This is a genomic window from uncultured Merdimonas sp. (assembly GCF_963929015.1).
Classification (GTDB): Bacteria; Bacillota; Clostridia; order Lachnospirales; family Lachnospiraceae; genus Merdimonas.
On record NZ_CAWVHE010000003.1, the window covers coordinates 1 to 47,500 of the forward strand.

The following is a 47,500-nucleotide window of genomic DNA, read 5'->3' on the forward strand; positions in this document are numbered from 1 at the left end:
ACACTAGATCGCGTGTTAGACCATCGACGAGGTGGAGGCAATGGAACCCATCAAGATCGACCAGGTGGTGATCGGTTCCTGTACCAACCGGAAGAATGGAAGACATGCGTAAGGCAGCGGCCATCCTGAAAGGCCATACAGTGCACAGGGATGTACGCGTTATGGTTGTTCCCGCAACCCAGAAGATTTATAAGCAGTGTGTGGACGAAGGTCTGGTAGACATTTTTGTGGACGCAGGTTGTGCGGTGACTACGCCAAGCTGCGGGCCCTGTATGGGAGGCCATATGGGAGTCATGGGCCGCAGGAGAGAAATGCGTGTCTACCACCAACCGTAACTTTGTCGGCCGTATGGGCCATGTGGATTCCCTGATCTATCTTGCGTCACCGGAAGTGGCGGCTGCAGAGCGCGATCGCAGGTTATATTTGCAAATCCGGAGAAAGTAGGTGACAGATCATGAGAGCGGCAGGACATGTATTTAAATATGGAGACAATGTAGATACAGATGTGATCATTCCGGCAAGATACTTAAATTCTTTTGATGCAAAAGAACTGGCAAGTCATGCCATGGTGGATATTGATCCGGATTTCGTAAAGAAGGTGCAGCCCGGAGATATCATCGTGGCAAATAAAAATTTCGGCTGCGGCTCTTCCAGAGAGCATGCGCCTCTGTGCCTCAAAACGGCAGGGGTAAGCTGTATCATCGCAGAGACCTTTGCAAGAATCTTCTATCGCAATGCGATCAACATCGGCCTTCCTATCATTGAATGTCCGGAGGCGGCAAAAGGGATCGAGGCCGGCGATGAGGTGGAAGTAGATTTTGACAGCGGCAGGATCTATGACCGTACCAAAGGAACCGAGTATCAGGGACAGGCCTTCCCGGAATTTATGCAGAAGCTGATCGCTGCAGGCGGTCTGGTAAATTATACGAACAGTAAGAAAAAGTAAGATAAAATAAGAGATAAAAGAGGGTAATGGTATGAGGGAGCAAAAAGGAAATGCGGCGGCGCTGCTGCCGATCGGTATATTTCTGGTGATTTTTCTGGGATCAGGGATCGTAACCGGAGACTTCTACGCCATGCCGGCCATCGTCGCATTTCTGATCGCTTTGCTGGCGGCATTTTTGCAGCACCGGGAACTGGGATTCCAGGAAAAGATCGCGATCATATCCAAAGGCGTAGGCGATGAAAATATCATCACCATGAGCCTGATCTTTTTAAGCGCCGGGGCCTTCTCCGGGGCAGTAACTGCTGCCGGCGGCGTGGACAGCACCGTGAATCTGGGATTGTCTGTCCTGCCTGCCCACATCGCGGTGGTGGGGCTCTTTGTGATCGGCTGCTTTATATCGGTTTCCATGGGAACTTCGATGGGAACCATTGCGGCTCTTGCGCCGATTGCGGCAGGGATCAGCGAGAAGACCGGATTTGCCATGGCGATCTGCATCGGAGCGGTAGTCTGCGGCGCTATGTTTGGCGACAATCTGTCCATGATCTCGGACACCACCATTGCGGCGGTGAAGACCCAGGGGTGCGAGATGAAGGACAAGTTCCGGGAAAATTTTAAGATCGTGCTGCCGGCAGCGATCCTTACTATCGTCATTTTCTGGGCAGTAACCAGAAACGGAAGTTTTCAGATGACCGAGGAGCTGCCCTATCATGTGCTGCAGGTGATCCCCTATCTGGTGGTGCTGGTAGGGGCGCTGATCGGGATTAACGTGTTTGTGGTCCTGGTCACAGGAACAGTGCTTTCCCTGGTCATTGGCGTGGGCACGGGCAGTCTGGCCGCAGGGGAAATGTTTATCGCTGTGGGCGACGGTGTAACAGGGATGTATGATATTACGGTCATCTCTATCGTTGTGGCGTGTATTGTGTCTCTGGTAAGAGAATATGGCGGGATCCAGTTTATCCTGGATCTGATCCGCAGACGTATCCGCGGCCGGAGAGGCGCGGAAGCCGGGATTGCCGGACTTGCCCTTCTGGTGGATCTGTGTACGGCCAATAACACGGTGGCGATCGTGATGGCAGGGCCGATCGCAAAGGAGATCAGTGGGGAATTTCATGTGACAGGCAGGCGGTCCGCTTCTCTTCTGGATATCTTTACCTCCGTAGGACAGGGGCTGATCCCTTATGGCGCACAGCTGTTGTCTGCGGCCAGCCTGACCGGGCTGACGCCTTTTGAGATCCTGCCCTATCTGTACTATCCGGTATTGATGGGAGTCAGCGCAGTGTTGTTTATTATTTTTAAGAAAGCGGATTAAGAGGGAAAGAAGATGGAGCTGTATTATAAAAGTACGAGAAACTCAGATCTTCGGGTGAGCGCTTCCCGGGCGATTCTGACCGGGCTCGCCCCGGACGGCGGCCTGTTTGTGCCGGAAAGGATCCCGGCGCTTGAATTATCGCCTGTGGAACTGAAGTCCATGGACTATCATCAGATCGCTTATGCAGTGATGCAGAAGTTTTTGACGGATTATACGGAAGAGGAGCTTTGGGACTGCATCCGAAAGGCTTATGATGAAAAGTTTGACACCGAATGGATCGCGCCTCTTGTAAAGGCAGACGGCCGGTATTATCTGGAGCTGTTTCACGGAGCCACCATTGCATTTAAGGATATGGCTCTTTCCATCCTGCCCCATCTGATGACTGCGGCGGCGAAGAAGAATCACATAGACAAAAAGATTGTGATCCTGGCGGCAACTTCCGGTGATACAGGAAAGGCTGCCATGGCGGGATTCGCGGATGTGGAAGGAACCCGGATCATTGTTTTTTATCCCCGGGACGGTGTTAGCAAGGTTCAGAAGCTCCAGATGGTGACGCAGAAGGGAAACAATGTAGATGTGGCGGCTATCCGGGGGAATTTTGACCAGGCTCAGAGCGGGGTCAAGGCAATGTTTGAGGACCGGCAGCTGGGGAAAGAGCTGGCAGAGCATGGATATCAGTTCTCCTCTGCCAATTCAATCAATATCGGCAGGCTGGTGCCGCAGATCGTTTATTATGTTCATGCTTATGCAAGGCTTGTGGAGTATGGCGAGATCCGGCCGGGAGAGACGGTTAATCTTGTAGTCCCGACGGGAAATTTCGGAAATATCCTGGCGGCCTATTATGCGAAGCAGATGGGGTTGCCTTTTGGAAAGCTGATCTGTGCATCCAATGAAAACAAGGTGCTGTATGATTTCTTTGAAACCGGTGTGTATGACAGGAACCGGGCGTTTGTTCTGACTGCATCCCCGTCCATGGACATCCTGGTTTCCAGCAATCTGGAGCGGCTGATTTATCAGATCACGGGGGAGGACGCGCAGAAGACGGCGGAACGGATGAAGAGTCTTGGGGTTTCCGGCAGATATGGGATCACAGAAGAGATGAAGGAGAAACTGGCGGATTTTGACGCCGGATACGCAAGTGAAGCGCAGACAGCAGAAGAAATCCGTAAGGTCTATGAAAGAACCGGCTATGTGATCGATACACATACGGCTGTCGCTTCTTATGTCTGCAGGGAGTATGAGACGCGCACCGGCGACCGGCGCCCCTGTGTCATCGCATCTACGGCAAGTCCTTATAAATTTGCAAAAAGCGTGCTTTCAGCAATCAATCCGTCCCTGGAAGACAGGGATGAGATGGATCTTCTGGAGGAGATGCCGTCTGTGTCCGGCGTTGAGGCGCCGAAAGCGATCCGGGAGATCCGGGAGGCAGATATCCTGCATACCACTGAGTGTGAGCCGGAAAATATGAAAGACACCGTAAAAACATTTTTGGGTCTTTAAGGCATTTCAAATATTTCAACTGTTTAAAAGGCGAGATCCTTACTTGACAATTTCAAAAAGAGGAAGTAAGATATTTCTCGGAAAATATGTCGTGGATTTTTCCGGATTTTATCGTCTTTTCGCCACACAGCTATCAGAAACTGGTAACTGTGTGGCTTTTTTGTGGCAATGACGAGTCAAAGTCCCGGAAGAACCTGGTAGAATACGGAGGAAATATGAACGAAAACTTTATGAAAGAAAAACCGGTGCTGCCTCTGATCCTGTCCATGTCCTTGCCTATGGTACTGTCCATGATGGTTAATTCTCTTTACAACATTGTGGACAGCTTTTTTGTGGCCCGGATCAGCGAGGATGCCATGACGGCGTTGTCATTGGTTTATCCGGTTCAGAACTTTATCAATGCCATTGCCATTGGGTTTGGCGTAGGCATGAATGCGGTGATCGCTCTGCATCTGGGGGCAGGAGATGAGAAAAAGGCAAATATGGCCGCAACACTGGGAACAGTGTTGTCCATGGTACACGCGGTGGTGCTGACGGTTGTGGGGATTGTGATCATGCCGGGGTTCCTTCGGATGTTTACGTCCTCCCGGACAGTGATCGATCTGGGGATCCGGTATTCAACGATCGTCTTTCTGTTTACAACGGCGATTATGCTGGGACTGGTGTTTGAAAAAGTGTTTCAGGCAGTGGGGGCTATGAAGGTTACCATGGTGGGCCTTACCTGCGGATGCGTAGCCAATATCATTCTGGATCCGGTGATGATCTTTGGGATCGGACCATTTCCGGCCATGGGCATCGAAGGGGCGGCGCTGGCCACGGGAATCGGTCAGGTGGTATCGCTGGCGATCTACATTGGGGTGTATGTGTTCCGGCCCATCCGGGTGAAGATCAGCAGAAACTATGTGGCGCCGGAGAAATGGATGATCCTGCGGCTGTATGCCATCGGGATCCCGGCCACCTTAAACCTGGCGCTGCCGTCGCTTCTGATCTCGGCGCTCAATGCGATCCTTGCCGCTTATTCCCAGGTCTATGTGCTGGTGCTTGGCATCTACTATAAGCTGCAGACCTTCCTCTATCTGCCTGCCAATGGATTTGTCCAGGGAATGCGGCCCCTTGTGGGGTTCAATTACGGCGCCGGAGAAAAGGGCAGAGTCCGGAAGATCTACCGCATCGTCCTTGGGATGAGTGGAGTCATCATGCTTTTTGGGACGGTGATCTGTCTGGCTGTTCCCGGGCGGCTGATGGGGCTGTTTACACATAATCAGGAGACCATCCGTGCCGGAGAATCTGCCCTTCGCATTATCAGCGCAGGATTTGTAGTTTCCGCAGTGTCGGTCACATCTTCCGGAGCGCTGGAAGGCCTGGGGAAAGGCGTGCCGTCTCTTGTGATCTCTCTTTTCCGGTACGTCCTCATTATCATACCTGCCGCATTTTTCCTAAGCAGGAGCTTTGGGGCGGCCGGCGTATGGAACGCATTCTGGATCGCGGAAGCAGTGACTGCGATCGTGGCCTATCTGGTGTATCGGAAACATTCCAGGTAAAGGAGCAGGATCATGGGGATGACTCTGGCAGATTCCTTCCGCTAAAAAAGAAAACAGGATTTGTGTGGCAGAGAAGAAAGATCCGGAGTATAATTTACCATATGACAGAGCGTTTATGAATGGATAAGGAAGCAATACAGGGAGGAGAATAGAGAAGTATGGGCAAGAAGGAAGAAAAGACGAATGTAATGCGGATCCTGGAACAGAAAAAGATTGATTATGTGAGTCATAATTATGTGGAGACCGGAGCGGTCAGCGGCCTTGAAGTGGCGGCCGCCCTGGGGGAAGATCCCGACCGGGCGTTTAAGACGCTGGTAACGGTGGGAAAGACAAAGGAACATTATGTGTTTGTGGTTCCGGTGAGCAAAGAGCTGAATCTGAAGAAGGCGGCACAGTGTGTGGGCGAGAAGAGTATCGAGATGATCAAATCCAAAGAACTTCTTCCGCTTACGGGATATGTGCATGGGGGATGTTCTCCGATCGGGATGAAGAAACAGTTCGTGACAGTCATTGATCAAAGCGCAGAAAATTTCGACAGGATCATGTTCAGCGCCGGGAAGATCGGATATCAGGTCGAGGTGCGTCTTTCGGATCTTCAAAAAGTTATCCGCTGTAAGCTTGGAGAGATCGCGGAGTAAGAGAAAGGCGACAACGCGGAATCTTATGCAAGACAGTTGTAAAAAGCAGGTAAATGGGTTATAATATCTTTAGTGGAAACCTGGGATGTTCGATACCTCTCGTAATTTTGAACCTACAATACTTTAAACGGGACTCCTATATCTCTGTAATATGTCAGGCCTCCGATTGTGCTAGTGGAAGGCAGAAAAGCAGATGCGGACACCCACCTAGCTGTGGCTAGGAGTCAAAATACGGGAAACGGCATTCCGGGGACTATACAAATGATGAGGCAGCCGCTTGATGCGGCTGTCTTTTTTGTGTCGTGAAACGTCAGAGAGATTCATATCGCCCGGCGATCTGTCATACGTTAAAACGAGAGAGGACAGGGAGGGCGGCTCATGTACAGTTGCAGAAAAAGGCGAAAAACATATAGGGCGCTCTGTTATATTCTGGCGCTTGGGATCTGCCTCCTTTTTACTGCAGGCCTGCAGTCGTCGCTTTCCGGGGCGGACAACCGGACCGGGCAGCAGGAAAAGGAGGAGGACGGTCCGGAAAGAAAAAGAGCGCGGCGGGAACCGGAAGAACAAAATGAAAGAACAAAGGAAGCAGGAGTCTCAAACCCCGATATCCGCGTACTGCTTTTAAGCACAGGTTATCAGAATGAAGCACATCCGGAGGTAAGCGTCTCCTCTGCATCCGGTCTGCAGATTACCTGTGCCGGGAAAACGGAAGAATGGCCGGCAGGGAAGATGTGGACAATCCGCCCGGATGACAGGAGATTGAAAGACGGTGTGATCCGCCTGCAGGCAAAAGATGGCGGAGATCTTACGCTTGGAAGCATCGAGAGGGGCTGCGGACAGCCTTCTTACGGGGGGACGCTGGAACTCCTGGCTACGGCGGAGGGCATCGTTGTGATCAATGAACTGCCGGTGGAGACGTATCTTTGCCGGGTGGTTCCAAGTGAGATGCCGGCTTCCTATGAGCTGGAAGCTTTGAAAGCACAGGCGGTCTGCGCCAGAAGTTATGCGTACCGTCAGATGGAGTCTTACGGGTATCCGGAGTACCAGGCCCATGTCAATGACAGTACGGATTATCAGGTCTATGGAAATTCAGCGGCCCAGGAGTCTTCGACCAGAGCGGTGGAAGAAACGGCCGGGCAGACGCTGTGTTACCGGGGAGAGATTGTAACGGCTTATTATTACTCCACTTCCTGCGGCCACACGACCAGTCTGGAAGCCTGGGGAACTGCCCCAAACGGGCAGAATCAGTATCTGCAGTCTGTGCATGTGGGGGATGGAAAAGAAGATTATGAAAAAGATCTCCCCTGGTACCGGTGGGAGGCGAAGATTCCAATCCGGGTGCTCTCGGATCTGGCGGGGCTGAATCTTAGGCAGGATCTGGGGATGCTGACGGATGTGGAGGTGACCAGAAGAGGTCCGGGCGATGTGGCCCTTGCGGTTACTTTTACCGGGGAGAAAGGAAGCGCTGTCGTGGAAACGGAAAATAAGATCCGCAGGGCGTTTGGAGGAAGCGGGTACGAGATCACCAGGCAGGACGGGACCAGCGCTGCGTCAGGGAGTCTTCTGCCCAGCGCTTTTTTTACGGTCGAAAAAAACGGAGATACCTTTGTTGTCCGTGGCGGCGGATATGGACACGGCATTGGCATGAGTCAGAACGGAGCAAATGAGATGGCAAAAAAAGGAAAAAGCTGCCAGGAGATCCTGCAGCTTTTCTACCAGGGGACGGAAATCGTCAGCAACTGAACTTGCCGGGAGCGGAACTTAGCGGAACGTCAGACTGTCGTCGGTCATGGAATCGATGACGGCCAGAGATTCCAGATGGATGCCTGCGTCCCGGATTAGCGTTCCGCCCTGCTGAAATCCTTTTTCGATCACGATGCCTGCGCCTTCGATGGAAGCGCCTGCATCCCGGATCAGACTGATCAGTCCCATCAGGGCGCAGCCGTTGGCAAGAAAATCATCAATGATCAGCACATGATCTTCCGGGCTTATAAATTTTTTGGATACGATCACGTCATAGACTTTTTTGTGAGTAAAAGACTCTACTTTTGTATGATAAATCTCACCGTCAATGTTAATACTCTGGGCTTTTTTTGCAAATACTACCGGTACATGAAAGTACTGGGCCGCCAGGCAGGCGATCCCGATGCCGGAAGATTCGATGGTCAGGATCTTGGTGATCTTGTCGCTTGGGAACCGGCGGCGGAATTCTCTGCCGATCTCGTTGATCAGATCAATGTCCATCTGATGATTTAAAAAGCTGTCTACCTTCAGTACATTGCCTGGCTTAACTACGCCATCTTTCAAAATCCGTTCTTTTAAAAGCTCCATCTTTGTTTCCTTCCTTAGTAAGATTTTTGTGTTTAAGATATATACTAACGGATTGCCCGTGGTTTTTCAATAGACAAACCAGGAAAAATCGAGTAAAATGTAGGGAAGTATTAGCAAAGTATTCGCACAGATAAGGCGGATATTCCGGAAGAACGATCCCGGCGGCAGACCGTACGCAGGGATGGTTCCCGTCAGGATAACAGGTGAGAAGAATGAAAAAAATCAGAGAAATCTATCAGAAAATTACAGCGGTCACAGAAGAGATCGGGAGCAATCATGTGGGGGCGTATGCGGCGCAGTCTGCATATTTCTTTATGCTGTGTATGATCCCGATCATTCTTCTTCTCCTGACTCTGGTGCGCTACACGCCGGTAACCAAAGCCGATGTGATGACGGCGGTTATGCAGGTGTTTCCCTCTTCTGTAGGGTCTACGATGGCGACGGTGGTAAATCAGGTATACAACCAGTCTATGGGCATCATTCCCATTACCATTATCGTGGCGCTGTGGTCGGCTGGGAAGGGCGTACTGGCTGTGACAAACGGACTGAACTGTGTCTATAAATGCACAGAGACCCGTAATTATGTCATTCTTCGTCTCCGCTCTACCTTGTATACCATGATGTTTTTGCTAGTGATCCTGTTCCTATTGGTGTTGTCGGTATTTGGAAATTCTCTGAATATCTTTGTTTCAGAACATCTTCCGATCTTTCGGGAATTTGCAGACCGGATGATCGAGATCCGGGCAATCCTGACGCCGGTGGTTATGGTTGCCTTTTCTCTGCTGATCTATAAGTTTCTACCAAACCGCAGAGACACTCTTTTTCGTCAGCTTCCGGGAGCTGTATTTGCAGCCATCGGCTGGATGGCAATTTCTTGGGTGTTTTCTGTGTATGTGGATGTGTTCACCGGATTTTCCAGTATGTACGGAAGTCTGACTACGATCGTGCTGATCATGCTGTGGATGTATTTCTGCATGTACTGTATCCTGCTGGGGGGAGAGCTGAACATGAGGATTTTCCCGGGAGATTTTTCTTGACATCTGCAGCACATGTGTTTACAATAAATGAGGTATAAGAAAAAGCGATGACCGTGTCAGTAGAGACCCATTTTCCCGCAGAGAGGAGAGATCAGCGGCTGGAAGTCTTTCCGGGTTCAGATGGCGATCGAATTTCCCACGTTAGCTGCATCTTTGAACGAAAGAGTAGGAGATGCCGTCCATGCACGTTACGCAGAGAATGAGCGCCCGTTCGGCAATAGAGAGCGGGAAGCAGGGTGGTAACACGGGTAGATCTCGTCCCTTTTTTAAGGGACGATTTTTTTATTTCTTTAATGAATTTTGAAAGGAAGGAAAACGATGCAGGAAAAGCTGAAGAACATCAAAGAAGAGGCTCTAAGAGCCATTGAAGCGGCAGATGTGCCGGAAAAATTAAATGATGTGCGGGTAAAGTTCCTGGGGAAAAAGGGAGAACTGACCGCCGTATTAAAAGGAATGAAGAATGTGGCTCCGGAGGAGAGACCCAAGGTGGGTCAGCTGGTCAATGAGACCCGTGCCGCGATTGAGTCGGTGCTGGAGGAGACCCGTAAAAATATGGAAAAGGCAATCCGGGAAGAACGCCTGAAACAGGAAGTCATCGACGTGACGCTGCCTTCCAGGAAAAACCTGGTGGGACACAGCCATCCCAATACCATCGCGCTTGAGGAAGTAGAGCGTATCTTTGTGGGCATGGGTTACGAGGTGGTAGAAGGTCCGGAAGTCGAATATGATCTTTACAACTTTGAGAAACTGAACATTCCGGACGGGCATCCGGCCAAGGATGAGCAGGATACCTTCTACATCAATAAGGACATTGTGCTGCGGACCCAGACTTCTTCTGTGCAGGCCCGTGTCATGGAAAACACAAAACCGCCGATCCGCGTGATCTCCCCGGGCCGTGTGTTCCGTTCGGATGAGGTGGATGCCACCCATTCTCCTTCTTTCCATCAGATCGAGGGACTGGTAATCGATAAAAATGTATCTTTTGCAGATCTTAAGGGAACGCTGGAGGTGTTTGCAAAAGAGCTGTTCGGACCGGAGACAAAGACGAAGTTCCGTCCTCATCATTTCCCGTTTACCGAGCCAAGCGCAGAGGTAGATGTGTCCTGCTTCAAATGTGGAGGCAAGGGATGCCGGTTCTGTAAGGGATCCGGCTGGATCGAGATCCTGGGCTGCGGTATGGTACATCCGCATGTGCTGGAAATGTGCGGCATCGATCCGACTGTTTATTCTGGTTTCGCTTTTGGCGTAGGCCTGGAGCGTATTGCTCTTTTGAAGTACGAGATCGACGACATGCGGCTGCTGTATGAAAACGATATCAGATTCTTGCGGCAGTTCTAGGAAAGGAGACAAATCATTATGAATACATCATTATCATGGATTAAGGCCTATGTTCCGGACCTTGACGTGACGGCACAGGAATATACGGATGCGATGACGCTCTCCGGGACAAAGGTAGAAGGATATGAGAAACTGGATGCAGACCTGGACAAGATCGTGGTTGGACAGATTGAGAAGATCGAGAAGCATCCAGACGCAGATAAACTGATCATCTGTCAGGTAAATATAGGAACTGAGACCATCCAGATCGTGACCGGCGCGCCCAATGTGCATGAGGGCGACAAGGTTCCGGTGGTACTGGACGGCGGACGCGTGGCCGGGGGACATGAGCCGGGAAGCCGTGTGGCCGGAGGCATCAAGATCAAGAAAGGAAAGTTAAGAGGCGTGGAGAGCTGCGGTATGATGTGCTCCATCGAGGAACTGGGCTCTAACCGGGATATGTATCCGGACGCCCCGGAGGAAGGCATCTACATTTTCCCGGAAGATACAGAAGTGGGAGCTGATGCGATAGAAGTGCTGGGACTCCATGATGTGGTCTTTGAATATGAGGTTACGTCGAACCGCGTAGATTGTTTCAGTGTGGTGGGGATCGCCAGAGAAGCTGCGGCGACTTTTGGAAAGAAGTTCTGCCCGCCTGTGGTAACCCCGACCGGAAACAGTGAAAATGCGGCGGATTATATTAAGGTCTCTGTGAAAAATACAGATCTCTGTCCGAGATACTGTGCAAGAGTGGTAAAAAATATCAAGATCGGACCTTCTCCGGAATGGATGCAGAGAAGACTGGCCTCTGTGGGGATCCGTCCCATCAACAATCTGGTGGATATCACTAATTATGTGATGGAAGAATATGGACAGCCCATGCACGCCTACGATCTGGATACCATCGAGGATCGCGAGATCGTAGTCCGCACTGCAGCAAAGGGAGAGAAGTTTACTACACTGGACGGCCAGGAACGCCAGATGGATGAAACGGTTCTGATGATCTGCGACGGCAGGAAGTCCATCGGCATCGCAGGAATCATGGGAGGAGAAAATTCCATGATCACAGACGATGTACACACCATGCTGTTTGAGGCGGCATGTTTTGATGGCACCAACATCCGGAAGTCCAGCAAAAAGGTAGGGCTTCGGACCGATGCTTCCGGTAAATTTGAGAAGGGCCTGGATCCCAATAATGCACAGGCAGCTATTGACCGCGCCTGCCAGCTGGTAGAGGAGATGGGCGCCGGAGAAGTGGTAGGCGGTATGGTAGACGTTTATCCCCAGAAGCGGGAAGAGATCCGACTGCCCTTCCGTCCGGACGAGATCAATGTTCTGTTGGGAACAGACATTTCCCCGGAGGAGATGTTGGGGTACTTTGAGAAGATTGACCTGGGATATGACGCGGAGAAACAGGAAGTGATCGTGCCAACCTTCCGTCAGGATCTTCTGCGTACCGCAGATCTGGCAGAGGAAGTGGCAAGGTTCTTTGGATATGACAATATCCCCACTACGCTTCCCAGGGGAGAGTCCACTATGGGCAAACTGCCTTTTAAGCTGCGGGTGGAGGAGATCGCAAGGGAGATCGCAGAGTTCTGCGGCTTCAGCCAGGGCATGACCTATTCCTTTGAAAGCCCCAAGGTATTTGATAAGCTGAATCTTCCACAGGATTCCAGCCTGCGCCGGGCGATTGAGATCATGAATCCGCTGGGAGAGGATTACAGCGTGATGCGGACCACACCGCTCAATGGAATGCTGACTTCTCTTGCTACGAATTATAACCGGAGAAATAAAAATGTCAGGCTGTATGAGCTGGCAAATGTATACCTGCCGGATGAACTGCCTCTGAAGGAGCTGCCGCAGGAAAGGATGCAGTTTACGCTTGGTATGTACGGCGATGGCGACTTTTACAGCATGAAGGGCGTGGTTGAGGAGTTCCTGGAAAAAGCGGGACTTTCTGAGAAAGAAGTGTATGACCCGAACAGCAAGAAGCCGTACCTTCATCCGGGACGCCAGGCGGATATTGTGTACAAAGGTACTGTGATCGGATATCTGGGCGAGGTACATCCGGATGTGGCCGACACTTATGGCATTGGCGAACGGGCATACCTTGCCGTGCTGGATATGCCGGCAGTGACAGAGTTCGCTACCTTTGACCGGAAATATGCCGGCATTGCCAGATATCCGGCAGTGAACCGGGATATCAGTATGGTGATGCCAAAAGAGATCCTGGCCGGTCAGGTAGAAGAAGTGATTGAAAAAGAGGGAGGAAAATATCTGGAAAGTTACGCGCTCTTTGATATTTATGAAGGAGCACAGATTAAAGAAGGATATAAATCTCTGGCATATTCGATCGTATTCCGCGCGCAGGATAAGACACTGGAGGACGCAGAAGTATCTGAAGCCATGGACCGGATCCTGAAGGGCCTGGAAGCCATGGATATTGAACTTCGGAAATAGCGGGGAGAATACTGCATATGAAAAAGAAACAGATCATTGGTCTTGTGGTTGCGGTGGCGCTGTTTATCGTGACAGGAGTGACCAGCGTGCTGACGAATACGTTGTCTGAAAAACTGCTTGAGAGCAGTGTGGAGACTCTGCTTGCAGGGGACTATACCTTCGACGCTCCAAATCAGGATTATATCGGCGTGGTGCGTGTGGAAGGGACGATACAGGAGCAGACGGACGGAGGTTCTTTGTATGCGTCTTCCGGGTATCTGCATACGACTACGCTGGAGTATATTGATGAACTGATGGAGGATCCAAAGAACCAGGGGATCCTCCTGTATGTAGACTCTCCTGGCGGTACGGTTTATGAGTCGGAGGAACTGTATCGGAAACTTATGGAGTACAAGGAAGAAACCGGACGTCCCATCTGGGATTATATGTCTCACTATGCGGCTTCCGGCGGATATATGATCTCTATGGCTGCCGATGAGATTTATGCAAATTCCAATACAGTGACCGGCTCCATTGGTGTGATCATGTCAGGCTATGATCTGACCGGGCTGTATGAAAAGCTGGGAATCCGTTATGTAAGTATTACCAGCGGAAATAATAAGGACAGCAGTCAGATGACCGATGAGCAGATCGCTATTTATCAGACACAGGTGGATGAATATTACCAGAAGTTTGTAGAGATTGTGGCTGATGGCAGAGGAATGTCAGAAGATGAGGTAAAGGCACTGGCCGATGGACGGACTTATACTGCCGGACAGGCGCTGGAGCTTGGCCTGATCGATCAGGTCAGTCTTTATGATGATATGAAAGACGCCATGAGCGAGGCCCTGGGCACGGATGTATTTTATGAACTGGAGACCCGGGACAGTGTGTGGACTTCTCTGTTCGCAGGGATAGAAGAGGTTGTGCCAAAATCAGAAGCACAGATCCTGATCGAGGCGGCAGATGAGATGGAAAGCGGGGTGCCCATGTATTATGCAGAGCAATTACCGTAGTCCATACGCCGGATACGAGCCCAATGACGGGGAGGCAGGGATACACAGACCGTTCTCCTGCGCCGGGGCGGCAGATTACGCCGGATTCTGGGTGCGGCTTGCGGCTTATGCGATCGACAGCGTTATTGTATTTGCGGGCCTGCTCTTCGTCCGGTTGTCTCTGGCGGTTTTTTCGTCCCTTTTATCCGGGACCTGGATGCTGGAAAATATTTTGTTTCATTATACTTTGAAAGATCTTTTACTTTACGGGTGCCAGGTGCTGTATTTTATCCTGTGTACTTATCTGACCGGGACGACGCCGGGAAAGCGGCTGATGAATCTTCGTGTTGTCAGTGCATGTCCGGACGAGCCGCTGAAGCTGTGGGATGTGATTTACCGGGAGACTATCGGAAGGTTCCTGTGCAGTTTCTTTTTGGGACTTGGTTATATCATTGCCGGTCTGGACAGGGAAAAGAGAGGGCTGCATGATATCCTGTGCGATACCCGGGTGATTTACGCAAAGAAGATCAGGGCAGTTCCGGGATATCCCGGAACAGAGTCTGGAAACAGGTGAAAAGGAAACACAGAATACAGAGAATCAATAAGAAATATAAAACAGTAGAAGGGATTCTGAATCATCATGAAACGACAGGATTTTTATTATGATCTGCCGGAAGAACTGATCGCCCAGGATCCGCTGAAAGACCGGTCCAGCTCCAGGCTTCTTGTGTTAGACAAGGAGTCGGGGGCTGTTTCCCATCATGTGTTTCGGGAGATTACGGACTATCTGGAGGCAGGAGACTGTCTGGTGATCAATGACACGAAGGTGATTCCGGCCAGACTGATCGGTTCCAAGATCGGGACTGATGCAAAGATAGAGATTTTATTATTAAAGCGGAGAGAAAATAATGTCTGGGAAACATTGGTGAAACCAGGGAAAAAGGCAAAAATCGGTACCAAGATCCGTTTCGGGGAAGGTCTTCTGGTGGGAGAAGTCATTGATGTGGTAGAAGAAGGAAACCGGCTGATACAGTTTACTTTTGAAGGGATTTTTGAAGAGATCCTGGATCAGCTGGGGCAGATGCCTCTGCCGCCTTATATCACGCACCAGCTGGAAGATAAAGACCGTTACAATACCGTTTATGCAGAACATTCCGGGTCGGCCGCCGCTCCAACGGCGGGCCTGCATTTCACGCCGGAGCTTCTGGAAGAAATTCAGAAAAAAGGGGTGGACGTTGCCAGGGTGACGCTACATGTAGGCCTTGGAACCTTTCGCCCGGTCAAGGTAGATGAGATTACGGATCACCACATGCACTCGGAGTTTTATCAGATCGATGCCCAGGCGGCAGAAAAAATCAACCGTGCAAAAGAAAACGGGCACCGGGTTATTTGCGTGGGAACCACCAGCTGCCGTACCATCGAGTCTGCTGCGGACGAGAACGGCCGCCTGGAGGCAAAAAGCGGATGGACAGAAATCTTCATCTATCCAGGCTATCACTTTAAAGTACTGGATTGCCTGATCACCAATTTTCATCTGCCAGAGTCCACGCTGATCATGCTGGTGTCCGCACTGGCAGGCCGGGAACATGTGCTGGCAGCCTATGAAGAAGCAGTAAAAGAGCGGTACCGGTTCTTCAGTTTTGGAGACGCTATGCTGATAAAGTAACAGATGGGGACGTAGACCTTTTGCAAAGGTCTACGTCCCAAATTGCATTTTACCCTGTCCCTTTTTGGCATTTAGGGTGTACCTTATGCAAAGAATTGTTCTGCCACCCGGATCAGATATTCGACGTCTTTTACGCCTGCGGTTTCGTAAGGGGAGTGCATGGCCAGCTGGGGGAGGCCGATGTCTGCGGTGTGCAGTGCGACCCGGGTATTGGAGATGTTTCCAAGTGTGGAGCCCCCGGCCATGTCTGAGCGGTTGGCGAAGGTCTGCACAGGCACGTCTGCTTTTTTACAAAGATCCCGGAACATGGCGGCGGAGATGCCATCGGTGCAGTATTTCTGGTTGGCGTTGTATTTGATCACGATACCGCCGTTCAGGTAGGGCCTGTTGGTGGGATCGGCTTTGTCCGGATGGTTGGGATGAACGGCGTGTGCATTGTCTGCAGAGAGCATCATACTGTCAGCCAGACACATGAGATAATCTTCCGTGGACCTGCCAAGCCCAAGAAAGATCCGGGTCAGGGTATCATAGAGAAATGTGGAGGCAGCGCCCTGTCTGGTGCTGCTCCCTACTTCTTCATTGTCAAATACACAGTGCAGATTGAGGTACTGCTCCTTTTTTCCGGCAAGAAAGCCGGAAAGGGATGCAAAGGCGCACAGCAGGTCATCCAGCCGGCCGCAGGAAATAAATTCATTTTCTGCGCCCCAGACGCTGGCTTTTTCCCGGTTGTAGAGGAAAAGGTCATGGCTTAAGACTGCGTCCACTTCCACGCCGGCCGCTTCCGACACGATTTTCATAAAGCTGTCCTTTGCCGTAATATTTCCGTAAAGAGGAAGCATGTCTTTTTGTGGATTGTAGGTGTATCCCTTGTTGGCATCCGGATTCATGTGAATGGCCAGATTGGGGATCAGAGCCAGATCCCGCCGGACGTTGACCAGCCTGCTGACATAGTCTCCGGTATGCGGGTCTTTGATGACGACCCGGCCGGCTGCAGACAGAGGGCGATCCAGCCAGGGGGCCAGGAGCATGCCGCCGTACCGTTCCACATTCAGGCGGATGTAATGCCCTTCTGTTTCAAGTTCCGGGTTTTCCTTGAGCTTAAAGCAGGGCGAGTCGCTGTGGCTGGCCAGGATGTGCATAGTTTTCCAGGAACCGGCGGGAATGGTAAAAGCAATCAGAGAGGAATCGTTGCGGGTGACATAGTAGCGTCCTGCGGAAGTCAGATTCCAGGACTCGTTTTCGGAAAGCCGGATAAAGCCGTTGCGGTCCAGTTCGGCTTTTGTGTTCTCGATTGCGTGAAAACAGGTGGGACTTTCCTCCAGGAACTGGATCAGTTGAGAAATCGTACGCATAAATGAATCTCCTTTTCGTCAGATTTGTTGTGCCAGTTATTTTAAAGCGGCCGCTCCCCTGCGGGCCTTGTCTACATCTGCTCCCGTACAGGTTTCATTGCTGTACCGGGCTTTTTCGTAGGCTTCATGAAGTTCTTTCTGGCCGGGAAAACCAGTAAGGCCTGCCAGATCTTCGATCTGGGACGGGGTCATGGAGCGGGCCGGAGTCTGCCGGGAGGACATGTGCCGCCGGACAGAACGGATATACAGCTTACGGATGCGGCATTCCGGACTACTGTCAAAAAAGGGAATATGGCCGGAAGCCTGCTTCTTTTCAGTCCGTTCTTTCGCCATTTTGGGAGAAACAAACTCCCGTACATCCATGCCTTCTTTTCGCCGTACGGAAGTAAGCTTTCGCAACAACGAACGGAAAAGAAAAAAGATCAGCCACAGCAGAAAAACGACCGTGATAAGGACCGCCAGATGTTCCAGAAATTGTCCAAGAAATGAGGGGCCGCCGGATGGCGCTGCCGCAGCAAAGGCGCCGGCCTGCGGAAGAGAAACCTCTTCTTCCAGAACGTCTTGCGGGGAAAATCCGCTGTTTCCCGGGAAAATATGGCTAAGGATTAAACGAAGCGCTGCGCCAAGGTATTCTTTTATGGTATGCCACACATTTTGCCAGGGCAGATGCAGGAGCAGATACATAAAACCTCCCGTTGCCAGCAAAAAAGCAGCGAGCAGCAGAGTGTTGAGCAGGCGGATCCGCTGCTTCGGAACAAAGGACACGTCTCTGTTCATGGTCAGGTACCGGTAGATTCCCTGCTGGTTCCTGTGGATCAGCCAGGAGAAAATATCCAGGACGAACAGCCGGTAGCCGTACCTGGCGAAAGCGGCATCGTGGGTGATTATGGTTGCAAAGTAGAGGCATCCTGCCACAACCAGCACTGCAAAATGCAGTTCCCAGAGGGAGTGGCGGCAATATGCCTGATATAGCTTACGCAATGCGGGACACCTCCCATCGAAGCGGATCGGCGGCAGGGCACCGTTCCGGCAGAAAATCCATGTCTTTAAAGAGAGGCGCGATCCAGCGGGAACCGGAGGCCTTGCGGCAGAGAAGGTCGAAGGCCTGAAGAAGCCCCTGCTTCTGGGAATACGAGATCAGAAGATAGAGGTCGGTACTGTGTCCGCCGGCCAGCTCTCCTGTGATGGCGGGAGTCAGGTCTTTCAGATCCTGACAGCGATCGCTAAGGCGCGCCAGTCCTTCTTTCACGGACCGGATATGGTGAAGACCTGCTCCGGCGGAAAGGACGAACTCCTCTTTGGTCAGGACGTCTGTGCCGTTGGAGATCAGTCGGACCGGGATCCCCTGGGAAAGAAACTGTTCGGCGAAGGTATCGGCAAGACGGATCGCATCTTCAAACAGACGTTCATAGTGCCAGGAGGAGTCATCTGCCAGATTCAAAAAAATGGTAACCTGACGGCTGGCCGTATAATCGTGGACATTGACCATAAATTCTCCGGCTCTGGCCGTTGCCTTCCAGTTAATATCTTTCATGGGATCCTGAGGTTGGTAGGGCCTCAGACCCCGAAATTCAAAGGGATCTTCATAAGAAGATTTGCGGGTCAAAAGGGTTCCCATCATTTTCTGAAAGGGCGCCCGGATCTGGACAAACGGAATGGGTCGTGGATAGACATAAAGGGCAGTGTCCGTACCTCTGGAGACCAGAGATTTCCGGGAATGGAAGAGGTCATAAGAGATCAGGTCCAGATCCCAGATCTGGTAATAACCCCGTTTTTCTGCCCGGAAAGGCAGTGTCCGGGATATTTTTTCATAGGACAGTACGGAAAAAATATCGTTTCGGTAATTGTTGTCTGTAGTGGCAGTATTTTCGGCTTCTTTGAAGAGCAGTTTCCGGCTGACTGAAAATTTCACCTGCAATGTGAGAAGGGGAAATGCTTTGCGGTTGATGATGACTTCATGGAGAGAGGAATCTTCTCCCTCATTTACTGCGCGTCTGTCGAACCGGATCTGTACTTCCAGTCCCCTGTCCCAGTATTTTTTATGATATAGCATCTGCAGCAGATACAGGATGCCTGCTGCAGACAGGGTAAGTAAAAGAACCATGTTATTTTCCCCATTCTTCTGTCGGTACTTCTGTTTTGTTCAGGAGGTCTTCGATCAATCTCTCAGCCGCCCGGTCAAAGGCATGGCCGGCAGGAAATACGATGCGGTGAGCGAGGACGGGAACCGCCAGCGTTTTGATATCTTCCGGTACTACATAACTGCGGCCGCAGATCATGGCGTATGCGCGGACGGCCCGCAGGAGGGCCAGTGTCCCCCGGGGACTCACTCCGCTTAGACATTCTGCGGAAGTGCGGGTGGCCTCTACGATCCGGGCAATGTAATCGATCAGAATGGGGTGCACCTGCACACCCAGGCAATCCTGTCCAAGCCGGATAAGGTCGTCGGCTGTGCAGACTGGTTCCAGTTCGGCAAGAGGGCTTGCGGTGAGGAACCGTTCCATGATGACACATTCTTCCTGAACAGTGGGGAGTCCCATGGAAAGCTGCATCAGAAAGCGGTCCATCTGTGCCTCAGGCAGAGGAAAGGTACCGGCAGTTTCAATGGGATTCTGGGTGGCGATTACAAAAAAAGGAGATTCCAGCGGATAAGTCGTCCCGTCCACAGTTACCTGGCGCTCCTCCATACATTCCAGAAGCGCCGACTGGGTTCTGGGCGTGGCCCGGTTAATCTCATCTGCCAGAAGGATATTGGAAAATACCGGCCCTTTGCGGAAGGTAAAGGCTCCTTCCTTCTGGTCATAATAATTAAGGCCGGTCACATCCGAAGGCAGCAGATCCGGCGTAAACTGGATCCGGCCAAATACCGCGTCAATAGAGCGGGCAAGGGATTTGGCCATGACCGTCTTTCCGGTGCCGGGAACGTCTTCCAGAAGGACATGTCCCCCTGCGATGAGGGCGGTAAGGACCAGATCGGTCACTTCTTCTCTTCCCACCAGGACTTTGGCGATATTGGACTTAAGAGCCTGGATTTTTTCTGTCTGTGTTTCCTGATTCATATGCATGACTCCTTGATTATTTTTGTTGGATAATTCTGAAAAGAATTATACCGTATTTTTCATGGATTTCAAAGGAAATCTGTCGCTCTTTTCAGAGGACAGAAGAAAAGAAAAGCAAAAAAAGATTGACCCTGGTATCATACCAGGGTTTATCCTGTTTACAGAAGCCAGAGCGTTTTCAGGCCCTGGCAGAAGAAAGAACAGGAGGAATGATAGTATGTTTCGGCGGATCTCATCCGCAGTTGTAAAAGATCTGAAGCGGGTGTTTACTCCAGGGACCATTGCCTGTATTGTGATCGGTACGGCGATCGCGTCTTTTGGACTTCACAATGTACATCAGAGAACAGGGATCACGGAAGGAGGCGTGCTGGGGATGATCCTGCTCCTTGGGCACTGGTTCCACATCCCGGCGGCAATCGCGTCTCCGGTCCTGGATCTGTGTTGTTATCTGCTGGCGTTTCGGATGCTGGGAAAAGACTTTTTGAAAACTTCGGCGTTTGCGTCGGTCTGCCTGGCCGGATGGTTCTTTGTATGGGAAAGACTTCCCTATCTTTTTCCGGATCTGTCGGGAAGCCCTTTTCTGGCAGCAATCGCAGGAGCCTTGTTTATCGGTGTGGGCGTGGGACTGGTAGTAAGAAAAGGAGCTTCTTCGGGAGGAGACGACGCGCTGGCAATGGCCATATCCAAGGCGCTTAAGTGCCGGATCGCGGCGGCTTATCTGTTTACAGATGTGACCGTGCTTCTGCTGTCGCTTACTTATCTGCCGGCTCACAAGATCGCTTACTCACTGATCACGGTTACCTTGTCATCCACCCTTCTTGACCTGGTAAAAAGCGTGTCCAGGGAAAGCCTTTCAAGACGCTTTGCTCTGGGAACGGCCAAGAACAATAATTGCCGCAGTGGTGAGGATCAGGCCTGACACTGACAGGACGGTAGGCGCCTCGGAAAAGACAAGGAAACCAAAGAGCATGGCGGCAGCCGGTTCACTGGCGGCCAGAATGGACGCGGTCCCCGCGTCAATAAAACTTAAGGAAGAAGTATAAAACACATAAGGAAGAGCGGAAGTCACCAGAGAATGGGCCAGCATAAAGAGCGGCATCAGACTTCCGCCTTTTTCTATGGTTACAGGGATCAGCCCCCAGTTGGTGCCGGGGATCAGAGCGACCAGTGAGGCCAGAAGGCAGTAGAACGTAATCGTAAGAGCATGATATCCCCGTTTCATAGCCGCTTTGCTGAAAATGCTGTAAAGCGCGTAAAAAAAGGCGGATCCGATACCGCAGATCACGGCGATGGGAGAAAGGTCTGCCCCGGATCCACTTTCCAGAACCCGGCTGACCAGCACGCAGCCAAGAAGTGCGGCTGCCATGCAGACGCCTTTTTGCAGCGTCATTTTCTCGTGAAAAAAGAACACGGAAAAAGTGACCACAAAAAGGGGAGACATGCTAAGGAGCACGGAGGCCAGAGCCAGCGTCCCGTGTTTTATAGCTTCGTTGTAGGTCAGGTTGATGCCGAACATGCCCAGGATCCCGCCTCCTAAGAATATCCAGAGGTCTTTTGGGCGGATTTTCAGAAGGGTCCGGTCGTAAAAAAACAGTCCGGCGCCCAGCAGGATGACGGCTACAATGATCCGGGTAAAGAGCATGGTAAAGTTATCCATGCCAAGGGCGTCGAACCGGCGGACAAAGATGCCGCCGGACCCCCACATGATGCCGGACAATACCGGCATGGCCATGATCAGCCTGGTGATCACGGGAGATTTCGCAGATGTTTTTTTCATAGAGCGCGCTCTCTTTCTTAATCTTAATTCGTATCGACAGATCAGCGTTCGCAGAGTCGTTCCAGTTCCGAAAAGAATCCGGGATAGGATACGTCCACGCACTGGCTGTCCAGAATGGAGGAGGAACCGTCTGCGGTCAGTGCCGCAATGGCGAAAGCCATGGCAATCCGATGGTCCAGGTAAGAATGGATGTCTGTGCCGTGAAGGGGGCGTCCGCCCCGGATGATCATGCCGTCATCGGTGGGGGTGATATCAGCTCCCATGGCAGCCAGATTTTCTGTTACGGTGTCAATGCGGTTAGTTTCTTTGACTTTTAGTTCTGCAGCGTCCCGGATGATCGTTTTCCCGTCGGCAAAAGCAGCCAGCACGGCCAGGATGGGGATCTCATCGATCAGGGTGGGGATGAGAGAGCCTTCGATCACCGTTCCGTGAAGAGAGGAGCCGCAGACCAGAATATCAGCAGTCATTTCGCCGCCCTGGGTAGTCTGGTTTAAAAGAGTGAGGTCTGCGCCCATATCCTGGCAGACTTTTAAAAATCCGGCTCTTGTAGGGTTCAGTCCTACATGTTTCACCAGAATCTCAGAGTCTGGGACCAGGAGGCCGGCCGCAATGAAATAGGCGGCTGAAGAAATGTCTCCCGGCACCCGGATGTCCCGGGCATACAGTTCTTCACAGGGAAGCACGCAGGCAGTGGCAGAGCCGTCCGGATGAACGCAGGACGAAACAGAAGCCCCGAAGCTTTTCAGCATCAGCTCTGTGTGGTTGCGGGAAAGGGACGGTTCTGTTACGGAAGTTTCCCCGCTGGCATAGAGTCCGGCAAGCAGGACCGCTGACTTTACCTGTGCGGAAGCCACAGGGGACTGGTAATGGATTCCCTGCAAGGGGCCAGGCTCGATGCGAAGCGGCGCACAGCCGTTCCCGCCGATGCTGGTAATGTGGGCGCCCATCTGATTTAGGGGCGTCATGATCCGCCCCATGGGACGGGAATTTAAGGAGTCATCCCCGGAAAGGACGCAGGGAAAGGACTGACCGGCAAGGATTCCGGAAATCAGCCGGGTAGTGGTCCCGCTGTTCCCGGTATCCAGGATCTCTTTTGGAGCCCGGAGGCCATGGAGGCCTTTCCCGTATACCAGTACCTGATCTTTTTTGGCTTCGATCGCGACTCCCAGTTTCCGGAAGCAGGAGATGGTGGACAGACAGTCCGCTCCGCTTAGAAAATGGGAGATCCTGGTAGTACCTTTTGCCACGGAACCGAGCATAACGGCTCTGTGAGAGATGGACTTGTCCCCGGGTACCAGGATTTCTCCTTTGCAATTGTGCGACGGCTGGATGATTCTAACGCTCATAGACAATATACCTGTATTTCTGCAGAAGTTCCGCCGCTTTTCTGGAAGCGGCCTCATCATAGAACTCAATCCGCAGAACTCCTTCTTCAAATTCACGGTTATGGACGATGCCGATGTTTTTGATATTAATGCCGCCGGATGCCAGGATGGTGGCGATGGCAGCGATCCCGCCTGCCTCGTCGATGATGTCGCAGTAGACGGCGTAGGCTTTCTTGATGGGACCGGAAGATGTCTCGGAGATGGAATTGCGGTAACTTCTGGACTGTTCAAAAAGCTGGTATATCCAGTTCCCATCGCCTGCACAGATATGTTCTCTCGCAGTTTCCAGGCTCCGGATATAGAGCTCCAGGATCCGGGCAATGTTTTCTTTATTCTCCTCACAGATGTGCTGCCACATGACCGGCGAGGAGGAGGCGATGCGGGTCAGATCCTTAAAACCTCCGGCTGCCAGAGTCTTCATCCGCTCATCTTTGGTATCCGTGTCCCGGACCAGTCCTACCAGACTGGCCGCAATGATATGGGGCAGATGGCTGATCGTGCCGGTGATCCAGTCATGGGTTTTGGCGTCCAGAAGAATGGGGAGAGTTTTTAATCCCTGTAAAAATTCCTGGAACTCCCGGATCTTCTTTGGAGGGACCCGGTCAGAGGGCGTCAGCACATAGTAAGCATTCTCCAGAAGCATGGCTCTGGAGTTGGCATATCCGCTTTTTTCAGATCCTGCCATCGGGTGTCCGCCGATAAAAGAACTGCCGATTCCCAGGGATTCTGCTTCCTGGTGGATGCCGGATTTTACGCTGCCTACATCGCTTAAGATACAGTCTTCATCCAGATAGCGGGAAAGCTGTCTAAGACAGGCTCTGTTGGAGGAAACCGGCGCGCACAGGAAAAGATAGCGGCAGCCCCGGAAATTGTCGTCCAGGGAGGTGGCCGCCACATCGATGACCGATTCCAGAGTGGCAAGAGCCAGAGTTTCCTTATTTTTATCGAAAGCTACAATCTCACAGTCCGGGTAATACTGGCGGATGGCTTTTGCGAGAGAACCGCCGATCAGACCCAGGCCGATAAATCCGATTTTTGTTTTCATTATGAAAAAATTCCTTTCAAATCATTCAGAAGATCATACAAAGTCTATTGTAACCTTAAAAAAGCTGCTTTGTCAACACTTTGACACTTTAAAGTAAAAAAGCCGTACAAGTTGTAAAAAATGTATAAATCAGTTGTAATATTGGAAGATTTTTAGTACAATGTACACATGAGATTTTACCAATAAGGAGGCAGCACAATATGAAGGTTTACAGAACGGATGAAATTAGAAACGTAGTCCTGCTCGGGCACGGCGGATGTGGAAAAACCAGCCTGGTCGAAGCTATGGCATACGTATCAGGAGCCACAAATCGTATGGGAAAGGTGACCGATAAAAATACGATCAGTGACTTTGATAAAGAAGAGCAGAAACGTGAATTTTCCATCAGCACTACTCTGGTGCCGATCGAATGGGAAAAAGCAAAGATCAATGTTCTGGATACTCCCGGATATTTTGATTTTGTGGGAGAGGTAGAAGAGGCAGTCAGCGTTGCGGACGCGGCAGTCATTGTAGTATCTGGAAAAGCAGGCGTGGAAGTAGGAACGGAGAAGGCCTGGGATCTCTGCGATAAATACAATCTGCCCCGTATGATCTATGTGACAGAGATGGATGTAGATGACGCCAGCTTCCGCCAGGTGGTGCAGGATCTGACAGATCGTTACGGCAAAGTGATCGCGCCTCATTTCCAGCCGATCCGTGAAAATGAAAAGCTGGTGGGCTATGTCAATGTAATTAAGAATGCGGGCCGCCGCTACACCGGCATCGGTCAGAGAGAAGAATGTGAGATTCCCGATTACTGCAAACCCAATCTGGAAATCTACAGGGAGAAGCTTCTGGAAGCAGTGGCGGAGACCAGCGATGAATTTATGGAGCGGTATTTTGCAGGAGAAGAGTTTTCTGTAGAAGAGATCCGCGCCGCTATGCGTACCGAGGTTATGGAGGGATCGATCGTTCCGGTGGCTATGGGCTCCAACATCCAGGCACAGGGCGTTGCCAACCTTCTGTCCGACATTGTAAGATTTTTCCCGAGTCCTGACTGGAGAGAGTGTGCAGGCATTAACCGCAAGACAAACGAGATTTACGAAGCAAATTATGACTTTGCAAAGGCAAAGACCGCCTATGTATTTAAGACGATGGTGGATCCGTTTATTGGAAAATATTCCTTCATTAAAGTGTGCTCCGGCGTGCTGAAAGGAGAGGATGTTCTTTATAATGCAGACTCAGAAGCGGATGAAAAGCTTGGCAAGATCTATACTATGATCGGTAATAAGCCGGTAGAGGTCAGCGAATTGTTTGCAGGCGACATCGGAGCCATCGGTAAACTGGCTAATACCAAGACCGGAGATACGCTGTCTACCAAGACTACACCGATCCTGTACGGAAGAACCGAGTACTCCAAGCCCTACACCTATATGAGATATGTGACCAGGAATAAAGGAGACGAAGACAAAGTATCCCAAGCGCTGCAGAAGATGATGGCAGAGGATGTAACATTAAAGGCGGTGAATGACAGCGAGAACCGTCAGTCTCTGATCTACGGTATGGGGGATCAGCATCTGGAGATTGCTGTCAGCAAGCTGGCAGAACGGTATAAATGTGAAGTGACCCTGGAGACGCCAAAGGTTGCATTCCGGGAGACCATCAAGAAAAAATCAGATGTAGATACCAAATATAAGAAGCAGTCCGGCGGACACGGACAGTATGGCCATGTAAAGATGACCTTTGAACCCTCCGGCGATCTGGAGACGCCTTATGTATTTGAAGAAACTGTTGTGGGCGGAGCCGTTCCCAAGAACTATTTCCCGGCAGTGGAAAAAGGTCTGCAGGAGTCTGTACAGAGAGGACCTCTGGCCGGATACCCGGTAGTGGGTGTAAAGGCCACCTTATATGACGGATCTTACCATCCGGTAGACTCTTCGGAAATGGCCTTTAAGACAGCTACCATCCAGGCATTCAAGAAAGGATTTATGGAAGCTGCTCCGATCCTCTTAGAGCCGATTGCTTCCATTAAAGTAGATGTTCCGGACGACTATACCGGAGATGTAATGGGCGATCTGAATAAGCGCCGCGGTCGTGTGCTTGGCATGAATCCGATTTCTGGCGGCAGACAGGAGATTGTGGCGGACATTCCTATGACCGGACTCTTTGGATACTGCACGGTGCTGCGTTCCATGACCGGAGGAAGAGGAAGCTATTCTTACGAGTTTGCGCGTTATGAACAGGCGCCTTCTGATGTGCAGGAAGCTGAGATTAAAAAGCGCGCGGAAGAGGATGTGTAAAATCCCTGTAAAGCCCGATTTTTAGCAAAAAATTAATATTAAGAAGAAAAGCCCTTTGGGGCTTTTTTTCTTGAAACAAAAGTGCTATAATCTCTATACTGTGGGGCCGGAAACGGATCTGTCTGGAACAGATTTCGTTTTTTGCCCCGCATTATCATTACAATTATTTGGCAAAAGAGGTTAAAAGAGAGAAAATGAAAATTGTAATTATTGGAGACGGAAAGGTCGGGCATAAACTGACAGCCCAGTTATCAGAAGAGGGTTATGATCTGACGCTGATCGACCAGAATGAAGGCAAGCTTCAGGAGACCCTGAATCAGCTGGATATTTTCTGTATCACCGGAAATGGTGTGGACATCGAAGTGCAGAGACAGGCAGATGTTCCTCACGCGGATCTGGTGATCGCATGTGCGTCTACCGATGAGTTGAATATGCTTTCCTGCCTGATCGCAAAACGGCTGGGGGCGAAGCATACCATTGCCAGGGTGCGTAATCCGCTGTATTACCGGCAGATCGGCATCCTGAAGGAGGATCTCCACCTGAGTATGGCGGTCAATCCGGAACTGGCCGCAGCCAATGAGGCTGCCAGAGTATTACTGTTTCCGGAGACCAGCAAGGTGGAGACATTTATGAAAGGAAAGATGGAGCTGGTAGAGTATAAGCTGCAGGAAGACAGCCATATCGTGGGCATGACGCTGGCAGATCTCTACCGGAAGTACCAGATCAAACTGCTGATATGTGCGGTGAAGCGCGCAGATGACATTTATATCCCGGATGGAAGTTTTGTCCTGCAGGCCGGAGATAAGATGCACATCGCAGCAGGACACCAGGATCTGGAGAGCTTTTTCAAGGCTCTGGGAAAGAAGAACCGGAAAGTTCGCAAAGTGCTGATCTGCGGCGGCGGCCACATGTGTTATTATCTGGCGGCGCAGCTTCTGCAGGCGGGAATGCAGGTGCGGATCATTGAGAAGAAAAAGGAACGCTGCGAAGAGTTGTGCGAACTTTTGCCGCGGGCTACAGTGATCCACGGAGACGCCACGGATCAGGAACTTCTGATCGAAGAAGGACTGGAAGAGTGCAATGCCCTGGTGGCGCTTACCGGAATGGACGAGGAAAACATCATCCTGTCCCTGTTTGCAAAGACCAGAGGAGTGCCGAAGATTATCGCAAAAGTCAATGAAGATTCCAGGGCGCAGATGGTGGAAGACATGGGCATTGACAGTATCATTTCTGCCAAGAGCGCAACAGCGGATGAGATCATGAGTTATGTAGTTGCCCGCAACAATTCTTATGCCAGCGCTAATGTGGAAGCTATGTACCAGCTGCTGGGCGGCAGGGTAAAAGCCATGGAATTTATTATAAGGAAGGAATGTGAGATCACCAATGTGCCTCTGAAAGACCTTCCCACAAAGAAAAATTATCTGATCGCCTGCATTGGAAGAAAGCGCAAGATTATTATCCCCAACGGAAATGACCATCTGGAAGTGGGGGACAGCGTTGTAGTTGTGACGACCAATCAGATGATCAATCAGTTCAGTGACATACTTGCATAGAGGAGACCGGGAGAAAAGTAATGAATACGAAAATGATACGATACATATTGGCCAAGATGCTGGGAGTAGAAGCGCTGTTGCTTCTGCTTCCTGCGTTTGTCTCTTTGCTTTACAGGGAGACGGAAGGCATTTATTTTCTGATCCCGGCGGCAGTGCTTGCAGTGATCTATCTGCTGGCAGGAAGAAAGAAGCCGAAACAGTCGGACATCTATGGAAAAGAAGGAATGGTAGTCGTTGCATGCGCCTGGATCCTGTGGTCCATGTTCGGCGCGCTGCCATTTACACTTTCCGGCTGCATTCCCAATTATATCGACGCCCTCTTTGAAACGGTGTCCGGATTTACTACGACTGGATCCACCATCCTTGTGGATGTGGAAGCGCTGCCACAGGGCATGCTGTTCTGGCGGAGCTTTACCCACTGGGTAGGCGGCATGGGAGTGCTGGTGTTTGTTATGGTGCTGACATCTTTTGACAAGAACTCCATGGTGCTGATGCGGGCAGAGGTGCCCGGACCGGAGAAGGATAAGCTGGCGCCGAAAATGAAGACCAATGCCAGGATTCTTTATGGCATGTATCTGGGACTTAGCATTATCCAGGTGGTTTTACTCCTTTTTGGCGGCATGAATCTGTTTGACAGTCTTATCCATACATTTGGAACAGCCGGAACAGGAGGATTCTCCAATTATGCGGTCAGCGTGGCGCATTTTGACAGCGCCTATATTGACGCAGTGATCACCATATTTATGATCCTGTTTGGCGTCAATTTCAGCCTGTATTATCTTCTGCTTTTGCGGGAGTTTAAGCCGGTGTGGAAAAATGAAGAGCTGCGGACATATCTGGGGATCATCCTTGCGTCGGCGCTGATCATTACCGTAAATATTAATTATATCTACGGGAATCCGGTAACCTCTTTCCGCTATGCGATTTTCCAGGTGGCGTCTATTATCACCACCACTGGATATGCTACGGCCAATTATGTAGAGTGGCCGTGGCTGTCCCAGACCATTCTGATGTTCCTGATGGTAGTGGGTGCCTGTGCTTCTTCTACCGGCGGCGGTATCAAGGTGTCCCGCCTCATTATGGCGGTGAAAGGGATCAAGCGGGAAGTCATGCAGCTGATCCACCCCAAATCAGTCAATATTATCCGGGTCAACGGTAAGAAAGTAAGCGGAGATGTGGTGCGGGTAGTATTTGTGTTCCTGGCTGCCTATGCATTGATCTTTATGCTGTCGGTGATCGTGGTGTCGGCCGATAACTTTGATTTTACCACAACATTTTCTGCAGTTCTTACGACCATTGGAAACGTAGGACCCGGAATGGAGCTGGTAGGGCCTCTGGGAAGCTTTGCGGAGTTTTCCTGGCTGTCCAAGCTGGTGTTCTGTTTTGATATGCTGGCGGGACGACTGGAGATCTTCCCCTTCCTGCTGCTTTTTACCATTCCTTTCCGCAGAAATAAGTTTTAGACGGAGGTTTTCATGAAAGGGAAAAAGAAACTACTGATCGCGCTGATCGTGCTTCTGGCGGCAGGCATCTATTATTACGCTGCTCTGCCGGCAGTCAATCTGCATTCATCTGAGACCTGGTTTGGCGTGCTGATCCTGCTGGTGGTCCTGGCGGCTCTTTATATAGGAAGAAAGCGGCCTGATGTGACAGAACTCCGGCACAATAAGGTGTTAAAAGGATTCGGGGTCATGATCCTGGGTCTTGGTGTTATTTATCTGGTGGGAACTCTTTTGTCTTCCCCTATCGTCAATGCGAAGAAATACCAGCAGCTGATGACAGTGGAAGAAGGGGAGTTTACAGAGGATATCGAAGAACTTCCTTATGAGAAGATCCCTATTCTGGACCGGGATACAGCGGTGATCTTAGGAGACCGGAAGATGGGAAGCATGGTAGATATGGTGTCTCAGTTTGATGTGGATGATATCTACAGCCAGATTAATTATCAGGATCGTCCCTACCGGGTAACGCCTCTTAAGTATGCCAGCATCATCAAGTGGTTTACCAACCGCTCGGAAGGGATCCCTGCCTATATCCGGATCAACATGGCGGATCAGACCACTGAGCTGGTGCAGCTTGAGGAAGGGATCAAATATACTACCAGCGAGCATTTTAACCGGAATATTTACCGGCATCTTCGGTTCGCTCATCCGACATACATTTACGGGGAATTAAGTTTTGAGATTGATGAAGAAGGCGTTCCGTACTGGATCGCTCCGGTGAAGAAGTTTAACATCGGATTGTTCGGCGGGGAGACGGTAGGAAAAGTGGTGATCTGTAATGCAGTCACCGGTGAGATGACTACTTATGAGATTGAAGATGTGCCACAGTGGGTAGACCGGGCCTATTCTGCAGATCTTCTGGTGCAGCTCTTTGATTACTATGGAACGCTGAAACACGGATTTTTAAACAGTGTGCTTAGCCAGAAGGACTGCCTGAAGACTACGGACGGTTATAATTATCTGGCGCTGGATGACGATGTGTGGATGTACACCGGCGTGACCAGTGTGAATCAGGATCAGTCGAATGTGGGATTTGTCCTTTCCAACCAGAGGACCATGGAGACCAGATATTATGAGGTGGAAGGCGCCACAGAAGCGGCCGCCATGTCGTCTGCGGAAGGTCAGGTGCAGAACCTGCAGTATAAGGCGACCTTCCCGCTGCTTTTAAATATTTCCGATGAACCTACTTATCTGCTGTCTTTGAAAGACTCGGCCGGTCTGGTGAAAAAATATGCCATGGTCAATGTACAGCAGTACCAGATCGTGGCGATCGGCGACAGTATCAGTCAGTGTGAGGACAATTATCTGGAGCTGCTGCTTGGCAATGGCATCAAGGAAGTGGAGCAGGATACCCGGGAAGAAGAGACGCTGACCGGCAAAGTCACAAAAGTCGCACAGGCGGTTCTGGAAGGATCTTCCCATTATTATCTGATGGTGGAAGGTTCGGACGCTATCTTTGACGTGCCGGTGGCAGAATTTATTGACGTGATCCGTGTGGAGCCGGGCATGGAAATAACGCTGGAATATAAAGAAGGAAAGAAAACCAATACGGTGACTGCCCTGGAATTGCCCACGGCAGAAGCGGGGTTATAGTATGGAATTAAGTCTTTTGCTGGGGGAACAGATCGTCGTCATCTTTTTGATGATGGCGATCGGGTATGTAATCGTAAAAACTGGATTTTTTCAGGTGGAGGACAGTAAAGTTCTGTCCAATCTGGTGATCTATATCTGTTTTCCCTGCGTGATGATAGACTCATTTCAGATCGAGCTTACACAGCGGACGGCGGCAGGACTTGCGATCGCAGTAGTCGCGGCTGCGGCGGCCCATATTTTCATGATCGTGGTAGTGTGGCTTTTGGGAAAGCCTCTGGGATTTAACCGTATCGAAAAGGTGTCTATTATTTATACCAATGCAGGATATCTGGTGATCCCTCTGGTCAGCGCGGTGTTGGGAGAAGAATGGGTCTTCTATACCACTGCGTTTCTGCTGGTACAGAATATCCTGACCTGGACCCACTGCGTCAGCGTGCTGAAAGGAAAGCAGGAGACAGATATCAAAAGCATTCTTTTGAATCCGAATATGATCGCTCTGGCCATCGGCCTTCTGCTTTTTATCGGCGGGATCCGGCTGCCGCTGATCCTGGACACCTGTGTGGCCGGATTCAGTAACGTGGTGACGCCTACCAGTATGCTGGTGATCGGTATGGTGATCGGAGATGTAGATCTGAAATGGGTGTTCCGGCAGAAACGTCCCTATCTGATCTGCCTGATCCGTCTGGTGCTGATCCCTGTCATATTTGCCATAGGTCTGGGATTTGTCGGAAGGATGATCCCTCATGCGGACACTGAGTATATCCTGATGATCGTGCTGATCGCAGTGGCAGCTCCGGTGGCGGCCATGATCACTCAGCTGGCACAGGTTTACGACCAGGATGTGCGATATGCGAGTGTGATCAATGTGATGTCGGTGGTATTCTGTATTGTCACCATGCCGCTGACCGTATTGGTGTATGAGATGATTCTCTAAAACGAGCTGAAAAATTTGTTTACGGTGTATAAAAAACCGCCAGGCTTATCCGCCTGGCGGTTTCTGGTATTGGTGACAGGCCAAAGTCCGGACTTGCCGGAACCCTGGCGACCACTTGCAATCCCGGAAGGCGCGCTGTGACGCTTCCGGTGACTGGTCTCTTCCTGGTGTCAGAGAGTGTCTCCTAATTCAGATAGCAGCAACCTTCGCCGATCACGCCTTCTACTTCGGATTTTTCAGCGCTTACGCTTACATAGAAGTCGATGCCGCATTCTTTGGAAATGTCTTTCAGAGCAGCGATCACTGCGGGAAGATTCTGAATACTGATATTAGCGTGTTTCAGGATGCCATCGATAAATACACATTCGATATCGTGGTTGGAACTGTACATTCCATATAAAAAGCCAATGTAATTGTCCGTGTTCTTGATGGCCGGAAGGTCGTCCATGCAGATGGTGCGGATATTGAAGTCTACACTCGTGGTATCACGGTGAGTTTTTTTGATAAATACAACGTTTCCGTTGCACTTCTTTGCCGCTTCATTGGCCTTTTCAATCATGATCTGTGTTTTTCCTGTGCCTTTCGGGCCTGTTAATAAATTTACCATGGTAAACACTCTCCTTTATGTATCTTATTTACTGAAAACCTCAGTACGATTAACTTATATCCATTATACACGAAAGCGGGGTATGGAACAACCAGAAAATGTGTTTTCCATCAGATTACCCGGGTGAAAATATTGCTTGACTTATTTTAATGTTCTTCTTATAATAAGTAAGAAATCTTAAAAAGAAAAGACGAAGAAGAGGAATAGTAAGAGCCTGTCGTTTTCAGAGAGCTGCCGGGTGGTGCGAGGCAGTAAGCGTAATCTCCCAACTGGCCTCGGAGTTCTTCTGCTGAACCGTGCAGTAAGTAGGCAGAAGCGGGACTTCCCGTTACAGGAGGCAACGAGTGCATATGGGCGATCCGTCCATGTGAAAAAGAGTGGTACCACGGAAATTAAGCCTTTTCGTCTCTTCAGAGATGGAAAGGCTTTTCATATGTCATCAGAAAGTGAGGAGTGAAACAATGTCAAAAGTACCTTATAACCATAAGGCAATCGAGAAAAAATGGCATGACATCTGGGAAAAGAACCCGGTCAACACCAAAGTAGATGAAAATGGAAACAAAAAAGAGAAGTATTACTGTCTGGATATGTTCCCGTATCCTTCTGGCAACGGTCTTCATGTAGGACACTGGAGAGGTTATGTGATCTCCGATGTCTGGAGTCGTTATAAGCTGCAGCAGGGCTACTATCTGATCCACCCCATGGGATGGGATGCGTTCGGTCTTCCGGCAGAGAACTACGCCATCAAGATGGGCGTGCACCCGGCTGTTTCCACGGCTGAGAATATTAAGCACATCAAAGAGCAGATCAACCAGATCGCGGCTCTCTATGACTGGGACCGCGAGGTCAACACCACAGATCCGGACTATTATAAATGGACCCAGTGGATTTTTGTAAAAATGTTTAAGGAAGGCCTTGCCTATGAGAAGGAATTTCCGATCAACTGGTGCCCGTCCTGTAAGACCGGCCTTGCCAATGAAGAGGTTGTAAATGGAAAATGCGAACGCTGCGGCGCTGAGGTGACCAAGAAGAATCTGCGCCAGTGGATGCTGAAGATCACCGCATACGCAGAACGTCTCCTCCAGGATCTGGATAAGCTGGACTGGCCGGAGAAGGTAAAGAAGATGCAGACCGACTGGATCGGTAAATCTTACGGCGCCGAGGTGGATTTCCCCATCGAAGGAAGAGATGAGAAGATCACGGTCTACACCACCAGACCGGACACTCTTCACGGTGCTACCTTTATGGTGCTGGCGCCGGAGCATGAACTGGCAAAAGAGCTGGCTACAGATGAGACAAAAGAAGCGGTAGAAAAATACATTTATGAAGCATCCATGAAGTCTAACGTAGACCGGATGCAGGATAAGGAAAAGACCGGTGTGTTTACCGGAAGCTATGCCATCAATCCGATCAACGGCAAGAAGGTGCCGATCTGGCTGTCTGATTATGTACTGGCTGATTATGGTACCGGAGCCATCATGTGCGTGCCTGCCCATGACGACCGTGACTTTGAGTTTGCGACAAAGTTCGGCATTCCGATCGTTCAGGTCATCGCAAAGGACGGCAAAGAGATTGAAAATATGACCGAAGCTTACACCGAAGCGTCCGGGATCATGATTAATTCCGGTGAATGGAACGGAATGGAATCTTCTGTCTTGAAAAAAGAAGGCCCTCATATTATTGAGGAAAAAGGGATCGGACGTGCGACTGTCAACTACAAGCTGCGCGACTGGGTATTCTCCCGGCAGAGATACTGGGGAGAGCCAATCCCGATCATCCACTGTCCGCATTGCGGCAATGTGCCGGTGCCGGAAGAGGAACTGCCGCTTCGCCTGCCGGAGGTAGAGTCCTACGAGCCTACCGGAACCGGAGAATCTCCGCTGGCAGCCATCGACGACTGGGTAAACTGCAAATGTCCGGTCTGCGGGGCGGACGCCAAACGGGAGACCAACACCATGCCCCAGTGGGCAGGATCTTCCTGGTACTTCCTGCGTTATGTGGACAATCACAATGACAAAGAACTGGTATCCAGAGAAAAAGCAGACGAGATGCTGCCGGTAGATATGTACATCGGCGGCGTGGAGCATGCGGTGCTTCATCTGCTGTACGCAAGATTTTACACCAAATTCCTGTGCGATATCGGTGTGGTAGACTTTGACGAGCCTTTCCACAAGCTGTTCAACCAGGGAATGATCACCGGAAAGAACGGCATTAAGATGAGTAAATCCAAAGGGAATGTGGTTTCTCCGGACGATCTGGTCAGAGACTACGGATGCGACTCTCTTAGAATGTATGAGCTGTTCGTAGGACCGCCGGAGCTGGATGCAGAGTGGGACGACCGGGGAATCGACGGCGTCAACCGTTTCCTGAAACGTCTGTGGAATCTGGTACAGGACAGCAAAGAAGTCGATGTCAAGGCAACCAAAGAGATGATCAAGGAACGCCACAGACTGGTATACGACATTACCACCCGTCTGGAAAGCTTCAGCCTGAATACGGCTATCTCCGGATTCATGGAGCATAACAATAACCTGATCGAGATTGCCAAGAAAGAAGGCGGGATCGATAAAGAAACCCTGTCCACCATGGCAGTGCTGCTGTCGCCGTTTGCGCCGCACATCGCAGAAGAGATCTGGGAGCAGCTGGGACACGAAGGCAGTGTATTCCGCGCTGGATGGCCCACCTACGATGAGGAAGCCATGAAGGATGACGAGGTAGAAGTGCCGGTACAGATCAACGGCAAGACCAGAGCCGTTATCTCTATTTCCGCGGACATTTCCAAGGAAGACGCCATTGCAGCCGGAAAAGCGGCGATCGCGGATAAGCTCACCGGAAATGTGATCAAAGAAATCTATGTACCGAAGAAGATTATCAATATTGTTATGAAATAGTCCGGACCGATTGTGTCAGGGGAAATTTCAGAAATAGAAAAGTGGCAGCTGCCGGGAATATGTGCCAGTACAGGGATACAGCACGGCTTCCCGGCAGTTTGGCATTTTTTCTGGGAGTAAACAAAACGAAAGGGGAGTGATCCGGGTGACAGGGAAGGAGCTTCTGACCGCTCTGGCTTCAAAAGCGGTCTGGTTTCTTGGTCTTTATATAGAGAAATATAAAGCGTTGCTGATTTTTATTGCGGCGTTTGTTGTTTTGTATCTTTTTTTCATGCACTGGCTGGACATTCGTTTCCTCAATCGTCTCAGACAGCCGGCGGCGCTGGTAAGTCTTTTGGTGGAGCTGGCAGGGATCTTATGGTTTACGCTTTTGTTTCGGGAAACCGGGGCGGACAGGCGGTATGAGCTGGAACTTTTCTGGTCATATAAATCCTGGATCTTTGGGAAAAGTGTGGTGATGGGGATGGAAATTCTGAATAATATCCTGCTCTTTTTCCCTCTGGGATTCGTGATTACGGATGCTTTGCGAAAGTGTCCGTTTTGGGCGGCGTTTCTTATTGCAGGTATGGTTAGCGGAATGGTGGAGTTCAGTCAATATTATTTTCGGCTGGGGCTGTTTGAATTTGACGATATTTTCAATAACGTACTGGGCGCGCTGGCCGGCTGGTGTGTATTTCATCTTCTGCGCCGGCTTTGATATTTTCGGCCTCGATTATTTTCTCAAACCCTGTCAGGGCGGCAAAGGGCGCAAAGATCTTGGCCCGGTCCGCCACCGGCATGCGGGGATGACGGAGCCGGGACTGTGGGCTGTCCGGCCTTGATTTGTGGATAATGTCGCTGTAAATAAGGGCGGCTTTCGCCGGGGGAGCTTTCATTATAGATGCCTTCTTTCTGTTTTGGGAATGTGCCGTTCAGGCACGATGGCCGCCAATCTGCCGGTTTCGTTCCCGGGCGGTCGCCCCGTCCTGCAGACTGGTGCCTTTAAAAATCGCATTTTTTCCGTATTTTTTCTTAATCTCCAGCGTGATGCGCTGAAGATTTTTTTCTTTTTCCAGCTGTCCGGGATCAGAAAACAGATCATACTGCTGATAACTGTCCGGGACAATACGGTTGGCGGTAATGGTAATCCGGCGGATGGAAAGTTCCGGATCAATAATCTGGTCGTAGAGTGCAAGGACTGCCTGCCGGATCTTCTGGGAACTGGCTGTGGGGGTCCCCAAATTGGCGGTTCCATGGGCTGGCTGCGGGTTGCCCCGGCCGGAGCGTTCATAACCGATGTGAAGGGTGATGGAGTCAGTGGCAGCTTCCCGTTCTGTCAGCTTCAGGATTAGTTCGTCGGTCATTTCCAGGACGATGATCCGGGCTTTGGCGCAGGGATAAGGCTGTTGGAGTACCTGGCCGCTGCCCAGAGAATTGCTGCCTGGGCGGTAGCGTTTGATGTCAGCCATGGTGCAGGGTTCCAGCCCCCAGGCGTGGTCAATGAGAAGTTCGGCGTCAATGCCGAAAGTCCGGTAGAGCCATTCTTCTTGTGTGAGGGAGGCCCGGGCCAGATCTCCCATGGTAAAGATACGCCGTTTTTCCAGTGCGCCGGCAGTGCCCTGTCCGATCCGCCAAAAGTCTGTGAGAGGCCGGTGGTCCCAGAGCAGGTAGCGGTAGGACATTTCATCCAGCTCGCCGATCCGCACTCCGTCTGCGTCTGCAGGAGCATGTTTGGCCATGATATCCATGGCGATCTTGCAGAGATAGAGGTTAGGACCGATGCCGGCAGTGGCGGTGATGCCGGTGGTGTGAAGCACATCCTTTATCATTGTCCTGGCCAGCTGACGGGCGCCCATCTGGTAGAGGGAAAGATAGCGGCTTACATCCAGAAAACATTCATCAATGGAGTAAACATGAATATCCTCGGCGCTGACGTATTTGAGATAAACGGCGTAGATCCGTCCGGAATACTGCATGTAGAGGGCCATTCGCGGAGGGGCGGTGATGTAAGGTACGGTTTTGCCGGTCTGCTTTTTCACCCTTTCCAGTGCCTGTTGCACTTCAAAGAGCCGGCTGCGTCCTGACAGGCCGTACTTTTTCAGGGAAGGAGAGACTGCCAGGCAGATGGTTTTTTCTGTGCGGGAGGGGTCTGCCACCACCAGATTGGTAGTCAGTGGATCCAGACCCCGTTCTACACATTCTACGGAGGCATAAAAGCTTTTCAGGTCAATGGCCATATAAGTAGAGGCCGGACGGTTCGGAGCGGTTGCTGTGTGCTTCATGGATGCGATTCCTTTCTTTGAAGTGGGGCAAAAGTATTTTTCCGGATTTAGTGTGCCTCGTTATAACCAGTATAATACAAAAGAATCAAAAAAGCAAACATATGTTCGGAAAAATGGATTTGTGATATTGAAAAAATTCTTGAAATCAATATTGCAAGGAGTTATAATAATTTTTGTAAAAAAAGAAACTTCTTCGGGGTCGGGTGAAAGTCCCAACCGGCGGTAGAGTCCGCGACCCGCATTTTGCGGCTGATCCGGTGTGATTCCGGAACCGACAGTACAGTCTGGATGAGAGAAGAGTGATGTGATTGCAGGATTCAAAAGATCCGGCCCCGGTATGACAGATGCCGGGGCCGTTTTTATGATAGCGACGATCCACAGTTCCGGGAAGGTTTTCTTTCTGACAGAAGAGTAAAGAGAACAAAAAGGAGAGGAAGAAATATGAGTACAGAAGCAGTAAAACGAGCAAATGCAGGATCCAGGAACCGGGTAAGAAAGATGGCCCAGGTGGGCATGTTGTCCGCGATTGCGGTGGTGCTGATGCTGTTTGAGATCCCGCTGCCGTTTGCCCCCACGTTTTATGAGATTGATTTCAGTGAAGTGCCGGTTATGGTGGGATGTTTTGCCATGGGGCCGCTGGCAGGCGTAGCCATTGAATTTTTGAAAATTCTTTTAAACTTTGCCGTAAATGGAACGACGACAGCGGGAGTGGGTGAAGTTGCCAATTTCCTGATCGGCTGTTCGCTGGTGGTTCCGGCGGCGCTGATTTACCGATATAAGAAAACCAGGACAGGGGCGATCCTTGGCATGGCAGCCGGAACCGTATTTATGACGGTGGTGGGATGCTTCCTGAATGCATTTGTGTTGCTGCCTACCTATGCGGTAGCCTTTGGGATGCCGATTGACGGGCTGGTTGAGATGGGAACTGCAGTCAACGGGGCGATCACAAGCCTTGGCACCTTCGTGCTTTTTGCAGTGGCGCCGTTTAATCTGTTAAAAGGAGTGCTGGTCTCTTTGATCGTATTTCTGATCTACAAGAAGATCAGTCCGGTTCTGAAGATGCACTAGCAGAGTGCGTTTATAAATAAGGCCATTCTCTCACCAGGAGCGGCAGTGCGAAGAGATCCGCGTTGCCGTTCCTTTTTTATTGTTTTTTTCCCTGCGCGCGTGGTATAATGATTGCACATAAGTGCAATCAGGCCCAATTGTATTGGGCCGCCCCGCTGCGCGGGGATTCTACCGGCAAGCCACGGCTTGGGAAGTAAATGCCGCCTGCGGCGTCGCTTCCTTCCCTGCGCTTGTGGTATAATGATTGCACATAAGTGCAATCCGGTATGTGGTTGTGGTTTAGAAATGAAGTTGAGGGAGAACAGATGAAAAGTTTATTGATTTTAGGCGCCGGCGGACTTGGACATATGATCAGGGAGACCGCTCTGGAGCTTGGATATGAAAAGGTATCGTTTCTGGATGATGCGGCAAAAGATCCGGAAGTAGTAGGAAAGAGCTGTGATTATCAGGCATTTCTTGGAGAATATGAAAGTGCGGTTGCAGCGCTGGGAGATAACGGTATGCGGCTGTACTGGACTGAGAGACTGATGGAGGCGGGATATCAGGTGCCGGCCATCATCCATCCGTCGGCGGTGGTGAGCAAAAGTGCGGCGATCGGACAGGGAAGCTTCGTGCTGCACCGGGCGGTAGTAAATACGCACACGGTAGTGGAGCACGGGGTGCTGATCAACAGCGGCGCGGTGATCGATCATGATTCTTATATTGCAAGCGGGGCGCACATTGGCCTTGGCAGCGTGGTGAAGTCTAATTGCACCATCGCCTCCAAGCGCAAAGTGGAAGCAGGAGAGGTGATCTTTTCTACCCGCAGAAAGATTGACGGCGTCAGTGACCGGAACCTGGAGGATGCCATCTATGCCTTTGGATTTGGCCCGCGGTGCAGCTATGTAAAGCCTTTTGGGGCAGGGCATATCAATGAGACCTACGCGGTGTATATGCCGTCTCAGGAAGGGGAGGATCAGCTGGCCTATGTGCTTCAGCGGGTCAACAGCAATGTGTTTAAGGATCCGGCAGGGGTGATGGACAATATTTTCGGCGTGACCGAGTACATGCGCGGTGTGATCCGCAGAGAAGGGGGAGATCCGGACCGGGAGACCCTTTCCTATATTAAGACGAAGAGCGGACTGAATTATTTTGAGGACAGTGAGGGAGAGCCCTGGAGATGCTATAACTTTATTCCGGATTCCGAGTGCTATCAGTTGGTGGAAAATCCGGGGCAGCTCTATGAGGCGGGGAATAGTTTCGGACATTTTTTGAAACAGCTGATCGCATATCCGGCTTCGGAATTAAAAGAGACGATCCCGGATTTTCATCATACGGCAAAACGCTATGAAGCGTTCCAAAAAGCAGTGGACCGGGATTTGAAGAACAGAGTTTATACCTGCAAACCGGAGGTTGCATTTGTAAAGGCAAGAAAAGAAGACTGCAGCGTGCTGGTGCGCCAGCAGGAAGAGGGAAAGCTTCCTCTGCGGGTGACGCACAATGATACCAAGCTGAATAATATTTTGTTTGACAGTGAGACGGGAAAAGGATTGTGCATTATCGATCTGGATACCATTATGCCAGGGCTTGCGGCCAATGATTTTGGAGATTCCATCCGGTCCGGAGCGACCACCGGGGCAGAAGATGAGAAAAATCTGGATCTGGTGCATTTTGATCTGGATCTGTATGAAGCTTATGTTAAGGGATATCTGGAGGCTGCGGGAGAAGTGCTGACGCCCGAGGAGGTGGAGAGTCTTCCCTGGGGCGCAAGGCTCATGACACTGGAATGTGGCATGCGCTTTCTCACGGATTATCTGGAGGGCGACACTTATTTTAAGACTGCATATCCGGAACATAATCTGGTGCGTGCCCGCACCCAGTTTCGCCTGGTGGAAGAGATGGAGCAGCAGTTTGAAAGGATGCAGGAACTGGCAAGACAGTATGCCGGAGCCTATTTAACCGGAAGGGAGGCGTAACATGCCGGTAGAAGTAAAGGTAAAAATGAATGTGGACAACATGACGGATTTTATGTTTTATCACATTTATTCCGGCTCTCCGGGGAGAGTGGCCGTAGGTCTTGGAGCGCTGAACGTGGGATTTGCCGTGGCGTTTTTTATGAGGAAGGATTATCCTATGATGGGGCTGTTCCTGGTGTTTGCGGCGCTGATCCTGGGAGCATTTCCCCTTTATATCCGCAGAAGAGTGGCAAAACAGATGGAAAAATCGGACGATCTTGTGCTGGAAGTGTGCTATAAGTTTGATGAAGAGGGCATTGAGACCATTACTTCTTATGACAGTGGAAAAGCGGAGTGGGACGTGTTTCAGAAGGCAGTTCTGACCAGAAAGAATCTGATCATATATGACGGGGAAAAACGGGCGGTGATCCTGCCGGTGGATCAGATCGGAGAAAAAAAGGAAGAAATCCTTGCATTGATCCGGAAGTTTATGCCGCCGTCAGCGGTGAAGATCCGGACATAGTTTGGCGAAAGATGTGGAGAGATCGGGAATGGTGACAGAGACATATCAGGAAAAAGAGACATATGAGCTTGGCAGGCGAATGGGAGAAAAAGCACAGGCCGGCCAGGTGTTTACGCTGATCGGTGATCTCGGCGTGGGAAAGACAGTGTTTACCAAGGGCTTTGCAGCAGGGCTTGGAGTGACAGAACCGGTCAGCAGCCCCACATTTACGATCGTACAGGTATATGAGGAAGGGCGTCTGCCCTTCTATCATTTTGATGTTTACCGGATCGGGGATGTGGAAGAGATGGAAGAGATCGGCTATGAGGATTATATTTACGGAGACGGGGTGTGCCTGATCGAGTGGGCAGACCTGATCCGGGAAATCCTGCCGGAACATTATACAGAAGTAACGATCGAAAAAGAGGCAGAAAAAGGATTTGATTATCGGAGGATCAGTATATGCGAATATTAGCCTTGGACAGCTCGGGCCTGGTGGCCGGAGTGGCTGTGGTGGAAAGCGCGGAAGACGGCGCAGATGCAAAGACCATCGCAGAATATACGGTGAATTATAAGAAGACGCATTCTCAGACGCTGCTGCCGATGCTGGATGAGGTGGCAAAGATGACGGAGCTGGATCTTGCGTCCATTGACGCTGTCGCAGTGGCGGCGGGACCGGGATCTTTTACAGGGCTTCGCATCGGCTCTGCCACGGCCAAAGGACTGGGGCTTGCCCTTGCTAAGCCGCTGGTGCCGGTGCCCACGTTGGAGGGGCTGGCTTATAATCTTTGTGGTGTGGGCGGGATCATCTGTCCTGTGATGGATGCCCGAAGAGGGCAGGTTTACACCGGGATTTACCGATTTCCGGACGGGGAACGGCTGGAAGTTGTGGAAGATCAGATGGCAGTCAGTATCGAAGAACTGGCGGAAAAGCTGCAGCACTACGGGGAAGAAGTGACATTTCTGGGAGATGGCGTGCCGGTGTTTCGCAGGCGGCTGGAAGAAGAGCTCCTGAAAGGAGAAAAGATCCGGTTTGCCCCGGCTCATATGAACCGGCAGAGGGCCGCCTCTGTGGGGGCGCTGGCGCTGCGGTATTATGCGGAAGGAAAGACAGAGACGGCGGCGCAGCACAGACCTGATTATCTGCGGGTATCCCAGGCAGAGAGGGAGAGAAAGGAGCGGATGGAACATGATACAGTTTCAATGTGATTATACGGAAGGAGCTCATCCAAAGATTATGGATCGGCTTTTGGAGACGAATCTGGAGCAGACGATCGGTTATGGAGAGGATGGATACTGCGAACATGCAAGAGCCCTGATCCGCCAGGCCTGCCAGGCGCCGGAGGCGGATGTACAGTTCCTGGTGGGCGGCACTCAGACCAATTTTACAGTGATCAGTTCCATTTTACGGCCTTATCAGGGTGTTTTGTCTGCAGAGAGCGGACACATCAATGTGCATGAAACGGGCGCTGTGGAGGCGACCGGACACAAGGTGCTGACTCTTCCCAGTGCGGATGGAAAGATCCGTGCTTCACAGATCCGGAAGGCTTTGGAAAGCCACTGGAAGGATGGCAGCAGAGAACATATCGTGCAGCCGGGAATGGTGTATATTTCTCATCCCACAGAAAACGGGACGCTGTATACCAAAGAAGAACTAAAATCGCTATATCAGACCTGCCGGAGTCTCGGACTTCCGCTTTTCCTGGACGGGGCAAGACTGGGCTATGGCCTGATGTCGGAAGCTTCGGATCTGTCGCTGCCGGATATCGCGCAGTATACAGACGTTTTCTATATCGGCGGAACCAAGGTGGGGGCGTTGTTTGGAGAAGCGGTGGTGATCACAGATCCGGCCATTGCCAAAGATTTCCGCTATATGATCAAGCAGAAAGGGGCCATGCTGGCGAAGGGAAGGCTTCTGGGACTTCAGTTTGAAACGCTATTTACCGACGGACTCTATTTTCAGATTGCCGATCATGCGGACCGGATGGCGATGAAATTAAAAGCGGCTTTCCTCAAAAAGGGATATCCGCTGTTGTTCGATTCTTATACAAACCAGCAGTTCCCGGTGATCCCAAACGCACATCTGGGACGGCTGAAGGAAAAATATGTCTATAATTTCTGGGAGAGGGTAGACAGAACCCATTCGGCAGTGCGGTTCTGCACCAGCTGGGCGACAAAAGAAGAGTCTGTTGACGCTCTGATCCGGGATCTTGCGGATCTGGATGAGCTGGAGATCGGCTATGCAGGAAAGGAAGAGGTTCCCAAGATCGCCAGGCTTGAGCAGGAGATATTCCCGGATGCCTGGAGCGAATCTTCTCTTGCCAAGACTCTGGATCAGAAGAGTACGGCCGTGATCACAGCGAAAAAAGACGGGGAACTTCTGGGTTATCTTGTCGCTTCTCTGGTGCCGGAAGAAGGAGAGATCTTGCGGATCGCCGTCAGAAAAGAGAGCCGCAGGCAGGGGGTGGCCGGCCATATGCTTCTGGAACTGGAAAATGTCTGTGAAGAGATGGGCGTAACGAAGCTTATGCTGGAAGTGCGGGAAAGCAACCAGGATGCCGTTTCTTTCTACCAGGAGAAAGGGTTTGTAAAGGATGGGCTGCGGAAAAATTATTATGCAGATCCGGCTGAGGATGCGGTGCTGATGAGCAGAGTTCTTGGAAAATAGACGGAAAGAATGAAAGAGAACTGGAAATGCTGACAGCAGTTTCCACTAGGAATCCGGCAGTTGCGGAGGATATAATAAAGGCGTGGCAGGACGAATGAAAAAAGAAAAAGAGTTACAGGAGGAATGCATATGCGCCAATATTGTACAGAACAAAGACAGACAGAAAAACTGGAAAAGATTATTTGCAATAAATGTGGAAAAGAGATACCGGTGATCGGCGGGATCCCTGCAGAAGATGTGCTGGAAGTGGAAAAGCGATGGGGTTATCACTCCAGGAAGGACAATCGGGTGGATTGTTTTGATCTCTGTGAGGACTGCTATGACGAGCTGGTATCCGGATTTCAAATTCAGATAGAGGATTGATACAAGAATGTTAGACGTATGTTTACTGGGCACAGGCGGCATGATGCCGTTGCCCTACCGCTGGCTGACCTCTTTGCTGGTCAGATATAACGGAAGCAGTCTTTTGATCGACTGCGGAGAAGGGACGCAGATTGCTATCAAGGAAAAGGGATGGAGTTTTAAGCCCATTGATGTGATCTGTTTTACCCATTATCACGGCGACCACATCAGTGGCCTGCCGGGGCTTTTGCTTACCATGGGAAATGCGGACCGCACTGAGCCTCTGACGCTGATCGGGCCAAGGGGGCTGGAGCGGGTGGTGAACGCGCTTCGGGTCATTGCGCCGGAGCTGCCGTTTGCGATTAAGTATGTAGAGATTACGGAGCCGGAGCAGACCTTTGAGATGAATGGCTATCGGCTGAAAGCTTTCCGGGTGAACCACAACGTACTCTGCTATGGCTACAGTCTGGAGGTGGACCGGGCCGGGAAGTTTGACGTGGAGCGGGCAAACGCTGCCCAGATCCCGCAGAAATACTGGGGGATCCTGCAAAAGGGAGAAACGGTGGAAGAAGAAGGCCGGGTCTATACTCCGGATATGGTGCTGGGCCCTCAGAGAAAAGGGCTGAAGATTACTTATTGTACAGACACCAGGCCCACAGATTCGATCCGGGAAAATGCGAAGGGAGCGGATCTGTTTATCTGCGAAGGCATGTATGGAGAAAAGGATAAGCAGAAAAAGGCCAGAGAATATAAGCACATGACTTTCTATGAGGCGGCAGAGATTGCGAGGGACGCCGATGTGGGGGAAATGTGGCTGACCCATTACAGTCCTTCCCTGACTCATCCGGAGGAGTTTATGGATGAGGTCCGGGCAATTTTTCCCAGATCTGTTGCGGCGAAAGACCGGCGCAGCAAAGAACTGGTATTTGAGGATTAAGAGAAAGGCGGATGTCATAAGATGAACCAGGAAAAAGATGTTCTGATCCTTGCGATCGAGAGTTCCTGCGATGAGACGGCGGCAGCTGTAGTGAAAAACGGAAGAGAAGTGTGCTCCAATGTGATCTCTTCCCAGATTGCTCTGCATACGTTATATGGAGGAGTGGTGCCGGAGATAGCCTCCAGAAAACATATTGAGAAGATCAACCAGGTGATCCAGGCGGCGCTTGACGAGGCCGGAGTGACCCTTGCGGATATCACGGCCATTGGCGTGACGTATGGTCCGGGACTTGTGGGCGCGCTTCTGGTGGGTGTTGCGGAGGCCAAAGCCATTGCTTATGCAGCCGGAAAGCCGCTGGTGGGAGTGCATCACATTGAGGGCCATATTGCAGCTAATTTTATTGAGCATAAAGAGCTGGAGCCGCCCTTTTTTTCACTGGTGGTGTCCGGCGGGCATACCCATCTGGTGCGGGTGAAGGATTACGGAAAGTTTGATATTATTGGAAGAACCAGAGATGACGCGGCGGGAGAGGCGTTCGACAAGGTCGCAAGAGCGATTGGCCTTGGGTATCCCGGAGGCCCCAAGATCGATAAGGTGGCAAAGGAGGGAAATCCTGACGCCATTGCATTTCCACGGGCGCATGTGGAGGACGCGCCCTATGATTTCAGCTTCAGCGGCCTCAAATCAGCAGTTTTAAATTATATCAACGGCTGTCGTATGAAAGGGGAGGAGTACTGCCAGGCGGATGTGGCGGCTTCGTTTCAGAAGGCCGTGACCGATGTGCTGGTGACAAATGCCATGCACGCAGTGGAAGAGTATCAGGTAGACAAATTTGCTCTGGCCGGCGGCGTGGCTTCTAATTCTGCGCTCAGGAAAGCTATGAAAGAAGCGTGCGAAGAACGGGGTGTTGCATTTTACTATCCATCCCCGGTCTATTGCACAGACAATGCTGCCATGATTGGCGTGGCGGCGTACTATGAGTATTTGAACGGAACCAGAAGCGGATGGGATCTGAATGCGGTCCCGAATCTGAAGCTGGGCGAGAGATAGCAGAAAGAGAGGCGGCATATGGAGAAAAAACACGGAACAGCCATTGTGCTGGCGGCAGGACAGGGGAAACGTATGGGGACTTCTGTGCAGAAACAATATATTGAACTTTTCCAGCGTCCGCTGATCTTCTATACCCTACAGACCTTTGAAGACTCTCGGGTGATTGATGATATCATTCTGGTGGTGGGCCCGGGGCAGGAAGACTATGTCTATCAGGAAATCGTCCGGAAATATTATTTTACCAAAGTAAAAGCCATTGTTCCCGGAGGAAATGAAAGGTATGACTCGGTGTGGAACGGCTTAAAAGTATTAAAGAACGGCGCGCTGGGAGAAGAGGCAAAGAAAGGCTATGTCTTTATCCACGATGGAGCCAGAATGTTTGTGGATGAGGAAATCCTTAGAAGGGGCTATGCGACGGTGGAAAAGTATCGTGCCTGCGTAGCCGGTATGCCAAGCAAAGATACGGTAAAACTGACGGACGAACAGGGGTTTGCCAAAGAGACTCCGGACCGGAAATATGTGTGGTCGGTGCAGACACCCCAGGTATTTGAGGCGGAACTGATCACAGAGGCGTACAGAAAACTGATGGAGCAGGAAGAGATCCACGTTACGGACGATGCTATGGTGGTGGAGCAGATGACAGATATCCCGGTTCGCCTGTTTGAAGGGTCTTACCGGAACATTAAGATTACTACGCCGGAAGACCTGGAGATTGCCAGAGTTTTTCTGCGCGCTGGTATAGAAAAATAAACATTTCGGGAATAAAAAGGGATAAAAAGGGAAATAGAAACTGGTGGTTGACGTCCAAAACCAAGTGTGATAAAATATCAATTGCCGTCAGAAGGCGGCATCATGGAAGATGGAGAGGTATCGAAGTGGTCATAACGAGGCGGTCTTGAAAACCGTTTGTCCGCAAGGGCGCGTGGGTTCGAATCCCACCCTCTCCGTTTGAAGAAAAAGACAGATCTGCGGATCTGTCTTTTTTTGATGATGTTAGGAATTTTCTTGCCGTGTTCTGCAAACTATTTTATAATCGAATTAT

At 50.8% G+C, this 47,500-nt stretch carries 40 protein-coding genes, 1 tRNA gene, 1 other RNA gene, 2 pseudogenes, 1 riboswitch and 2 other annotated features; of the genes and pseudogenes, 34 read left to right on the forward strand and 10 right to left on the reverse strand.

Annotated elements, in window-relative coordinates; all coding sequences use genetic code 11:
- Positions 1–19: 19 nt before the first annotated feature.
- The 8 genes and pseudogenes from ABGT54_RS00740 to ABGT54_RS00775 all read left to right on the forward strand — a co-directional run.
- Positions 20–458, forward strand: a pseudogene (locus tag ABGT54_RS00740) (aconitase family protein); the annotation flags it as partial.
- Entirely contained in the window at positions 455–946 is a 492-nt protein-coding gene (locus ABGT54_RS00745; RefSeq protein ID WP_346662403.1) for a 3-isopropylmalate dehydratase small subunit, read from the forward strand. The pseudogene ABGT54_RS00740 and the gene ABGT54_RS00745, both read left to right, overlap by 4 nt.
- Before the next feature lie 31 nt (positions 947–977).
- Complete coding sequence (locus tag ABGT54_RS00750; RefSeq protein WP_346662404.1) at positions 978–2,255, forward strand: Na+/H+ antiporter NhaC family protein; 1,278 nt, start codon at positions 978–980, stop codon at positions 2,253–2,255.
- Between the two features lie 12 nt (positions 2,256–2,267).
- Positions 2,268–3,755, forward strand: coding sequence for a threonine synthase (thrC, locus tag ABGT54_RS00755; RefSeq protein WP_346662405.1), 1,488 nt, complete (start codon positions 2,268–2,270; stop codon positions 3,753–3,755).
- Between the two features lie 215 nt (positions 3,756–3,970).
- A complete protein-coding gene (locus ABGT54_RS00760; protein WP_346662905.1) occupies positions 3,971–5,296 on the forward strand; it encodes an MATE family efflux transporter in 1,326 nt (441 codons plus the stop codon).
- A 158-nt stretch (positions 5,297–5,454) separates the two neighbouring features.
- A complete protein-coding gene (gene ybaK / locus ABGT54_RS00765) occupies positions 5,455–5,934 on the forward strand; it encodes a Cys-tRNA(Pro) deacylase (protein ID WP_346662406.1) in 480 nt (159 codons plus the stop codon).
- A 74-nt stretch (positions 5,935–6,008) separates the two neighbouring features.
- A non-coding RNA gene (gene ssrS, locus ABGT54_RS00770) (6S RNA) lies at positions 6,009–6,191 on the forward strand.
- Positions 6,192–6,312: 121 nt separating this feature from the next.
- Complete coding sequence (locus tag ABGT54_RS00775) at positions 6,313–7,677, forward strand: SpoIID/LytB domain-containing protein (protein ID WP_346662407.1); 1,365 nt, start codon at positions 6,313–6,315, stop codon at positions 7,675–7,677.
- Positions 7,678–7,695: 18 nt separating this feature from the next.
- Here the strand turns inward: ABGT54_RS00775 and ABGT54_RS00780 are convergent, their stop codons facing one another.
- Entirely contained in the window at positions 7,696–8,265 is a 570-nt protein-coding gene (locus ABGT54_RS00780) for a xanthine phosphoribosyltransferase (RefSeq protein ID WP_346662408.1), read from the reverse strand.
- A gap of 212 nt (positions 8,266–8,477) precedes the next feature.
- Between ABGT54_RS00780 and ABGT54_RS00785 the strand changes: the two genes are divergently transcribed.
- The 6 genes from ABGT54_RS00785 (at position 8,478) to queA (ending at position 15,719) form a co-directional block, all read left to right on the forward strand.
- The gene (locus ABGT54_RS00785; RefSeq protein ID WP_346662409.1) at positions 8,478–9,302 is read left to right on the forward strand and encodes a YihY/virulence factor BrkB family protein; all 825 of its coding nucleotides are present in this window, start codon (positions 8,478–8,480) and stop codon (positions 9,300–9,302) included.
- 38 nt (positions 9,303–9,340) lie between these two features.
- Positions 9,341–9,568 (forward strand) — a binding site (T-box leader).
- Between the two features lie 52 nt (positions 9,569–9,620).
- Positions 9,621–10,640 (forward strand): phenylalanine--tRNA ligase subunit alpha, encoded by a 1,020-nt coding sequence (pheS, locus tag ABGT54_RS00790; RefSeq protein WP_346662410.1) that lies wholly within the window; start codon positions 9,621–9,623, stop codon positions 10,638–10,640.
- An 18-nt stretch (positions 10,641–10,658) separates the two neighbouring features.
- Positions 10,659–13,079 (forward strand): phenylalanine--tRNA ligase subunit beta, encoded by a 2,421-nt coding sequence (pheT, locus tag ABGT54_RS00795; protein WP_346662411.1) that lies wholly within the window; start codon positions 10,659–10,661, stop codon positions 13,077–13,079.
- 17 nt (positions 13,080–13,096) lie between these two features.
- Positions 13,097–14,074 (forward strand): signal peptide peptidase SppA, encoded by a 978-nt coding sequence (sppA, locus tag ABGT54_RS00800; protein WP_346662412.1) that lies wholly within the window; start codon positions 13,097–13,099, stop codon positions 14,072–14,074.
- Positions 14,055–14,627, forward strand: a complete 573-nt coding sequence (locus ABGT54_RS00805; RefSeq protein ID WP_346662413.1) for an RDD family protein — start codon at positions 14,055–14,057, stop codon at positions 14,625–14,627. The genes sppA and ABGT54_RS00805 overlap by 20 nt, the downstream gene beginning before the upstream one ends.
- Before the next feature lie 66 nt (positions 14,628–14,693).
- The gene (gene queA, locus ABGT54_RS00810; RefSeq protein WP_346662414.1) at positions 14,694–15,719 is read left to right on the forward strand and encodes a tRNA preQ1(34) S-adenosylmethionine ribosyltransferase-isomerase QueA; all 1,026 of its coding nucleotides are present in this window, start codon (positions 14,694–14,696) and stop codon (positions 15,717–15,719) included.
- A gap of 83 nt (positions 15,720–15,802) precedes the next feature.
- On the opposite strand, the gene ABGT54_RS00815 is transcribed toward queA, so the two are convergent.
- The 4 genes from ABGT54_RS00815 to ABGT54_RS00830 are packed head-to-tail and all read right to left on the reverse strand — an operon-like array spanning position 15,803 to position 20,130.
- On the reverse strand, positions 15,803–17,071 hold the full coding sequence (locus ABGT54_RS00815; protein WP_346662415.1) for a M18 family aminopeptidase: 1,269 nt from the start codon (positions 17,069–17,071) through the stop codon (positions 15,803–15,805).
- 36 nt (positions 17,072–17,107) lie between these two features.
- Complete coding sequence (locus ABGT54_RS00820) at positions 17,108–18,052, reverse strand: hypothetical protein (RefSeq protein ID WP_346662416.1); 945 nt, start codon at positions 18,050–18,052, stop codon at positions 17,108–17,110.
- Entirely contained in the window at positions 18,045–19,175 is a 1,131-nt protein-coding gene (locus ABGT54_RS00825) for a DUF58 domain-containing protein (protein WP_346662417.1), read from the reverse strand. The genes ABGT54_RS00820 and ABGT54_RS00825 overlap by 8 nt, the downstream gene beginning before the upstream one ends.
- Position 19,176: 1 nt before the next feature.
- Positions 19,177–20,130, reverse strand: coding sequence for a MoxR family ATPase (locus tag ABGT54_RS00830; protein WP_346662418.1), 954 nt, complete (start codon positions 20,128–20,130; stop codon positions 19,177–19,179).
- A gap of 217 nt (positions 20,131–20,347) precedes the next feature.
- On the opposite strand from ABGT54_RS00830, the gene ABGT54_RS00835 reads away from it, so the two are divergent.
- Entirely contained in the window at positions 20,348–21,049 is a 702-nt protein-coding gene (locus ABGT54_RS00835; RefSeq protein WP_346662419.1) for a YitT family protein, read from the forward strand.
- Here ABGT54_RS00835 and ABGT54_RS00840 read toward each other — a convergent pair.
- The 3 genes from ABGT54_RS00840 to ABGT54_RS00850 are packed head-to-tail and all read right to left on the reverse strand — an operon-like array spanning position 20,984 to position 24,337.
- Positions 20,984–21,907: a DMT family transporter gene (locus tag ABGT54_RS00840; protein ID WP_346662420.1), complete on the reverse strand. Its 924-nt coding sequence runs from the start codon at positions 21,905–21,907 to the stop codon at positions 20,984–20,986. The two genes, ABGT54_RS00835 and ABGT54_RS00840, sit on opposite strands and share 66 nt — an antisense overlap.
- 41 nt (positions 21,908–21,948) lie before the next feature.
- The gene (gene aroA, locus ABGT54_RS00845; protein ID WP_346662421.1) at positions 21,949–23,253 is read right to left on the reverse strand and encodes a 3-phosphoshikimate 1-carboxyvinyltransferase; all 1,305 of its coding nucleotides are present in this window, start codon (positions 23,251–23,253) and stop codon (positions 21,949–21,951) included.
- The gene (locus ABGT54_RS00850; RefSeq protein WP_346662422.1) at positions 23,243–24,337 is read right to left on the reverse strand and encodes a prephenate dehydrogenase; all 1,095 of its coding nucleotides are present in this window, start codon (positions 24,335–24,337) and stop codon (positions 23,243–23,245) included. The genes aroA and ABGT54_RS00850 overlap by 11 nt, the downstream gene beginning before the upstream one ends.
- Before the next feature lie 200 nt (positions 24,338–24,537).
- Between ABGT54_RS00850 and ABGT54_RS00855 the strand changes: the two genes are divergently transcribed.
- From ABGT54_RS00855 to ABGT54_RS00875, 5 genes are all read left to right on the forward strand, one after another.
- Positions 24,538–26,616 carry an elongation factor G gene (locus ABGT54_RS00855; RefSeq protein WP_346662423.1) on the forward strand — a complete coding sequence of 693 codons (2,079 nt, stop codon included), beginning with the start codon at positions 24,538–24,540 and terminating at the stop codon, positions 26,614–26,616.
- Positions 26,617–26,810: 194 nt separating this feature from the next.
- On the forward strand, positions 26,811–28,169 hold the full coding sequence (trkA, locus tag ABGT54_RS00860) for a Trk system potassium transporter TrkA (RefSeq protein WP_346662424.1): 1,359 nt from the start codon (positions 26,811–26,813) through the stop codon (positions 28,167–28,169).
- Between the two features lie 20 nt (positions 28,170–28,189).
- Complete coding sequence (locus tag ABGT54_RS00865) at positions 28,190–29,632, forward strand: TrkH family potassium uptake protein (protein ID WP_346662425.1); 1,443 nt, start codon at positions 28,190–28,192, stop codon at positions 29,630–29,632.
- A 12-nt stretch (positions 29,633–29,644) separates the two neighbouring features.
- Entirely contained in the window at positions 29,645–31,264 is a 1,620-nt protein-coding gene (locus tag ABGT54_RS00870) for a CvpA family protein (protein WP_346662426.1), read from the forward strand.
- A 1-nt stretch (position 31,265) separates the two neighbouring features.
- On the forward strand, positions 31,266–32,198 hold the full coding sequence (locus ABGT54_RS00875) for an AEC family transporter (RefSeq protein ID WP_346662427.1): 933 nt from the start codon (positions 31,266–31,268) through the stop codon (positions 32,196–32,198).
- 184 nt (positions 32,199–32,382) lie between these two features.
- Here ABGT54_RS00875 and ABGT54_RS00880 read toward each other — a convergent pair whose 3' ends face one another.
- On the reverse strand, positions 32,383–32,805 hold the full coding sequence (locus ABGT54_RS00880; RefSeq protein WP_346662428.1) for a hypothetical protein: 423 nt from the start codon (positions 32,803–32,805) through the stop codon (positions 32,383–32,385).
- 184 nt (positions 32,806–32,989) lie between these two features.
- Positions 32,990–33,218: a binding site (T-box leader), on the forward strand.
- 48 nt (positions 33,219–33,266) lie between these two features.
- Between ABGT54_RS00880 and leuS the strand changes: the two genes are divergently transcribed.
- Both leuS and ABGT54_RS00890 read left to right on the forward strand, forming a co-directional pair.
- Positions 33,267–35,696: a leucine--tRNA ligase gene (gene leuS, locus ABGT54_RS00885; protein ID WP_346662429.1), complete on the forward strand. Its 2,430-nt coding sequence runs from the start codon at positions 33,267–33,269 to the stop codon at positions 35,694–35,696.
- A 145-nt stretch (positions 35,697–35,841) separates the two neighbouring features.
- Complete coding sequence (locus tag ABGT54_RS00890) at positions 35,842–36,393, forward strand: VanZ family protein (RefSeq protein WP_346662430.1); 552 nt, start codon at positions 35,842–35,844, stop codon at positions 36,391–36,393.
- Positions 36,394–36,607: 214 nt separating this feature from the next.
- Here ABGT54_RS00890 and ABGT54_RS00895 read toward each other — a convergent pair whose 3' ends face one another.
- Positions 36,608–37,957: a DNA methylase gene (locus ABGT54_RS00895; RefSeq protein ID WP_346662431.1), complete on the reverse strand. Its 1,350-nt coding sequence runs from the start codon at positions 37,955–37,957 to the stop codon at positions 36,608–36,610.
- Positions 37,958–38,142: 185 nt separating this feature from the next.
- Positions 38,143–38,261, forward strand: a riboswitch (FMN riboswitch).
- A gap of 137 nt (positions 38,262–38,398) precedes the next feature.
- Between ABGT54_RS00895 and ABGT54_RS00900 the strand changes: the two genes are divergently transcribed.
- The 12 genes and pseudogenes from ABGT54_RS00900 to ABGT54_RS00955 all read left to right on the forward strand — a co-directional run bounded on the left by ABGT54_RS00900 (position 38,399) and on the right by ABGT54_RS00955 (position 47,405).
- Positions 38,399–39,025 carry an ECF transporter S component gene (locus ABGT54_RS00900; RefSeq protein WP_346662432.1) on the forward strand — a complete coding sequence of 209 codons (627 nt, stop codon included), beginning with the start codon at positions 38,399–38,401 and terminating at the stop codon, positions 39,023–39,025.
- Positions 39,026–39,330: 305 nt separating this feature from the next.
- A complete protein-coding gene (locus ABGT54_RS00905; protein WP_346662433.1) occupies positions 39,331–40,980 on the forward strand; it encodes a phosphotransferase in 1,650 nt (549 codons plus the stop codon).
- Position 40,981: 1 nt separating this feature from the next.
- Positions 40,982–41,482, forward strand: a complete 501-nt coding sequence (locus ABGT54_RS00910; RefSeq protein ID WP_346662434.1) for a YcxB family protein — start codon at positions 40,982–40,984, stop codon at positions 41,480–41,482.
- Positions 41,483–41,510: 28 nt separating this feature from the next.
- A complete protein-coding gene (tsaE, locus tag ABGT54_RS00915) occupies positions 41,511–41,936 on the forward strand; it encodes a tRNA (adenosine(37)-N6)-threonylcarbamoyltransferase complex ATPase subunit type 1 TsaE (RefSeq protein ID WP_346662435.1) in 426 nt (141 codons plus the stop codon).
- A complete protein-coding gene (tsaB, locus tag ABGT54_RS00920; protein WP_346662436.1) occupies positions 41,924–42,670 on the forward strand; it encodes a tRNA (adenosine(37)-N6)-threonylcarbamoyltransferase complex dimerization subunit type 1 TsaB in 747 nt (248 codons plus the stop codon). Before tsaE ends, tsaB begins: the two co-directional genes overlap by 13 nt.
- Positions 42,651–43,673, forward strand: a pseudogene (locus ABGT54_RS00925) (low specificity L-threonine aldolase); the annotation flags it as partial. The gene tsaB and the pseudogene ABGT54_RS00925, both read left to right, overlap by 20 nt.
- A 54-nt stretch (positions 43,674–43,727) precedes the next feature.
- Positions 43,728–44,129, forward strand: a complete 402-nt coding sequence (gene rimI, locus ABGT54_RS00930) for a ribosomal protein S18-alanine N-acetyltransferase (RefSeq protein WP_346662906.1) — start codon at positions 43,728–43,730, stop codon at positions 44,127–44,129.
- Positions 44,130–44,258: 129 nt separating this feature from the next.
- Positions 44,259–44,492 carry a hypothetical protein gene (locus ABGT54_RS00935; RefSeq protein ID WP_346662437.1) on the forward strand — a complete coding sequence of 78 codons (234 nt, stop codon included), beginning with the start codon at positions 44,259–44,261 and terminating at the stop codon, positions 44,490–44,492.
- Between the two features lie 7 nt (positions 44,493–44,499).
- Positions 44,500–45,408, forward strand: coding sequence for a ribonuclease Z (locus ABGT54_RS00940; RefSeq protein ID WP_346662438.1), 909 nt, complete (start codon positions 44,500–44,502; stop codon positions 45,406–45,408).
- A 21-nt stretch (positions 45,409–45,429) separates the two neighbouring features.
- Positions 45,430–46,458, forward strand: coding sequence for a tRNA (adenosine(37)-N6)-threonylcarbamoyltransferase complex transferase subunit TsaD (gene tsaD, locus ABGT54_RS00945; protein WP_346662439.1), 1,029 nt, complete (start codon positions 45,430–45,432; stop codon positions 46,456–46,458).
- 18 nt (positions 46,459–46,476) lie between these two features.
- Entirely contained in the window at positions 46,477–47,208 is a 732-nt protein-coding gene (gene ispD, locus ABGT54_RS00950) for a 2-C-methyl-D-erythritol 4-phosphate cytidylyltransferase (protein ID WP_346662440.1), read from the forward strand.
- A gap of 111 nt (positions 47,209–47,319) precedes the next feature.
- A tRNA-Ser gene (locus tag ABGT54_RS00955) sits at positions 47,320–47,405 on the forward strand.
- Positions 47,406–47,500: the final 95 nt, after the last annotated feature.

Coding starts and splice junctions, on each gene's coding strand:
- ABGT54_RS00840 (WP_346662420.1), bottom strand. CDS start 21,907: ATGAAAAAAACATCTGCGAAATCTCCCGTGATCACCAGGCTGATCATG.
- ABGT54_RS00870 (WP_346662426.1), top strand. CDS start 29,645: ATGAAAGGGAAAAAGAAACTACTGATCGCGCTGATCGTGCTTCTGGCG.
- ABGT54_RS00835 (WP_346662419.1), top strand. CDS start 20,348: ATGTTTCGGCGGATCTCATCCGCAGTTGTAAAAGATCTGAAGCGGGTG.
- pheS (WP_346662410.1), top strand. CDS start 9,621: ATGCAGGAAAAGCTGAAGAACATCAAAGAAGAGGCTCTAAGAGCCATT.
- ABGT54_RS00865 (WP_346662425.1), top strand. CDS start 28,190: ATGAATACGAAAATGATACGATACATATTGGCCAAGATGCTGGGAGTA.
- ABGT54_RS00780 (WP_346662408.1), bottom strand. CDS start 8,265: ATGGAGCTTTTAAAAGAACGGATTTTGAAAGATGGCGTAGTTAAGCCA.
- ABGT54_RS00805 (WP_346662413.1), top strand. CDS start 14,055: ATGCAGAGCAATTACCGTAGTCCATACGCCGGATACGAGCCCAATGAC.
- thrC (WP_346662405.1), top strand. CDS start 2,268: ATGGAGCTGTATTATAAAAGTACGAGAAACTCAGATCTTCGGGTGAGC.
- ABGT54_RS00855 (WP_346662423.1), top strand. CDS start 24,538: ATGAAGGTTTACAGAACGGATGAAATTAGAAACGTAGTCCTGCTCGGG.
- ABGT54_RS00895 (WP_346662431.1), bottom strand. CDS start 37,957: ATGAAGCACACAGCAACCGCTCCGAACCGTCCGGCCTCTACTTATATG.
- ABGT54_RS00760 (WP_346662905.1), top strand. CDS start 3,971: ATGAACGAAAACTTTATGAAAGAAAAACCGGTGCTGCCTCTGATCCTG.
- leuS (WP_346662429.1), top strand. CDS start 33,267: ATGTCAAAAGTACCTTATAACCATAAGGCAATCGAGAAAAAATGGCAT.
- ABGT54_RS00815 (WP_346662415.1), bottom strand. CDS start 17,071: ATGCGTACGATTTCTCAACTGATCCAGTTCCTGGAGGAAAGTCCCACC.
- ABGT54_RS00850 (WP_346662422.1), bottom strand. CDS start 24,337: ATGAAAACAAAAATCGGATTTATCGGCCTGGGTCTGATCGGCGGTTCT.
- ABGT54_RS00830 (WP_346662418.1), bottom strand. CDS start 20,130: ATGAATCAGGAAACACAGACAGAAAAAATCCAGGCTCTTAAGTCCAAT.
- ABGT54_RS00900 (WP_346662432.1), top strand. CDS start 38,399: ATGAGTACAGAAGCAGTAAAACGAGCAAATGCAGGATCCAGGAACCGG.
- ABGT54_RS00750 (WP_346662404.1), top strand. CDS start 978: ATGAGGGAGCAAAAAGGAAATGCGGCGGCGCTGCTGCCGATCGGTATA.
- sppA (WP_346662412.1), top strand. CDS start 13,097: ATGAAAAAGAAACAGATCATTGGTCTTGTGGTTGCGGTGGCGCTGTTT.
- ybaK (WP_346662406.1), top strand. CDS start 5,455: ATGGGCAAGAAGGAAGAAAAGACGAATGTAATGCGGATCCTGGAACAG.
- ABGT54_RS00935 (WP_346662437.1), top strand. CDS start 44,259: ATGCGCCAATATTGTACAGAACAAAGACAGACAGAAAAACTGGAAAAG.
- ABGT54_RS00745 (WP_346662403.1), top strand. CDS start 455: ATGAGAGCGGCAGGACATGTATTTAAATATGGAGACAATGTAGATACA.
- ispD (WP_346662440.1), top strand. CDS start 46,477: ATGGAGAAAAAACACGGAACAGCCATTGTGCTGGCGGCAGGACAGGGG.
- tsaB (WP_346662436.1), top strand. CDS start 41,924: ATGCGAATATTAGCCTTGGACAGCTCGGGCCTGGTGGCCGGAGTGGCT.
- tsaE (WP_346662435.1), top strand. CDS start 41,511: ATGGTGACAGAGACATATCAGGAAAAAGAGACATATGAGCTTGGCAGG.
- ABGT54_RS00910 (WP_346662434.1), top strand. CDS start 40,982: ATGCCGGTAGAAGTAAAGGTAAAAATGAATGTGGACAACATGACGGAT.
- ABGT54_RS00880 (WP_346662428.1), bottom strand. CDS start 32,805: ATGGTAAATTTATTAACAGGCCCGAAAGGCACAGGAAAAACACAGATC.
- pheT (WP_346662411.1), top strand. CDS start 10,659: ATGAATACATCATTATCATGGATTAAGGCCTATGTTCCGGACCTTGAC.
- ABGT54_RS00940 (WP_346662438.1), top strand. CDS start 44,500: ATGTTAGACGTATGTTTACTGGGCACAGGCGGCATGATGCCGTTGCCC.
- ABGT54_RS00905 (WP_346662433.1), top strand. CDS start 39,331: ATGAAAAGTTTATTGATTTTAGGCGCCGGCGGACTTGGACATATGATC.
- queA (WP_346662414.1), top strand. CDS start 14,694: ATGAAACGACAGGATTTTTATTATGATCTGCCGGAAGAACTGATCGCC.
- ABGT54_RS00825 (WP_346662417.1), bottom strand. CDS start 19,175: ATGGTTCTTTTACTTACCCTGTCTGCAGCAGGCATCCTGTATCTGCTG.
- aroA (WP_346662421.1), bottom strand. CDS start 23,253: ATGAGCGTTAGAATCATCCAGCCGTCGCACAATTGCAAAGGAGAAATC.
- tsaD (WP_346662439.1), top strand. CDS start 45,430: ATGAACCAGGAAAAAGATGTTCTGATCCTTGCGATCGAGAGTTCCTGC.
- trkA (WP_346662424.1), top strand. CDS start 26,811: ATGAAAATTGTAATTATTGGAGACGGAAAGGTCGGGCATAAACTGACA.
- ABGT54_RS00785 (WP_346662409.1), top strand. CDS start 8,478: ATGAAAAAAATCAGAGAAATCTATCAGAAAATTACAGCGGTCACAGAA.
- ABGT54_RS00775 (WP_346662407.1), top strand. CDS start 6,313: ATGTACAGTTGCAGAAAAAGGCGAAAAACATATAGGGCGCTCTGTTAT.
- ABGT54_RS00875 (WP_346662427.1), top strand. CDS start 31,266: ATGGAATTAAGTCTTTTGCTGGGGGAACAGATCGTCGTCATCTTTTTG.